This window comes from Altibacter sp., assembly GCF_019913785.1.
Lineage (GTDB): Bacteria > Bacteroidota > Bacteroidia > Flavobacteriales > Flavobacteriaceae > Altibacter.
Genome location: NZ_JAIOHK010000011.1, coordinates 1 through 57,671, shown reverse-complemented (window position 1 = coordinate 57,671; position 57,671 = coordinate 1). Strand labels below are relative to the sequence as shown.

Annotated in this window: 57 protein-coding genes (1 of these 57 running past the window's edge); 30 read left to right on the top strand and 27 right to left on the bottom strand. The window is 40.4% G+C overall.

The window, feature by feature from the left end; all coding sequences use genetic code 11:
• From K8F54_RS01575 to K8F54_RS01545, 7 genes are all read left to right on the top strand, one after another.
• Positions 1–771, top strand: the 3' portion of a protein-coding gene (locus K8F54_RS01575; RefSeq protein WP_290786100.1) for an OmpA family protein. 72 nt of this gene lie to the left of the window's left edge; 771 of the gene's 843 nt are visible here — the last part of the coding sequence; the start codon falls outside the window, past its left edge; the stop codon is at positions 769–771.
• 116 nt (positions 772–887) lie between these two features.
• Positions 888–1,505: a M15 family metallopeptidase gene (locus K8F54_RS01570; RefSeq protein ID WP_290786097.1), complete on the top strand. Its 618-nt coding sequence runs from the start codon at positions 888–890 to the stop codon at positions 1,503–1,505.
• A gap of 75 nt (positions 1,506–1,580) precedes the next feature.
• A complete protein-coding gene (locus K8F54_RS01565) occupies positions 1,581–1,859 on the top strand; it encodes a DUF3817 domain-containing protein (protein WP_290786094.1) in 279 nt (92 codons plus the stop codon).
• Complete coding sequence (locus K8F54_RS01560) at positions 1,859–3,121, top strand: mechanosensitive ion channel domain-containing protein (RefSeq protein ID WP_290786092.1); 1,263 nt, start codon at positions 1,859–1,861, stop codon at positions 3,119–3,121. Before K8F54_RS01565 ends, K8F54_RS01560 begins: the two co-directional genes overlap by 1 nt.
• A gap of 120 nt (positions 3,122–3,241) precedes the next feature.
• Positions 3,242–3,997, top strand: a complete 756-nt coding sequence (locus K8F54_RS01555; protein WP_290786090.1) for an outer membrane lipoprotein-sorting protein — start codon at positions 3,242–3,244, stop codon at positions 3,995–3,997.
• A gap of 63 nt (positions 3,998–4,060) precedes the next feature.
• On the top strand, positions 4,061–7,153 hold the full coding sequence (locus K8F54_RS01550) for a hypothetical protein (protein WP_290786087.1): 3,093 nt from the start codon (positions 4,061–4,063) through the stop codon (positions 7,151–7,153).
• Positions 7,154–7,299: 146 nt separating this feature from the next.
• On the top strand, positions 7,300–7,707 hold the full coding sequence (locus K8F54_RS01545; RefSeq protein WP_290786084.1) for a glyoxalase: 408 nt from the start codon (positions 7,300–7,302) through the stop codon (positions 7,705–7,707).
• Here the strand turns inward: K8F54_RS01545 and K8F54_RS01540 are convergent.
• The 3 genes from K8F54_RS01540 to K8F54_RS01530 all read right to left on the bottom strand — a co-directional run bounded on the left by K8F54_RS01540 (position 7,684) and on the right by K8F54_RS01530 (position 9,880).
• Complete coding sequence (locus K8F54_RS01540) at positions 7,684–8,415, bottom strand: DUF3307 domain-containing protein (protein WP_290786082.1); 732 nt, start codon at positions 8,413–8,415, stop codon at positions 7,684–7,686. The two genes, K8F54_RS01545 and K8F54_RS01540, sit on opposite strands and share 24 nt — an antisense overlap.
• On the bottom strand, positions 8,412–9,080 hold the full coding sequence (locus tag K8F54_RS01535) for a hypothetical protein (RefSeq protein WP_290786079.1): 669 nt from the start codon (positions 9,078–9,080) through the stop codon (positions 8,412–8,414). The genes K8F54_RS01540 and K8F54_RS01535 overlap by 4 nt, the downstream gene beginning before the upstream one ends.
• A 116-nt stretch (positions 9,081–9,196) precedes the next feature.
• Positions 9,197–9,880 carry a DUF2461 domain-containing protein gene (locus tag K8F54_RS01530; protein WP_290786076.1) on the bottom strand — a complete coding sequence of 228 codons (684 nt, stop codon included), beginning with the start codon at positions 9,878–9,880 and terminating at the stop codon, positions 9,197–9,199.
• Between the two features lie 77 nt (positions 9,881–9,957).
• Here K8F54_RS01530 and K8F54_RS01525 point away from each other — a divergent pair, with 77 nt between their 5' ends.
• Positions 9,958–10,389 (top strand): hypothetical protein, encoded by a 432-nt coding sequence (locus K8F54_RS01525; RefSeq protein ID WP_290786073.1) that lies wholly within the window; start codon positions 9,958–9,960, stop codon positions 10,387–10,389.
• A gap of 65 nt (positions 10,390–10,454) precedes the next feature.
• Here K8F54_RS01525 and corA read toward each other — a convergent pair whose 3' ends face one another.
• Positions 10,455–11,543 (bottom strand): magnesium/cobalt transporter CorA, encoded by a 1,089-nt coding sequence (gene corA / locus K8F54_RS01520; protein WP_290786070.1) that lies wholly within the window; start codon positions 11,541–11,543, stop codon positions 10,455–10,457.
• Positions 11,544–11,750: 207 nt separating this feature from the next.
• Between corA and K8F54_RS01515 the strand changes: the two genes are divergently transcribed.
• From K8F54_RS01515 to K8F54_RS01505, 3 genes are read left to right on the top strand one after another with little or no spacing between them, the layout of a single operon-like run.
• Positions 11,751–12,752 (top strand): OmpA family protein, encoded by a 1,002-nt coding sequence (locus tag K8F54_RS01515; RefSeq protein WP_290786068.1) that lies wholly within the window; start codon positions 11,751–11,753, stop codon positions 12,750–12,752.
• On the top strand, positions 12,749–13,321 hold the full coding sequence (locus K8F54_RS01510) for a hypothetical protein (RefSeq protein WP_290786065.1): 573 nt from the start codon (positions 12,749–12,751) through the stop codon (positions 13,319–13,321). The genes K8F54_RS01515 and K8F54_RS01510 overlap by 4 nt, the downstream gene beginning before the upstream one ends.
• A 1-nt stretch (position 13,322) precedes the next feature.
• Positions 13,323–15,074: a sodium:solute symporter family protein gene (locus K8F54_RS01505; RefSeq protein WP_290786062.1), complete on the top strand. Its 1,752-nt coding sequence runs from the start codon at positions 13,323–13,325 to the stop codon at positions 15,072–15,074.
• Between the two features lie 50 nt (positions 15,075–15,124).
• Here the strand turns inward: K8F54_RS01505 and K8F54_RS01500 are convergent, their stop codons facing one another.
• The 12 genes from K8F54_RS01500 to K8F54_RS01445 form a co-directional block, all read right to left on the bottom strand.
• Positions 15,125–15,940 carry a prohibitin family protein gene (locus K8F54_RS01500; protein ID WP_290786060.1) on the bottom strand — a complete coding sequence of 272 codons (816 nt, stop codon included), beginning with the start codon at positions 15,938–15,940 and terminating at the stop codon, positions 15,125–15,127.
• A gap of 19 nt (positions 15,941–15,959) precedes the next feature.
• Positions 15,960–17,993, bottom strand: coding sequence for a vWA domain-containing protein (locus K8F54_RS01495; protein WP_290786057.1), 2,034 nt, complete (start codon positions 17,991–17,993; stop codon positions 15,960–15,962).
• A gap of 63 nt (positions 17,994–18,056) precedes the next feature.
• Positions 18,057–18,803 (bottom strand): 3-oxoacyl-[acyl-carrier-protein] reductase, encoded by a 747-nt coding sequence (gene fabG, locus K8F54_RS01490; RefSeq protein WP_290786054.1) that lies wholly within the window; start codon positions 18,801–18,803, stop codon positions 18,057–18,059.
• A 130-nt stretch (positions 18,804–18,933) separates the two neighbouring features.
• Positions 18,934–19,806: a succinate--CoA ligase subunit alpha gene (gene sucD, locus K8F54_RS01485; protein WP_290786051.1), complete on the bottom strand. Its 873-nt coding sequence runs from the start codon at positions 19,804–19,806 to the stop codon at positions 18,934–18,936.
• A gap of 93 nt (positions 19,807–19,899) precedes the next feature.
• Complete coding sequence (locus tag K8F54_RS01480) at positions 19,900–20,313, bottom strand: nuclear transport factor 2 family protein (protein ID WP_290786048.1); 414 nt, start codon at positions 20,311–20,313, stop codon at positions 19,900–19,902.
• On the bottom strand, positions 20,310–21,248 hold the full coding sequence (locus K8F54_RS01475) for a UDP-3-O-(3-hydroxymyristoyl)glucosamine N-acyltransferase (protein WP_290786045.1): 939 nt from the start codon (positions 21,246–21,248) through the stop codon (positions 20,310–20,312). The genes K8F54_RS01480 and K8F54_RS01475 overlap by 4 nt, the downstream gene beginning before the upstream one ends.
• Positions 21,249–21,313: 65 nt before the next feature.
• Positions 21,314–22,078 carry a class I SAM-dependent methyltransferase gene (locus tag K8F54_RS01470; protein ID WP_290786042.1) on the bottom strand — a complete coding sequence of 255 codons (765 nt, stop codon included), beginning with the start codon at positions 22,076–22,078 and terminating at the stop codon, positions 21,314–21,316.
• 7 nt (positions 22,079–22,085) lie between these two features.
• Entirely contained in the window at positions 22,086–22,652 is a 567-nt protein-coding gene (gene efp, locus K8F54_RS01465) for an elongation factor P (protein ID WP_290786039.1), read from the bottom strand.
• A gap of 30 nt (positions 22,653–22,682) precedes the next feature.
• Positions 22,683–23,468: an acyl-ACP--UDP-N-acetylglucosamine O-acyltransferase gene (lpxA, locus tag K8F54_RS01460; RefSeq protein WP_290786035.1), complete on the bottom strand. Its 786-nt coding sequence runs from the start codon at positions 23,466–23,468 to the stop codon at positions 22,683–22,685.
• Positions 23,465–24,874: a bifunctional UDP-3-O-[3-hydroxymyristoyl] N-acetylglucosamine deacetylase/3-hydroxyacyl-ACP dehydratase gene (locus K8F54_RS01455; protein WP_290786032.1), complete on the bottom strand. Its 1,410-nt coding sequence runs from the start codon at positions 24,872–24,874 to the stop codon at positions 23,465–23,467. The genes lpxA and K8F54_RS01455 overlap by 4 nt, the downstream gene beginning before the upstream one ends.
• The gene (lpxD, locus tag K8F54_RS01450) at positions 24,867–25,892 is read right to left on the bottom strand and encodes a UDP-3-O-(3-hydroxymyristoyl)glucosamine N-acyltransferase (protein ID WP_290786029.1); all 1,026 of its coding nucleotides are present in this window, start codon (positions 25,890–25,892) and stop codon (positions 24,867–24,869) included. Before lpxD ends, K8F54_RS01455 begins: the two co-directional genes overlap by 8 nt.
• A 116-nt stretch (positions 25,893–26,008) precedes the next feature.
• Complete coding sequence (locus K8F54_RS01445) at positions 26,009–27,238, bottom strand: HD domain-containing protein (RefSeq protein WP_290786026.1); 1,230 nt, start codon at positions 27,236–27,238, stop codon at positions 26,009–26,011.
• A 118-nt stretch (positions 27,239–27,356) separates the two neighbouring features.
• On the opposite strand from K8F54_RS01445, the gene K8F54_RS01440 reads away from it, so the two are divergent.
• From K8F54_RS01440 to K8F54_RS01420, 5 genes are all read left to right on the top strand, one after another.
• Positions 27,357–28,907 carry a bifunctional response regulator/alkaline phosphatase family protein gene (locus K8F54_RS01440; protein WP_290786023.1) on the top strand — a complete coding sequence of 517 codons (1,551 nt, stop codon included), beginning with the start codon at positions 27,357–27,359 and terminating at the stop codon, positions 28,905–28,907.
• A gap of 91 nt (positions 28,908–28,998) precedes the next feature.
• Positions 28,999–29,412, top strand: a complete 414-nt coding sequence (tsaE, locus tag K8F54_RS01435) for a tRNA (adenosine(37)-N6)-threonylcarbamoyltransferase complex ATPase subunit type 1 TsaE (protein WP_290786020.1) — start codon at positions 28,999–29,001, stop codon at positions 29,410–29,412.
• A 264-nt stretch (positions 29,413–29,676) separates the two neighbouring features.
• The gene (locus K8F54_RS01430; RefSeq protein WP_290786017.1) at positions 29,677–30,204 is read left to right on the top strand and encodes a hypothetical protein; all 528 of its coding nucleotides are present in this window, start codon (positions 29,677–29,679) and stop codon (positions 30,202–30,204) included.
• A gap of 62 nt (positions 30,205–30,266) precedes the next feature.
• Positions 30,267–31,466, top strand: coding sequence for an alanine dehydrogenase (locus K8F54_RS01425; protein ID WP_290786014.1), 1,200 nt, complete (start codon positions 30,267–30,269; stop codon positions 31,464–31,466).
• An 8-nt stretch (positions 31,467–31,474) separates the two neighbouring features.
• Positions 31,475–31,855, top strand: a complete 381-nt coding sequence (locus K8F54_RS01420) for a hypothetical protein (protein WP_290786011.1) — start codon at positions 31,475–31,477, stop codon at positions 31,853–31,855.
• Here the strand turns inward: K8F54_RS01420 and K8F54_RS01415 are convergent.
• Together K8F54_RS01415 and K8F54_RS01410 are read right to left on the bottom strand one after the other, a co-directional pair.
• A complete protein-coding gene (locus tag K8F54_RS01415; protein WP_290786008.1) occupies positions 31,852–33,597 on the bottom strand; it encodes a helix-turn-helix domain-containing protein in 1,746 nt (581 codons plus the stop codon). The two genes, K8F54_RS01420 and K8F54_RS01415, sit on opposite strands and share 4 nt — an antisense overlap.
• 313 nt (positions 33,598–33,910) lie before the next feature.
• Positions 33,911–35,083 carry a proline dehydrogenase family protein gene (locus K8F54_RS01410; protein WP_290786005.1) on the bottom strand — a complete coding sequence of 391 codons (1,173 nt, stop codon included), beginning with the start codon at positions 35,081–35,083 and terminating at the stop codon, positions 33,911–33,913.
• A 71-nt stretch (positions 35,084–35,154) separates the two neighbouring features.
• Here K8F54_RS01410 and aroB point away from each other — a divergent pair, with 71 nt between their 5' ends.
• Both aroB and K8F54_RS01400 read left to right on the top strand, forming a co-directional pair.
• Positions 35,155–36,234: a 3-dehydroquinate synthase gene (gene aroB, locus K8F54_RS01405; protein WP_290786003.1), complete on the top strand. Its 1,080-nt coding sequence runs from the start codon at positions 35,155–35,157 to the stop codon at positions 36,232–36,234.
• A 71-nt stretch (positions 36,235–36,305) separates the two neighbouring features.
• Entirely contained in the window at positions 36,306–36,599 is a 294-nt protein-coding gene (locus K8F54_RS01400) for a hypothetical protein (RefSeq protein WP_290786000.1), read from the top strand.
• Positions 36,600–36,623: 24 nt separating this feature from the next.
• On the opposite strand, the gene K8F54_RS01395 is transcribed toward K8F54_RS01400, so the two are convergent.
• The 3 genes from K8F54_RS01395 to K8F54_RS01385 are packed head-to-tail and all read right to left on the bottom strand — an operon-like array spanning position 36,624 to position 38,835.
• Positions 36,624–37,142 carry a DinB family protein gene (locus K8F54_RS01395; protein WP_290785997.1) on the bottom strand — a complete coding sequence of 173 codons (519 nt, stop codon included), beginning with the start codon at positions 37,140–37,142 and terminating at the stop codon, positions 36,624–36,626.
• Positions 37,143–37,147: 5 nt separating this feature from the next.
• Positions 37,148–37,630 (bottom strand): winged helix-turn-helix transcriptional regulator, encoded by a 483-nt coding sequence (locus K8F54_RS01390; RefSeq protein WP_290785995.1) that lies wholly within the window; start codon positions 37,628–37,630, stop codon positions 37,148–37,150.
• Between the two features lie 53 nt (positions 37,631–37,683).
• Positions 37,684–38,835: a M14 family zinc carboxypeptidase gene (locus tag K8F54_RS01385; RefSeq protein ID WP_290785992.1), complete on the bottom strand. Its 1,152-nt coding sequence runs from the start codon at positions 38,833–38,835 to the stop codon at positions 37,684–37,686.
• Positions 38,836–39,129: 294 nt separating this feature from the next.
• On the opposite strand from K8F54_RS01385, the gene K8F54_RS01380 reads away from it, so the two are divergent.
• The 3 genes from K8F54_RS01380 to K8F54_RS01370 are packed head-to-tail and all read left to right on the top strand — an operon-like array spanning position 39,130 to position 40,828.
• Positions 39,130–39,528 (top strand): helix-turn-helix transcriptional regulator, encoded by a 399-nt coding sequence (locus tag K8F54_RS01380; protein ID WP_290785990.1) that lies wholly within the window; start codon positions 39,130–39,132, stop codon positions 39,526–39,528.
• Between the two features lie 34 nt (positions 39,529–39,562).
• On the top strand, positions 39,563–39,946 hold the full coding sequence (locus K8F54_RS01375) for a DNA topoisomerase IV (RefSeq protein ID WP_290786252.1): 384 nt from the start codon (positions 39,563–39,565) through the stop codon (positions 39,944–39,946).
• Positions 39,947–39,997: 51 nt separating this feature from the next.
• A complete protein-coding gene (locus tag K8F54_RS01370) occupies positions 39,998–40,828 on the top strand; it encodes a TerC family protein (RefSeq protein WP_290785988.1) in 831 nt (276 codons plus the stop codon).
• A 1-nt stretch (position 40,829) separates the two neighbouring features.
• Here K8F54_RS01370 and K8F54_RS01365 read toward each other — a convergent pair whose 3' ends face one another.
• The 3 genes from K8F54_RS01365 to ychF form a co-directional block, all read right to left on the bottom strand.
• A complete protein-coding gene (locus tag K8F54_RS01365) occupies positions 40,830–43,505 on the bottom strand; it encodes a DNA gyrase/topoisomerase IV subunit A (protein ID WP_290785986.1) in 2,676 nt (891 codons plus the stop codon).
• Positions 43,502–45,355, bottom strand: coding sequence for a DNA topoisomerase IV subunit B (locus K8F54_RS01360; protein WP_290785983.1), 1,854 nt, complete (start codon positions 45,353–45,355; stop codon positions 43,502–43,504). Before K8F54_RS01360 ends, K8F54_RS01365 begins: the two co-directional genes overlap by 4 nt.
• Before the next feature lie 156 nt (positions 45,356–45,511).
• Complete coding sequence (gene ychF / locus K8F54_RS01355; protein ID WP_290785980.1) at positions 45,512–46,606, bottom strand: redox-regulated ATPase YchF; 1,095 nt, start codon at positions 46,604–46,606, stop codon at positions 45,512–45,514.
• A 133-nt stretch (positions 46,607–46,739) separates the two neighbouring features.
• Here ychF and K8F54_RS01350 point away from each other — a divergent pair, with 133 nt between their 5' ends.
• Positions 46,740–47,219: a hypothetical protein gene (locus K8F54_RS01350; protein ID WP_290785977.1), complete on the top strand. Its 480-nt coding sequence runs from the start codon at positions 46,740–46,742 to the stop codon at positions 47,217–47,219.
• On the opposite strand, the gene K8F54_RS01345 is transcribed toward K8F54_RS01350, so the two are convergent.
• Both K8F54_RS01345 and K8F54_RS01340 read right to left on the bottom strand, forming a co-directional pair.
• Positions 47,216–48,013, bottom strand: a complete 798-nt coding sequence (locus K8F54_RS01345) for an alpha/beta hydrolase (protein ID WP_290785974.1) — start codon at positions 48,011–48,013, stop codon at positions 47,216–47,218. The genes K8F54_RS01350 and K8F54_RS01345 overlap by 4 nt on opposite strands.
• A 3-nt stretch (positions 48,014–48,016) precedes the next feature.
• Positions 48,017–48,877: an alpha/beta fold hydrolase gene (locus K8F54_RS01340; protein WP_290785971.1), complete on the bottom strand. Its 861-nt coding sequence runs from the start codon at positions 48,875–48,877 to the stop codon at positions 48,017–48,019.
• A 160-nt stretch (positions 48,878–49,037) separates the two neighbouring features.
• On the opposite strand from K8F54_RS01340, the gene K8F54_RS01335 reads away from it, so the two are divergent.
• Both K8F54_RS01335 and K8F54_RS01330 read left to right on the top strand, forming a co-directional pair.
• Positions 49,038–51,725, top strand: coding sequence for a TonB-dependent receptor (locus tag K8F54_RS01335; RefSeq protein WP_290785967.1), 2,688 nt, complete (start codon positions 49,038–49,040; stop codon positions 51,723–51,725).
• 191 nt (positions 51,726–51,916) lie between these two features.
• Complete coding sequence (locus K8F54_RS01330; protein ID WP_290785964.1) at positions 51,917–52,441, top strand: hypothetical protein; 525 nt, start codon at positions 51,917–51,919, stop codon at positions 52,439–52,441.
• A gap of 72 nt (positions 52,442–52,513) precedes the next feature.
• Here the strand turns inward: K8F54_RS01330 and K8F54_RS01325 are convergent, their stop codons facing one another.
• Positions 52,514–52,864, bottom strand: coding sequence for a 4Fe-4S dicluster domain-containing protein (locus K8F54_RS01325; protein WP_290785961.1), 351 nt, complete (start codon positions 52,862–52,864; stop codon positions 52,514–52,516).
• Positions 52,865–52,928: 64 nt separating this feature from the next.
• Here K8F54_RS01325 and K8F54_RS01320 point away from each other — a divergent pair, with 64 nt between their 5' ends.
• From K8F54_RS01320 to K8F54_RS01295, 6 genes are all read left to right on the top strand, one after another.
• Positions 52,929–53,978, top strand: a complete 1,050-nt coding sequence (locus tag K8F54_RS01320) for an acyl-CoA reductase (protein ID WP_290785958.1) — start codon at positions 52,929–52,931, stop codon at positions 53,976–53,978.
• 69 nt (positions 53,979–54,047) lie between these two features.
• Positions 54,048–55,115, top strand: coding sequence for a 3-phosphoserine/phosphohydroxythreonine transaminase (gene serC / locus K8F54_RS01315; protein ID WP_290785955.1), 1,068 nt, complete (start codon positions 54,048–54,050; stop codon positions 55,113–55,115).
• Between the two features lie 25 nt (positions 55,116–55,140).
• Positions 55,141–56,097 (top strand): D-2-hydroxyacid dehydrogenase, encoded by a 957-nt coding sequence (locus K8F54_RS01310; protein ID WP_290785952.1) that lies wholly within the window; start codon positions 55,141–55,143, stop codon positions 56,095–56,097.
• A gap of 45 nt (positions 56,098–56,142) precedes the next feature.
• The gene (locus tag K8F54_RS01305; protein WP_290785950.1) at positions 56,143–56,775 is read left to right on the top strand and encodes a DUF937 domain-containing protein; all 633 of its coding nucleotides are present in this window, start codon (positions 56,143–56,145) and stop codon (positions 56,773–56,775) included.
• A 116-nt stretch (positions 56,776–56,891) separates the two neighbouring features.
• Entirely contained in the window at positions 56,892–57,293 is a 402-nt protein-coding gene (locus K8F54_RS01300) for a DUF6146 family protein (RefSeq protein ID WP_290785948.1), read from the top strand.
• Positions 57,290–57,592, top strand: a complete 303-nt coding sequence (locus tag K8F54_RS01295; protein ID WP_290785945.1) for a DUF6787 family protein — start codon at positions 57,290–57,292, stop codon at positions 57,590–57,592. The genes K8F54_RS01300 and K8F54_RS01295 overlap by 4 nt, the downstream gene beginning before the upstream one ends.
• Positions 57,593–57,671 lie beyond the last annotated feature (79 nt).

Below are 57,671 nucleotides of genomic sequence, written 5' to 3'. Positions count from 1 at the left end.
TATGTTGAATTGGAAGGACAGTATAACGATACGCGTTCAACATTAGCCAAAACCCAACTTGAAAAAGAAGAGATTGAAGCAAAGTATGCTAAGATCGAAGAACGTGTTGCCAGTTACAACACCAAGATCCAGTCGTTGACGAGTTCTAACAACAACAGATTGCAACAATTTGAGAATGTAGTAATCTCCAACGACGACAAGGAAAAGATGAAGGCAGCCTTAGCCAATGTCGATCAAAACGAATTAGCCCAGGCAAAGACCTTACAAGACTCTATGAACCTTATTATCTCCCATAACTTAAAGAAGAATTTAGACAACAGTTTGATTGCTGAAGGTGAAGAAGATGATATTCAGATTGATATTGATGAAACAGTTGTTATGATCACTATTTCTGATAAATTATTGTTCAAATCGGGTAGCTATAAAGTAAACCCGGACGCTAACAATCTGCTTGAACGACTTGCCAATGTAATCAATAGCGAGCCGGCTCTGGAAGTGATGGTTGAAGGTCATACCGATTCTCAAACTGTTAAACCGGGATCGTATATTAAGGACAACTGGGAGTTAAGCGTAGAGCGTGCAACAGCGGTTATTAGAACGCTACAGGACAAATACGGCGTAGCTCCTGAAAAATTGATAGCTGCCGGAAGAAGTAGTTTCCATCCCCTCACCGAAAATGAGACCAAGGACGGCCGTGCTACCAATCGTAGAACCCGAATTGTTATCTTACCTAACTTAGATAAGTTTTTGGCCTTGCTTTCTGCCAATTAACAAAGAAAGTAAACAACTATGCGAAAAGCGGCTTCCCCACAAGCCGCTTTTTTTATGCTCAAAATTGAGTATCTTGAAATTTGAATGGCGCTTGTGTTACCTACACCTATTTTTAAATGAAAAGAATTGTTACCATCTCGTATCTTTTAGCCTGCTTCGGTTATTGTCCGATGCTTTTTTCACAAGAAGAGTTGGTCGATCTATCCGAATTATCATCTGAGTTTCATTACGAAATACGTTATGCTACTCCAGATAATTTTATTGGGGAAACCTTGTACGACTGTGCCAAATGTCTACTTCGACCCGAAGTGGCCAAGGCACTGTTACTTGCCAATCAGTATTTTTGCGAACGCGGATATTATATTAAAATATACGATTGTTACCGTCCTCTTGATGTCCAGAAAAAGATGTGGGCCAAGGTACCACGACCTACCTATGTTGGCAATCCTTACGGAAATGGCTCTGTCCACAACAAAGGGGCCGCAGTTGATATTACCCTGGTGACTCTGGAGGGCTGCTATGTGGAAATGGGCAGTGATTATGATTACTTCGGACGTGAGGCACATATTGATAATTATAATTTTTCGGAGGAGATTTTAAACCATCGAAAACTACTTATCGAAGGGATGCGCCTTTTTGGCTTCAACACCGTTCGTACCGAATGGTGGCATTATAGTTATAAGAAGAACTGGGCCTATCCCACGTTGAACACTCCTTTCCCTTGCGAAGATTAAAGAGATTCATTAAAATCTTCTTAAAATGTATGCTACATAGTTACATCCTGTATCTTTGCATAAAAATTTAGAAAATTGGACACTTCAGTTAAAACATTTAAAATAATAAGCACCCTAGAGGCAATATCATTTTTAGTCCTGTTGGGCATTGCCATGCCGTTAAAATATATTTGGGACATGCCGCAGTATGTACAAGTTGTAGGTATGGCACATGGAATTCTATTTATCCTGTACATCGCCGGGGCGTATGTTATGTATCAAAAGTTAAACTGGTCGTTTCAAACATTGGGTATTGTGATACTATGCTCGGTACTTCCGTTAGGGCCCTTTTACGCTGAACGTAAATATTTATAATGGATCAAGAAACCTTAGATTTTTACAATTGTTGGCTTCAAAATGTTTTCTTGGAGGAAGGGATGAAGTTATTCTGGGCTGTTGCCTTGGGTACCATCTTGAATGTTATTATTGTAGGCCTTTCGGTGCTTATACTTGATATTGCGACAAGAAAAATTATTGTACAGACCTTTAAGGCTTTCAGCACCAAGACCGAAACAAAGTTTGATGATTATTTGGTGAAGAGTAATTTTCCGAGATTCGTGTCGCATTTTGTCCCCTTATCTATCATTTGGTACTTGACCCCTACTCTGTTTGCTGAATATCCGGCCATTAGCAGTTTTGCGCTTACCATCATAAATGTTTATTTTATTTTTCTGTTCGCCTTGGTAACTCGTAGTGTTTTGCGTACGACAAGGAATTACCTCGAAGGAAAAGAAAAATACAACGACAAGCCCTTAGATAGTTATATACAGGTAATGATGATTTTTGTTTGGGGGATTTGCATCTTCCTGATTATAAATCAGATAACAGGATATTCTGTAGCGAGTTTAACAACCTTAGGCGCAGCTTCGGCTGTACTCTTACTAATCTTCAAAGATACTATCTTAGGTTTTGTTGCCAGTATTCAGGTTTCGGTGAACGACATTGTACGAATTGGTGACTGGATTACCTTCAGTAAATTTGGAGCCGACGGTTATGTAACAGAAATTAATCTGGCTACCGTACGCGTGCAAAACTTTGACAATACCTATACCACCATCCCAACCTATAGTTTGATCGCAGATTCATTCCAGAACTGGCGTGGAATGCAGGAATCCAAAGGACGGCGAATCAAACGGGCTATTTTTATCAAGCAGAGTTCTATTAAGTTTTTATCTCTAGACGAGATCGAAAAGATGAAGCATATTCAGCTGATAAAGCCGTATATAGAACACCGAGAAAAAGAAGTGACAAAATACAACAAGAACAACGAAGCGGACAAAAGCTTACTGATAAACGGTAGAAATCAAACCAACTTAGGTGTTTTTAGAAAATACGCCGATGCCATACTGCACGAAAATCCGGCTATCAATAAGGACATGTTTCTAATGGTGCGCCATCTAGCACCAACAGACAAGGGGATTCCTATTGAAATATTTTGTTACAGCTACGACAAGACATGGGAGAATTACGAACATATTCAAGCCGACATATTCGATCATTTATTGGCCTCCGTTCCCTATTTCGATCTAGAGATCTTTGAACTGCCCACCGGGGCCGATTTTAATGCCAAATTGTAAAAGAACCACCCGAATGGTACTTTTTTCAGTACTGTTAAATTTCAAAAAAAAATATGACTCCATGTAACAGAAGTAAACTTCTTGAGTCTTACCTTTACGTAAAACAATAAATTTAACACCATGAAGACTATTAAAACCCTATTTATTTTACTATTATTTGCGGCATTAGCTCCTGCCAATGCTCAAACTGCAGAAGAGATAATCGCTACCTATCTTGAAAATATTGGAGGTGAAGAAAATTTAAAAAAGGTCATTTCCGCCAAGTTTGTTGGAAGTGTGGATCTTGGAAGTATGGTGCTACCTGTTGAAATGATTCAAACTACGGAAGGATATCGAATGACCAAAGCCGATGTCCAAGGGCAAACATTCTATCAGGAAGTATACGATGGTGAAACGCTTTGGGGTACCAATCAAATGACCATGGCTGCCGAAAAAAGCGATGCCGAAGCCACCGAAAATTTCAAAAAAAATATCAACGATTTCCCAGACCCTTTTCTCGACTATAAGGCAAAAGGCTACACGGTAGAATTAATTGGAAATGAAACCGTTGAGGGAACCGATACCTATAAAATTAAATTAGTAAAAGAGCCTATTATGGTCGACGGGCAACAAACGGATGATATTAGTTTCTATTATTTTGATACCGAAAATTTCGTACCCATTGTGTATGAAGAAGAATTAAAATCGGGGCAGGGAAAAGGAATGATTATTCAGATGAAGTATAGTGATTATCAGGAAGTAGATGGTATCTATTTTCCGTTTTCGATGAATCAAGGGATAAAGGACCAACCGGGTGGACAACTAATAACACTTACGGATATTACTTTAAACGGTGAACTAGACAAGGCAATGTTTGCCTATCCGGAAGGAAAATAACATATACAACCTTAAAAATCCCCTACTTGTTTGGGGATTTTTTTTAACCATAAACCAAAAAACATGAAGAAATTAGTCACCCTCTTCTTAAGTCTTGCCCTGATTCCATTTATGGGTGAAGCTCAAGAGACATCCCTAAAAGGCAAAGAACTGTTTGGCGATATGAATGCCCGCCATATTGGTCCGGCACTCATGAGCGGACGTATTAACGATTTGGAGAATCACCCTACCAACGCCCGTATAATATATGCTGGAGCAGCCGGTGGTGGTGTTTGGAAATCGAATGACGGCGGTGCCACCTTTGTTCCTATTTTCGATGACCACGCACAATCTATTGGTGTTGTAACACTGGATCCGAAGGATCCGGACAACACAATTTGGGTAGGTACCGGGGAAACTTGGACGCGAAACTCGGTTTCTGTTGGCGATGGATTGTACAAGTCAACAGATGGCGGAAAAACCTGGAAAGAGATCCCCGGCTTTGAAAAGAGCGAACGGATTGCTTCCATTGTGATTAATCCAAATAATACCAAAGAAATTTATGTGGGCGTCTTAGGTGCCCTGTGGAGTGATAGTGAAGACCGAGGCGTTTATAAAACAACCGATGGCGGTGTAACTTGGAAGAAAATTTTATACGTAAATACTTCCACCGGAGCCGCCGATGTTATTATGGATCCTAAGAATCCGGCAATTTTGTATGCCTCCATGTGGCAATTCCGAAGAACCGGCTGGGGCTTCAACTCGGGTGGAGAACACAGTGCCTTGTACAAATCTGTAGATGGAGGCCAAACCTGGAATAAAATTCACAATGGATTTCCATCCGGAAAATTGGGTAGAATTGCTGTGGCCGTGGCACCTAGCGACGGATCTATTCTTTATTCAGTTTTGGAGACCAACGACCCAAAGAAGAACGGACTCTGGAAATCTACCAATGCCGGTCAAAGTTGGGAACACCTAAACAATGATTTCGGACTAACCGTTCGTCCTTTCTATTTTTCAAGAATTACAGTAGATCCAAAGAATCCGGATATCGTAGTAAAAGGAGGCCTAAACGGATCGATTAGCCGTGACGGAGGAAAAACCTTTAAAGACCTGGGTAATATGCACAGTGACATTCACGACATCGTATTTGGTATCAATGACAGCGATCATATTGTTTCGGGTACCGACGGAGGTGTGTATCGTTCCTGGGATGCCGGTGCTACTTTCGAAATAGTGGAAAACCTACCCCTTTCCCAGTTTTACCACATTAGTGTGGACGATGCCGAACCCTATAATGTCTATGGTGGCTTACAGGACAATGGCTCCTGGTACGGTCCCTCCTCTTCGCCAGGAGGTGTGAATGCTCGTGATTGGAACAGTGTGGGATACGGCGATGGCTTTCGGGTGTTGAAGCACCCGACCAAGAATATTATTTATTCCGAAATGCAAGGCGCCGATAATGTTTGGCGATACGATGTTACAAAGAATCGCACCAAGACCATTCAACCCATGCGAAAAAAGGGCGATGTAAAACTGCGCTTCAATTGGAATGCGCCCATGGCTGTAAGTGCCCATGTTCCGGATCGTTTTTTTATGGGAAGTCAGTTTTTACACATGTCGGACGATATGGGCGATACCTGGACTATTATTTCTCCTGACCTTACGACCAACGATCCAGTCAAGCAGGATCAAACAAAGTCGGGTGGATTATCTGTGGACAACAGCGGTGCCGAAAATCACACCACCATTTTCACCATAGCCGAATCACCTTTAGACAAAAACGTATTATGGGTAGGAACAGATGATGGTAATGTACAGGTTACTACCGATGGCGGAAAAAACTGGAGTAATGTGACTCCTAATCTGGTTGGAATTCCCACCAATACATGGGTGTATCACATTGAGGCAAGCGTGCATGGAAAAGGAACCGCCTATGCTGTTTTCGATGGTCATACAAGTGGCGATATGAAGCCGTATGCATTAAAAACTACCGATTTCGGAAAGACTTGGAAGTCGATTATTTCTGAAGACATTCAGGAAAACGCCTTTGTCCGAAATATACAAGAAGATTATGAAAATGAAGACTTGTTGTTTTTAGGAACCGAATTCGGATTGTATGTAACCATTGATGGAGGAAAAAACTGGTCACAGTTTACCAACAATATGCCTCCCGTAGCAGTTCATTTTATTGAGCTTCAGAAACAAACCAACGATTTGGTCATGGGAACACATGGCAGGGGTGTTATCATTATTGATGATATAAGCCCGCTACGCGAATTGAATGCCGAAGTACAGGAAAAGGACGTGCATTTTTTTAAAACGAAACCTTTTACAATGACTGAGGAAAGTGGATTTTCCGGAAGTTTTGGTGCCGAAACCCAGTTTGTAGGTGCCAATAAAAATACAGCCGCAAGAATCGTTTACTATTTGAAAAAGCGTCATACGTTTGGAAAAATGACGATGGAGGTGCAAGATATGCAAGGCAAGCTGGTACTCAATTTAGCGCCGGGTAAATCAAAAGGAATAAATGTAGTTTTCTGGGGCTTTAATACCTATGCTCCAAAAATGGCGGAAGGTAAAACCTTAAACTTTTCAGGATTCACAGCACCGAGAGTTCCAGCCGGAAAGTACAAAATTGTACTCACGAAAGGAAAAGATGTTTTTGAGCACATTATTGAAGTTGTTTATGACGAAAACTCCTTGGGTACCCTGGCAGAACGCAAAGAACAAGAGGATTTGACAAGAACCATGTATACGATGGTGGAGGATTTAGCCTATATGGTGCATGAAATCACTGAAACTCAAAAAACTGCGCAAGAGGTGATAGCAAAGCATCCAAAAGGCAAGAAAGTAGCCCAAAAACTGTACGATGCCTTAGAAGGTTTACGAGCCGATTTGGTGATTACAACCGGTGACAACTACGTAGCATCGGCCGAACCGGAGCTTCGGGAGAAAATGGGAAGCCTGTACAGCAATGTCGCGACTAGCTATGACAGGGTTTCGGGAGCCTTAAAAGAAAACTTCGAACTGATCTTCGAAGAATTTCAGCAAGAAAAGAAAAATTACAACACCATCCTTGCCAAGGAAGGAAAGAAGTTTTTAAGCTTCTTAGAATCGAATGAAATCGCAAAGCCGGATATTAAGTCGAAAGAAGAATTCTTAAAAAAGGGATAGGCATTAAAGTGCCAGATTATAAAGAAGCCCGCTAATTAGCGGGTTTTTTTATGGATTAAAATTGTTGACAACCACGTTTATAACTCGATGGATTTTTCTGAAAAATCCTACAAAACATTGGTTATTTTTAATAAAACCAAAAGATCATGGACGCCCGCGATACCACGCTATTGAGTTTACGCCCCAACATCACTTCGGCCACTGTTACACCTTCAATGTCTTCCGAAGAACAATTTCAGAACCAAACCCTTAGACCGGTAGCCAAATTACAGAACGACCTGCTGGTTGCTGTATTTACCAATTATGTTCGGAAACACAAGAACGTTTTTTACGACCTCACGATTGAAAAACGCCTCGATTATATTGAAAATGCGATCCACAAGGACATGAAGTTTCGCAATTCGCTCAAGGGCATCATCATTGGACAGTTTACGCTTGAAGAATACGAACTGTATATAGAGAATTCTTCGGCCTTGAATAAACGCATGATGAATATTGTAAAAGACCGTCTCAAGAGTAATATTCAACTCTTAGAATACGAGTACGCGCATTAATATTCCAATCACAATAGTAAGTGCAAAGCTCATAAGCGTCCCAATAAGTACGTATTCGGTTTGCTTTCTGGCGCCGCTTTTACTTTTATCACTAAATCGCAAAATAGATTTGGCTGCGATTAAAAACCCGATCGCAGAGAAGTTATTCGTAAGGATAAAAGTGAGTACCAAAATTCGTTCAAAAATTCCGATATAGCGCCCCGCCTTTTTTAAGCTGGTGGAACCGCCGTCTTTAGCAATTTCATCCTGCCACTGTTGGGTTGCCATTCCAATAATGAATCCAATTGGAAAAATAACAACCAAATAACCCGTTAATAACACCAATGTCATTTCTGAAGTGATAAACGAAGCCATAAACGGTACTACCGAAGCAAACGCGTCGGTAAGGTATAGCCAGGCCCCAAGCAGCACCAATAGGTGAAATAGCTGATCCCATAAAAAATATACCAAGGAATTTTTGGGCTGGTATAGTTTCCAAAGATCGATGAAAAAGTGCGAAACACTAATAATGACAGGTATTTGCCAGCCACTCCAGTCTTGAAGGAACAGGTAGGTCAATAAGCCCGCGGTAAACGCGTGTATATACAAAAAGGGAGATCTTGTCTTTTTCTTTCGCTTCTGTTTGATCCAGGCTTTGGACTGTAACAGAAAATCGGTCACAACGTGTGCTAAGAGTAATTGTAAGGCGATAATGATTTCGGAAGTCATACAAAATATTTTTTGGCTACTTGCTCATAGCGTTTTAATAACAGCTGAATTTCCTCCCAACCTGCCGCCTTTTTACGAAGATTGATGGCCGCTTGACTACGTCCAATTTCGTTGGCAATCTGTTGTTCGGTATACCCTTTTAGCAGGTAATACACCACCTCGGCAGAAGCTGTCGACCAGCGGTTGGTAATGGCATCCAAAAAAGCAAAGCTCACTAAAAACTCGGCATTTATTTCTTTATTGGCTGTTGTAAGTGCCATTTTGGAACCTTCCAACTTCATTTTATCCAATGTTCTCCCCGAAAAGTGAAACGCTGCGCCGTTGCTTTCGGTGATGGAGGTCTTGTCGTAGTCTGCCTCCCCTATTCCAATGGAAATACGAATGTCTGCAATGGGCGTTTTCGATTTTGTCTGGACGGCTTTTGAAACCGTTTTATTCACGAATGCCTTAATTTGAAGTGCTACAGACAAGGCCCTGACGGGGTTCTCTAGGACGCCTTGAAAACTATCTCCGCGATATATGGAAAAATGTACCCCTTCGGCTGAAAGTTGATTTTCGATCATAGTAAATTCGGCCTTTAAATGCTTCAGAATTGATTTTAACAAATTCGTCTCGTATTGCGAAGAATTGATAAAATCGCCACTAATTACGGTTAGGTTTTTCATCGCTTTCAGTTTAATAAGCCTGTATCCTTATTTATAATTTTAATAAGCCTATGGACTTATATAGTGCAATTATAAGCTAAAATACTTATAATTACAACAAAAATGTACTATTTCGATTATTTCTTCAACAATGAAACACCATTGAGATCGGTTGTCAAAACCTCACTCATATAGTTAAAGTAGGGTCGCAGCAGCTCGTAGTGCTGTAAAAGCTTTTCTTTAAAGTCTTCGGAAAACACCTCATTATCGGTAAATTTATGCACTACAAAATAATTCTTTAACCCAATTAGATCGATATTGGGATCGTCCTTACTGAAGCCTTTCGGAGCGGTCTTTACCCTATGCTCTTGTACAAATCCTCCAAAAGCAGCCTCAAACGCTTTTGCGCTTAAAATCTTACGAATCATTGTGGCGTCCATTTCAAATTCCTTACGGATTCGCAACAAATCAGCCGGATTGGGGTCAAAAAAACCACCTGCCATCAAAGAATTTCCCGGTTCTAGGCGTAGGTAATAGCCCCCGCGACGGTCCTCACCTGCTCTGCTAAAACTAACACTCCTATGAACATTGTATGGAGTCTTATCCTTGCTAAACCGAATATCCCGATTGATACGAAACACCTTTGTTTTTGAAATCTTATCGGTCTTGTTGAGTCCCTCCGCTACCGCAGCATAAAATGTTTTCAACATTTTTTCATTCGCCTGATATTCTTTTTTATGTTCCTGCATCCAATCGCGGTGATTGTTTGCTTTGAGATTGTTTAAAAAAGAAAAAGCACTTCTAGGAATCCTAACACTCATGTGGGAATTGGTTTAAAAACATAAAGATAAATTAAAATATGTATTTTTATATGGTACAACCTTAAAACCAATTAATTATGACAACTCCTATCAAACCCAAAGCCGGATTTTGGATTATTGGCGTCATCGCTCTTTTATGGAACATTATGGGCGTGTTTCAATACCTCTCCACGACCCTATTAAAAGAAGAAATGGAACAGGCCTTAACCGAGGAACAATTAGCGCTTATGAGCGGATTACCATCATGGTATACCGGTGTATTTGCCATTGCCGTATTTTCTGGTTTATTAGCCAGTCTTTTACTCTTGATGCGACGAAAGTGGGCCGTCTCACTTTTCTTAATTTCTATGCTCGCTGTGATCGTGCAAATGGGCTACTGGCTATTTGCCACCGATGCAATGGAAGTGTATGGCACGGAGGCTGTTGTAATGCCGGCCATCGTTATCATTGTCGCCATATTTCTTTATTTCTACAGTAAGGGAGCTGCCAAGAAAACTTGGTTGCGATAAGGGACAAGGTGCTATAATAAAAAGGGGGTGATCTATAGGTCATCCCTTTTCATTTTTAAAACGGTTTATAACCAGCGCTTTCGCTTGAAATAAAACAACATAACCAAGAATACCAAAATCATGGCTCCCCATAAATAATAATAGCCATGTCTTAGGTGCAATTCGGGCATATGATCGAAATTCATACCATAGATCCCGGCCATGAATGTCAAAGGAATAAAGATGGAGGCCATTATGGTAAGTACCTTCATCACCTCGTTCATTTTATTACTAATTGTAGTCATATACATGTCCATTAGCCCCCAGATCATCTCTCGATGGAGGTCGACGCTTTCACTTACTTGAATAATATGATCATACAGATCTTTTATATAAGTTTGAGTTCGCTCCTCAATTAATGGACTCTCCATTTTATCTAGCTTACTAATGACCTCTCGCAAAGGAACAACGGCTCTTCTAATTTTTAATATTTCTTTTTTGAGATCTTGTATGTCCTGTGAAATATCGCGTTCCACTTTTGTTTCAAACAATTGATCCTCTAATTCTTCAATTTTTACACTTAAAAATTCTAGTACGCTAAAGTAATTATCCACTACGGCATCAAGTAGGGCAAACATCAGGTAGTCGGGGCCAAAATTGCGTATTCTACCTGCCGGCAACTTGATTCGCTCTCTAATTCCATCAAAAACATCACCGTCTGCTTCTTGAAATGTCAACACATAATCTTTCCCCAACACCAAACTGACATGTTCGGAAAGAAACTCTCCATTATCGGTATAACGGAGCATTTTAAATACGATAAAGAGATATTCATCGTACTCGTCGATTTTAGGTCGCTGATAGGTACTTACAATATCTTCTTGAATTAGAACATGAAGACCAAAGTGATTTCCAAGTTTAATAATTTCATTGGCATGATTTAAGCCATTTACATTTATCCATGTTATAAGGTCAGTCCCCTTAAACTTAAAACCATCCTCTACATTGTTTGTCTCAATCTTATGGAATTCATCTTTAGAATAGTCCATAATTTCCAGTTCTGTAACAGCAGCTTGCTTCTTCCCTGTGTAGGCAACGGTCCCCGGAGACAAGTTCTTAAAGGTCTTTGGCTTTTTATTTGGAAGCCATTTGTTGCGCGTTTTTCTTTTCGCCATAATAAAAATGATAATTACCTTTTAAAGATAGAAAAAAAATAAGGTAAGCTGCCCCAATTGAAGCCACTTCCTTTGGCAAAACTTTATACACATTATTATGTGGAAAAGATGTAAGGTTTTGTAAGTAAAAGGTCAATAATTTTTATAGATTTGTTAGAAGACCCTATTTAAACCTCAACCCGTAATAAATCAGTCTTTTACTCCAAAATGAAAAAATTTTTAATAGCCTTTGCTGTCTTTTTGTTGTGGTCCTTATTTGGTCTGTGGTTGTATTCTTGGCTTCAACCGAATACCGATACGGCAAAAGTTGGGGGTGAAATAATTGACAATACACAAAATACCGATTCATTGACTGAAAGTGTTTCGTCTATTATTGATAATGACGCGGTAATACCTACCATTGCTATAGAGGATTCGTTGTTTGTCACCCAAGAAAACCACAAAGAAATTGCAGCGGTTGCATCGGGGTTAAAAGCGATTACACATGAAGGGGATGTTATTTTTCTGTACCCCGAAGGAATAACCATTACAAAAAATAGCAACGAGCTTATTATTCCGCCAAAGACAATTGACTTTAAATACAAATTGAATTCATACCTCTTGGAGCATCCAAATCGTGAAATTCATATCTCATCGTTATACAGTGCAACAGAGAATATCGAATCGCCCAATTTAGGAATTCAAAGAGGCAAAAAAATAAAGGATATTCTGGTAAAAACCGGAATTCCACAAGAAAAGATCGTTATAAAACCCTTTATTAAGGAAATTGATTTTAATAGTGATAATACCTTTTCAAACAGTTTCACCTTTTCGATAAAACCCTTGGATATTGAAAGAATTGAAGCTTTAAAAAGCAGGATTCCTGAATCGAGAATAGTATACCCCGATTTTGCAGATACGGGTATCATGGTCAATGAAAATTTAAAATTACTTTTGGACGAAGTGGTTAAGATTCTAGCCGAAAACCCCGAAATAAATATCGAGGTAATCGGTCATACAGATAATGTTGGCAATGCAAATGACAACTATATCATGGGACTCCAGTTTGCGCGACAGCTTCGCTGGTACCTGATTAACCGAGGCAATATTGACAGTAAAAAAATTAGAGCCATCTCACGGGGAGAAGCCGAACCTCTCGATACCAATCAAACCGATAGTGGCCGAAATGCAAACCGCAGAATTGAAGTAAAATTTTATTTGAGCAAATGATGAACCAGACCGATTTTTTAAACCAATTACCTGAATTTGCAGGAATTTTTATTTTGATGTTTAGCACATTTTTAATTGGTTATTTTTCATCATGGTGGCTACACAAATCAAAGAATCGAAAAACCATCAATCGGCTTAAACAAGAGATCAACACACTAAAAAGTCCGAAACAACTACACGACATCGATACCATTTTTACTGAAATTAAACCCAAGATCATCGAAGTAATGAAAGAAAACAGGGAGGAAATGAAGACTGCTACTCCCCCTGAAAAGATCATCGAAAAGGCCAGGACCAGTTATGTGACGTATACCAAGTCCACACCCGAGTTGAATTTTGACAATTTTGGACATGCCACCTTTGAAGAAAAGCAAGATCTTACTCAAATCAACGGAATTGGACCATATATAGAACAAAAACTAAATGAAATTGGTATTTATACCTATGAACAAATAAGTCGCTTACAGGAAGAGGACATTCGAACCATAACCGAATTGATCGATTTTTTCCCGGGTCGTATAGAACGGGATAATTGGGTGGGTCAAGCCAAATCATTAAAAGTGTACTAAAATGAAACTAGCGGGTCTCGATTGGGTCTTAATCCTATCCTTTTTTCTTGTTTTTTTAATAATTGGGATCATCGTCGCCAAGCGATCCGGAAAAGACACTCAGGAATTCTTCCTGTCGGGGCGAAATATGCCGTGGTGGCTCTTAGGAATTTCAATGGTGGCCACTACCTTTTCGGCCGATACACCAAATTTAGTTACCGATATTGTACGCCAGAACGGAGTTTCAGGAAACTGGGTCTGGTGGACTTTTTTAATCACCGGAATGCTGACTGTATTCGTATATGCCAAATTATGGAGGCGATCAAAAGTACTTACCGATCTTCAGTTTTATGAACTGCGCTACAGCGGTAAAGAAGCGGCTTTTCTAAGAGGTTTTAGAGCTATTTATTTGGGTGTATTCTTCAATGTCATGATCATGGCATCGGTATGCCTCGCCGCGATAAAAATTGGTGGAATCATGTTCGGTTTGGCACCCTGGGAATGTGTTCTATATGCATCGGTCGTGACCGTAATTTACAGTTCGATTGGCGGGCTGCGCGGTGTAATCTTTACAGATTTCTTACAGTTTATAGTTGCCATGATAGGATCGATATGGGCCGCCTATTATATTGTAAACCTTCCCGAGATCGGTGGTTTAGAGAATTTACTGGCGCATGAAAATGTTTCGGATAAGTTGCATTTTTTACCCGACTTTAACGATACGAAATCGCTGCTTGTGTTACTGATTATCCCAATAGCGGTTCAATGGTGGAGTGTCTGGTATCCGGGAGCTGAACCTGGTGGCGGTGGCTATATCGCACAACGGATGCTTTCAGCAAAAGATGAGAAAAATGCCATCGGAGCTACCCTATTGTTCAATGTGGCGCATTATGCGCTTCGCCCCTGGCCCTGGATCATCATTGCCTTGGCTTCCTTGGTACTCTACCCACAACTTTCGGATATAGGTAATGAATTTCCAAATGCGGTTTTGGGTCATGATTTGGGTTATTCGGCCATGCTCACCAATTTACCGGCCGGACTACTAGGCCTTGTGGTGGCATCATTGATTGCAGCATTTATGAGTACCATTTCGACACATTTAAATTGGGGTTCTTCCTATATTTCGCTCGATTTTTACAAGCGATTTGTAAAACCGGAGGCTTCCGAAAAAGAACTGGTAGCTGTAGGGAGGTTCTCAACAATTATCTTAATGATACTAGCTGCCCTTTTGGCATTGGCGCTAAGTAGTGCCCTAAGTACCTTTGCCATCTTATTGCAAATTGGTGCCGGTACCGGACTTATCTTTATCCTACGATGGTTCTGGTGGCGTGTGAACGCCTATAGTGAGATTACCGGTATGGTTGTCTCGTTTGTAATGGCACTTTTCTTCGAGTTTACCAATTTAGGATTGGAAGACTATGAGAAACTCATCTATGGTGTGGCCATTACAACGATTAGCTGGATTGCGGTAACGCTTCTCACCCGCCCTACCAATACCAAAACACTCTCCAGCTTCTACAATGCGGTAACGCCTTATGGAAACGGCTGGAAACCTTTTAAAAAGATTGCCTCGAAAGAAAATATCGAACTCAAAAAGACGCATGATGTATTTACAATTGACCTGGCGTCCATGCTTCTTGGTATTTTGTTTGTATATGCCTCTTTATTCGCAACAGGATACGTGATCTATGGCAATATGATAGGCGCCTTGGTGCTTATTGTAATTGCGGTACTTTCGGGCTTCTTGATTTTTAAACTTTGGAAAAAGAAATAAAAAAAACCGCTACATTGCTGAAGCGGTTCTTGATTTTTTTAAGCAACTATTTAGTTATTGCCCAAGATAAGCGGCAGCCCGTCTTTGCTCGATCCAACGACTACCACCTTCGAATTAGGTGATTTTGCTAACTCTAAAGTAGCTTCAATACCCTTGTCTTGCAAAATTTTATCGGTCAAAGAAGCGCTTAAAATTCGGTTGGCATCTGCTTTACCCTGTGCTTCGATAATTACTTTTTCGGCCTCCTTGGCTGCTGTAACCAATCTAAATTCATATTCCAATGATTCCTGCTCTTGTCTCAATTTACGCTCGATAGCTTCTTTGATTGTTGCAGGTAGTGTGACGTCTCGTACCAACACCTCGTTTAATTGTACGTACTGCTTTTCCAAGATATTTTTTGTTTCCTCAAAAATTTCCTCTTGGATGGCATCTCGTTTGCTGCTGTACAGCTGCTCTGGTGTATAGCGTCCTACCACACTTCTAGCGGCACTGCGTATTGCAGGCTGAATAACTCGTTGCAAATAATTCTCTCCCAATGTTTGGTGTAAATTTCCCAGATCTTTATACACCGGCAGATACCATACGGAAGCATCAATCTGAATTTCAAGTCCGTTTGAAGATAGTACTCTTAATTTTTCAAAGATTTCTTGTTGCCGAACTTCATATATGATTACCTTATTCCATGGAGCTACTATATGAAAGCCTTCTCCCAAAGGCGGTTTGTCGGTCACTACCCCATTGTCAAAGGTTTTATACAATACTCCTGCTTCACCGGAGCCGATAGTCACTGCTGACTTTGCAATGATTATAATAAGGATGATAAGCACAATAATTACGGGGATCCCGATTTTTGGTAATTTTTCCATGAGATTAGTATGTTTTAAGTTAGATAAGTCCGTTATATTTTCGAATAAACCATTCTGAAGCCAACACCAGCACTATAAATGCCAGCAGGTATTTCCAATCGATTAAAGGTACTACTTTTTCTTCGCTTTTTTGAATGGGTTGAAATTGGTCGTTTTCCAAAAGCGTTTCGATCAATCCATTACTTTCAGAAATAAAAAATGCCCTTCCGTTAGTATGAGTCGCTATACTATTAAGTTTTGTTACGTTGGCATTCAGAAATTGTTGTTCTACATTAAAATCGAGAATGGTAAAACTCCCGCTTCGGGAAATTGCTTCATCCCGGGCCGTAACCGTATAACGGTATTCGCCCGCCGGAAGACTGTTCAGGTCAACCTCGTAGAAGTTATTTCGAAGCAGCAATGGAAACTCCATTCGAACGCTGGTTTGGGTATTGGTAATCTGTATGTTCAATGAAGCCCTTGCGTCGAATACATAGTTCTGATCGAAAAACTGCGCATTGATCCGCACCATCGAATTGTTATAATAAAAGGACTCACTGTTCACCTCAAGTCGGCTACGTCGTTTATTCGATGCCAAATACTGAATCAATTTACCAATAAAATCGTCAAATTCCTGAAAGCTGGTATGATCCAAATAGGATTCGGCTCTCCATTTCCATAAGCCTTCGCCGTCCCAGATGGCATCGCGCTTTCCATTTAACTCCATCGTGGCAAGCATGGCGCTTTCACTGGAGATCCCGTTGATATATTGTTCCAACATCACTTCGTGAGGCAAGGTGATTTCGAGACCGCCAAAGAGCGTTTGTAAAGGTCTAAAACCATCAAACCCCGTGGTCGTAACTGCAAAAGTTCCGTAGTTTGGATTTAAATTACACGATACGTATTCGGTCTGGTTGGTAACCTCTTTATTGTAGTTATTCTGAATGGAATTTAAAAAATTCCAATCGGTCTGCAATCCCGAAATAACAAAGGTGTTTTTCTTTAACCTATCAATCTCTTGAAAAACCGAAGCAAATGTACGGTTGGGTTGATATAGTATAATCAATTGAAAATCATGTAAACCCGATACGGCATCAGTCGGCTTTTTAAGGGTAACCGTTCGCTGCTCATTGGTTGTAATGGCCTTTTTCAGCGCTCCAAGGTCAGGGTGCAATATTTCACTCACTATCAAAACATTGGTCGCCTGATCGATTACTTCAACGGCAAATTGTTTGCTATTATTGACCTTGTTCTTTTCTTCGGACAAGGGAATGAGCTGCGCTGTAAATTTTTGAAGCCCCACACTGGAAGCCGGCAGTGTTAAAGACAAGGTTTTTGCATTATTACTTTCAGAAAAAGAAATCGCTTCGCGATGTACTACAGTCGCCCCTTGTGTGATCACAAATTCGCTATTAACCGTGCCCACGCCACTATAGGTTAGAATCACTTCTACCGGAAATTTGTTTTTCAAAAAGGCATATCGGTTGGTGTTGAGCTGTTCGATCTTTAAATCGGTATACTTGGTGGAGTCCCCTAAGATCACCGGATAGATCGCGTCTTTAAACGCAGCCACCGAAAATTCGTAATCGTTACCCAACGTCTGGTTTCCATCGGTAATAAGAATGAGAGGAGATGTAACATTTTTAAACAATTGATTGGCCGTGGTCAATGCCTTTGAAATATTGGTATTGTTTTCTGAAAAGGACAGCGAATCGGTATCACTAAAATCACTTCCGAAGGTATAAAAGGAAAGCTCAAATTTTTCGTTTAATTCTGAATTTTCCTTTAGTCTCCTTATAAGCTCCGTTACATTTGTTTCTTGGCCTAGTTCCTTTACCGAAGCTGAATTATCGACCAACACCGGAAGCTTTGGCTTCTCAATGGTATAGGTCTCACTTCTAAATTTCGGATTGATCAATAGCACTAAGATGGAAAACAGGGTTAAAAACCGCAGCCCTCCAAAAATCCAGCGCAATGTTGTGGCGTATTTTGACTTGTATCCATACATAAACAGTGTCAAGGCCAGGGAGATAACCGCGGCAATTACGATATAAAGTATGGTTTCTGCTGTCATAAATGAAGTAACAAGGAGCGGTCTGATTAAAACGATCCATCAATCAGGATTAATGGTGCACCCTTAGGTTAACATCCCTCCGTCAACGTGTAATGTTTGGCCGGTAATATATGCAGAAAGGTCGCTCGCCAGAAAAACACAGGCATTGGCGATATCTTCGGGGGAACCTCCGCGCTTTAAAGGTATCGCATCGCGCCAAGATTGTACCGTGGCCTCGTCCAATTTCCCGGTCATCTCCGTTTCAATAAACCCGGGAGCTATTGCATTGCAACGAATATCACGAGAACCCAATTCGAGTGCAACCGATTTAGTAAAACCAAGGATTCCTGCCTTCGAAGCCGCGTAATTGGTCTGTCCGGCATTACCCTTCACTCCCACCACCGAGCTCATATTGATTATGGAGCCTTTGCGCTGTTTGAGCATGGCGCGCTGTACCGCCTTCGTCATATTGAAAACCGATTTTAAATTTACTTCGATTACCTTGTCGAAGTCTTCTTCAGAAATACGCATGAGCAGATTATCCTTAGTAATTCCGGCATTGTTTACCAAGATATCGATACTGCCGAAATCTTCCAGTACTTTGTTAGCGAGATCTTGCGACTGTTGGAAGTTGGCGGCATCACTTTGATATGCCTTTACTTTTACGCCTTCCTTTGAAACCTCATCGGCCAGTGCGTTGGCAGCTTCGGCAGACGAACTGTATGTAAAGGCAACGTTTGCGCCGTGTTTGGCAAAAACTTCTACGATTCCTTTTCCGATACCACGGCTACCTCCTGTTATGATTGCTGTTTTTCCTTCTAATAGTTTCATGAGTCGCTCAATATTTTAAATAATTTCTGAATACATTCAAATATAGGAAATCACTTCGGCTTTGCCATAAAAAAAGCCTTCCAACTTTGCCGGAAGGCTTTACTATTTTACTAAATGAGATTATAAAATTTTATCGCAACACCTCTGCGACGCGTTTTCCTATTTCTGCAGGTGATTCTACCACATGAATACCGCACTCACGCATGATCTTTTTCTTAGCCTGCGCTGTATCGTCACTACCTCCTACTATAGCTCCCGCATGCCCCATAGTACGTCCGGCTGGAGCCGTTTCGCCTGCAATAAAGCCGACAATTGGTTTCTTGCTTCCACTGTTTTTATACCAATACGCAGCATCAGCCTCTAACTGACCTCCAATTTCACCTATCATAACAACGGCTTCAGTTTCGGCATCATTGATCAATAATTCAACAGCTTCCTTGGTAGTGGTTCCAATAATAGGATCTCCACCAATACCTATGGCCGTGGTAATTCCAAGGCCTTGTTTTACCACTTGATCGGCGGCTTCGTAGGTAAGTGTCCCCGACTTTGAAACTATACCTACTTTCCCTTTTTTGAATACAAATCCGGGCATGATACCCACTTTGGCTTCATCGGGAGTAATTACACCCGGGCAATTAGGTCCTATCAAGCGACAATCTTTATCTTTTAGGTAATCTGAAGCCTTAATCATATCGGCCACCGGAATACCTTCGGTAATTGTAATAATCACCTTAATCCCAGCGTTAGCGGCTTCCATGATTGCATCGGCAGCAAAGGCCGGAGGTACAAAAATGATAGATGTGTTGGCACCTGTTTTCTTTATAGCATCTTCCACTGTATTAAAAACCGGTTTGTCCAGATGCGTTTGACCTCCTTTTCCGGGGGTTACGCCACCTACTACATTGGTACCGTACTCGATCATTTGCTGAGCGTGAAAGGTACCTTCACTTCCTGTAAATCCTTGAACTATTATTTTTGAATCCTTATTGACTAAAACACTCATGTTTCTTGCTGAATTTAATAATGAATTTTGCCTCAATCTACGCGTTGAAAGACCGGGCAAATATAGCCTTTTTAGGGAAGCTTTTAAAAGAAATTACACTTTAACCTTGTGGTAAGACTCCGTCGTATCGTCTTTGTCGGTCACCGGCTGACTCACTTGATATCCGCGGTACATTTTTCCATCCTTAACCTCCCAAATTGCTATGAAGTGGGCAATTCCTAGTTCTTCATCGGGGTTTTCAATGGTACGGATATAGTACTTGTATCGGATCGTCACATGATTGTCGTCTGCCAATAAATGACTTACTTCGATACGAAGATCATAGTAGGTGCGTCGTACTTCGGTAAAAAACTTCACTATATCATCGAAGTTCATAATGGTAAGTCCGTTCGCACTGTTCCAAATAAGCACTAACTCCGGGTGGAAATGTGTATTTAAAACGGTAGGGTCTTTTAGAATATCGGAGCGGTAAAAGCTTCGCACCACCTCCTTTGCTTTATTTTTCATTGTATTTTATCCAATTTATCTATAATATCGGGAATCAACCTAATAGAGGCTAATTCTTTGTATTTCTTTCTGAATTCGTCGGCTGGCGTACCAAAATACGATTTATGACCGGGTAATGACTTGCTTACACCACTTTGAGCCGATATGATCGCCTTCTCCCCGATTGTAATTCCGCTGGTAATTCCAACTTGTCCCCAAATGGTTACAAAGTCTTCAATAAGTACACAGCCGGCAATACCCACCTGTGATGCAATTAAACAACGTCTCCCTATCACCGTGTCATGTCCAACATGAACCTGGTTATCCAGTTTGGTGCCTTCTCCAATAATTGTGGAAGCACTTACGCCTTTATCGATAGTACATAGGGCCCCTATGTCTACATCATCCATAACCACTACATTACCTCCACTGAGTAATTTATCGAATTTTTCGGGTCGGTTCTTATAGTAAAAGGCATCCGCCCCCAAAACAGTACCACCGTGAATGGTAACATTATTACCTATTACTGTATGGTCGTAAATACATACATTGGAATGAATGGTACAATTATCCCCTATTTTTACGTGATTACCCACAAAAGCGTTGGGTTGAATTACTGTATTCTCACCAATGATCGCCGATTCGGAAATAATTGCCGTAGCCTGTTTAAACGGTCTAAAATAATTGGTAAGTGTATTAAAATCCCGGAAGGGATCGTCCGATACTAGCAAGGCTTTACCCGCTGGGCATGTTACTTCTTTATTGATCAATATTACCGTGGCCTGAGATTGTAAGGCTTTGTCGTAATATTTCGGGTGATCAACAAATACAATATCTCCCGGTTGTACCACATGAATTTCATTCATACCCAAAACAGGGAAACTGGCATCCCCAACATAATCACAATTAAGTATGGAAGCAATTTCTTCTAGGGTTTGGGGGTATGCAAATTTCATATTTTAAATATATTACTTATAATCTGAAACTATTATAGATGCCTCAAAAATTTTAAAGTATAAAGCTACCTCTTTTTTCCATAAATGATAACTCGGGCGAATAAAAAATGTAGCAAGGGAATTTTAGAGAAAAAAACATCCAAATTATACCCCAGGCGATTGATCCAATTGTCGTAGTTCTTGTCCCCGTAAATCTTGAGAGCAAGAAATCCGAATCCCACAGTAAAGAAATCGAAGAAGTAATGATCGAAGGTGAATTTACTTCGAATTAGTTTAAAATCCTTTGTTACCAAGGCGTGTTCATCGGGAGTTCGCTCCTTCTTGTTTAACTTCCGATATATTTTATACAGAGGATTCATATTTAAAGGCTCTGTAAATAAAATATACCCTCCCGGCCTTAATACGCGATGAATATGCCCTATGGATTTCTCAATATCAAGATGATGCAGAATGGCACCTCCGTAGACAATATCAAACGATTCGTCGGGGAAGGTTAGGTTGTTGGCATCCATAAGATGAAAATCGATTGGAAAAGGAAGGTCTTTCGCATTCACAGCCCCTTTTTCCAATTCAACTTTCGAAATATTGATGCAGGTTATCTTCTTTGGAACTACCTTATTTTTGATCCATCCAATCCAGGAATGAGAGCCAATTTCAAGCAGTTCTTTGTCCTTAAAAGTTGCTACTTTTTCATTTAAAATCTTGGCTTCCCGCTTATAAGAGTAATAAAAGGCATGGCGTCGCAGCTTTTTTATCTTTCTGCGGTCCAGTTTGTTTTCATCCCAATATTCGGCTTCGGTTTTCGCAATCTCCTCTATACTCCTCTTCATGCAGCCCTTACTCTTTCATACGTTCCTGATACTGTCCCTTTTCGGTATCGATACGTATTTTATCCCCTTCATTGATAAAAAGCGGTACGTTTACTTCGGCTCCGGTTTCTACTTTCGCAGGTTTCGTCGCGTTGGTGGCTGTATTTCCTTTCACCCCGGGATCGGTAGAAATCACTTCCAAAATAACATGCGCCGGCATTTCAACAGACAAAGGTGCATTGTCTTCAGCATTAATGATCACCGTTACAATTTCACCCTCCTTCATCAATTCGGGCGTGTCTAAGGCTTCTTTTAATAAACGGATTTGAGTGTAATCTTCCGTATTCATGAAGTGATACATTTCTCCCTCGTTGTACAAATACTGAAATTTATGTGTCTCAACACGAACATCTTCAATCTTGTGACCTGCCGAAAAGGTATTGTCAATCACCTTGCCGGATGTTACACTTTTTAATTTTGTTCTTACAAAGGCAGGTCCTTTCCCCGGTTTTACATGTAAAAACTCGATAATCTTATAAATATCGTTGTTGTACCGAATGCACAACCCTTTTCTAATATCTGAACTTGTAGCCATATATATTTTTACTATTTTTTCTGAAATGAATTAATTTGAACTGAAGTAGCCCTTCATAATCCCTCTTTTTGAGTTTTTAATAAACTGAAGGATCTCGTCGCGTTCGGGGGTTGCTTCCATTTCGGCTTCAATAATTTCAGCCGCTTGGGTATTGTTGTAGTTTTTCTGATATAATATTCTGTAAATATTCTGAATCTCGCGAATTTTTTCAGGTGTAAATCCTCTTCTCCGAAGCCCAATAGAATTAATTCCAACATACGACAATGGCTCGCGAGCTGCTTTAACAAAAGGCGGTACATCTTTCCGAACCAAGGATCCACCGGTTACAAAGGCGTGATTTCCTATCATACAAAATTGATGTACAGCGGTCATTCCCGCTAAAATCACATAATCCCCTACGGTGATATGTCCGGCCAGCGTACTATTGTTGGAAAAAATACAATTATCCCCTACAAAACAATCATGAGCAATATGGCAATACGCCATAATTAGACAATTATTTCCAATAACTGTTTTCCCTCGATCTACGGTACCTCTGTTCACCGTAACGTACTCACGAATGGTCGTATTATCTCCTATTTCGGCGGTCGTTTCTTCGTCTTGAAATTTTAGATCCTGCGGAATCGCCGAAATAACAGCACCCGGAAATATATTACAGTTTTTTCCAATTCGGGCACCTTCCATGATGGTTACATTCGAACCAATCCAAGTTCCCTCGCCAATAACCACATTGTTATGAATGGTCGTAAATGGCTCAATTACTACGTTTTTTGCAATTTTAGCGCCCGGATGGACGTATGCTAGTGGTTGATTCATTCGGTATTTTTTGTTTTAACAATTTGCGCCATGAGTTCGGCTTCTGTAACAAGTTTGTTATTGGCGTAAGCATTTCCTTGCATATGTACAATCCCACGACGAATAGGCGTTATCAATTCCAACACAAAAACCAAAGTGTCACCCGGATTCACTTGCTGCTTGAACTTAACATTGTTGATCTTCATAAAGAACGTAAGATAATTCTCCGGATCTGGCACCGTACTAAGAGCCAAAATCCCTCCTGTCTGCGCCATAGCCTCTACTATGAGTACTCCGGGCATGACCGGAGCGCCGGGAAAGTGACCCACAAAGAAAGGTTCATTCATGGTCACGTTCTTAAGACCCACTACATGAGAATCGGATAATTCCAAAATCTTGTCGACCAATAAAAAGGGAGGTCTGTGAGGCAACATATCCATGATTTGGATAACATCCTTTACAGGTGGTAGCGATAGATCGAATTGTGGAATTTTATTCCGACTTTCAATCTTAATAATTTTCGAAAGTTTTTTTGCGAATTGTGTATTGACATAATGCCCGGGTTTATTGGCAATTACTTTTCCACGGATACGCGTACCAACCAGTGCTAAATCGCCTACAACGTCCAGAAGCTTGTGTCTTGCTGCTTCATTGGGGTAATGCAAGGTAAGATTATCGAGAATTCCATTTGGTTTTACCGAAATTTTATCCTTGCCAAAAGCCTCACGTAGTTTCGCCATGGTTTTTGGAGACAGCTCTTTGTCTACATAGACTATCGCATTGTTTAGGTCACCTCCTTTTATTAGTCCGTGTTCCAATAACATTTCAATTTCATGCAAAAAACTGAAGGTGCGTGCATCGGCGATTTCATCTTTAAAATCGGATATACGTGTTAAGGAGGCATTTTGAGTTCCCAAGACTTTGGTGCCAAAATCGACCATGGTTGTGACTTGGTACTCATCGGCTGGAATAACCGTAATTTCACTACCCGATTCTTCGTCTAAATAGGAAATTACCTCTTTAACAATGTATTCCTCTCTTGGCACATCTTGCTCTACTATTCCCGCTTTCTGTATGGCTTCTACAAAGAATTTGGACGAACCATCCATAATGGGTGGCTCGGAGGCATTGAGTTCAATAAGACAATTGTCTACTTCCATACCAACCAAAGCCGCAAGAACATGCTCCGAAGTTTGGATCTTAACGCCCAATTTTTCAAGGTTGGTTCCTCTTTGCGTGTTTACTACATAATTGGCATCGGCCTCAATCACCGGGCTTCCCTCTAGATCGACACGAACAAATGCGTATCCCGTATTTTCAGGTGCCGGCTTAAAAGTAATAGTCACCTGCTTTCCCGTATGTAATCCAACCCCGGTAAGCGACACCTCTTTCCTTATTGTGCGTTGTTTCACCATACTATCACTCATTATTATTATTTTTTTCAAAAATATTAAATCGTTCTATAATTTTTGGAAGGTTTTTAAAGTGTACATAACTCTTGTTGAAATCGCCATAATTTAGAGCCGGAGAACCTTGCAATGTCTCATTGTCCTTGACATTCCTGCCAATTCCACTTTGGGCTTGTATACGAACATTGTCACCAATAATAATATGCCCCACAATCCCAACCTGGCCTCCAATCATACAATTCTTTCCTATTTTAGTAGATCCGGCAATGCCGGTTTGTGCTGCTATCACTGTGTTTTCTCCAATTTCTACATTATGTGCTATCTGAATCTGATTGTCCAATTTAACACCTCTGCGAATAACCGTCGAGCCTAAAGTTGCTCGGTCAATCGTGGTTCCGGCACCAATATCTACATAATCTTCGAGAACCACATTCCCTGTTTGGGGCACCTTGGTGAATTCCCCCTTTTCATTCGGTGTAAAACCGAAACCATCGGCGCCTAAAATCACACCACTATGAATGACACAATGATTACCAATAATACTTTCAGAATATATTTTGGCTCCTGCAAATACAACTACATTATCTCCCAACGCGACATTATCACCAATATACGCGTTCGGATAAATTTTTACATTGTTACCTATGCGCACATTTTCTCCCACATAGGCAAAGGCACCTATATACACATTGTCACCATACGAAGCCGTTTCTGAAACAAAAACTGGCTGTTCGATACCTGTCTTGTTCATCTTTACCTGATTGTAATATTCCAACAACTGTGAAAATGCCTTATAAGCATTCTCTACGCGTATCAAGGTTGTTGATATGGAATTTTCAGCAATAAAATCTTTATCGACTATGGTGATAGAGGCTTCCGTAGAATAAATATAATGTGTGTACTTAGGATTGGCTAAAAAGGTCAAACTCCCTTCGGTACCTTCCTCGATCTTTGCAAGCTTCGACACTTCAACATCACCATTACCTTCTACTTCACCTTGTAAGATCCCTGCTATTTGGGTTGCTGTAAATTTCATTAAAAGATTTATTTCTTTTTAGAACATCCAATCGAGTACTATATAAACATATAAACTAAAAAGCAGAATCTGTTTAATGCCTCTTTTGCATACTTGCAAAAATAGAAAAAAAAGGATTAGTATGTTGGCTTTGGATAACAGAGATAATATTTGACTACGGTTTTTGAAAGTGCCTTTAGGTTCAATTGATCGCTGGCACTGGCAACATCAACCAGTTTCCCATTCTTGGTCAGCAAGAAAATTGCGTCCTTATCCATCCGGTATGCCAAGTTTTCAATGATTCCATCGAACACAAAATAGGAAGCTTCTTCCATACTTAGCTGGTGTTTTTTTCTGAAAGATTCTCGTTTCTCTGTAAGTTGCACTTCCGAAAAAGGGGTTTCCCGCACTTTTATCTTTAACAATTCTCTGTTTAATAGCATTTCTGAAAGGTTCCGAAGCACAAAATCTTCATGCGCTGTCCAGGACTTCATGGCCGAAATAATATCGTAATCGTCCAATTTTGAAAAACGGTTTAGTATTTCAGAATTAAATTTATCGAGACTTATGGAATGCTTCAGAAAAAAAGATAATGCCGTGCTTGCGTGGAGCTGTATTCCTTGCTGGCTAAGCGCTTTTGCACGCCGAAGCAAATTCATAAGCAACCGCTCGGCAACTATGCCCGTCTTGTGTAAATACACCTGCCAGTACATAAATCGCCTGGCAATGATAAACTTTTCAACAGAATATACACCCTTTTCCTCAACTACGAGACGATCATCGTATACATTGAGCATGGTTATAAGGCGCTGTGAATTCACCGTTCCCTCTTGAACACCCGTATAAAAACTATCCCTTCGCAGATAATCCAATCGATCCATGTCCAATTGACCAGAAATAAGCTGATGCATGAATTTCCTGTCGTATTCATTTTTAAAAATGGAGATCGCCAGCGAAAGCCTGCCCTTGAATTCTTTGTTTAAAAGTTCCATGAACAACAATGAAATATGTTCGTGGCTCACTTCTTCAACAATACTGTGTTCCATGGCATGCGAAAACGGACCATGCCCAATATCGTGTAGCAAAATTGCGACACAGAGCGCTTCCTCTTCCTCTTCAGAAATTGTTACCCCTTTCATGCCAAGCACTTGAATGGCTCGCTGCATCAAGAACATCGCTCCCAATGCATGCTGAAATCTAGTGTGGTGTGCTCCGGGATACACCAGGTACGACATCCCCATTTGTGAGATCCGCCGTAGCCGCTGAAAATAGGGATGTTCAATTAATTTGAATAAGAACGGGTTGGGTATGGTAATAAAACCATAGATGGGGTCGTTTATAATCTTGAGTTTGCTTTTGTAATCCAAACTTTAACTTTTAATTAATAGTGACTTCTATTTAAAAGGGACACTTCGGAATTAAATTTGATAATCTAAAATTTACAATCCTTCAGCATAATTGCAACAATAAAACAAATATACATATATGAGCGACATTAAAGTACTTTGGGTAGACGATGAAATTGATTTATTAAAACCACATATCATCTTCCTTGAAAATAAGAACTACAAAGTAACAACCGCCCAAAGTGGTACAGAAGCGCTTGTAGAAATAAAGAATCAGAATTTCGATATCGTATTCCTGGATGAGAATATGCCCGGACTTACAGGACTCGAGACCTTGGCCGAAATAAAAGAGTATCGCGCCACACTTCCGGTTGTAATGATTACCAAAAGTGAAGAGGAATATATTATGGAAGAGGCCATTGGATCAAAAATTGCCGACTATCTTATAAAACCTGTGAATCCGCATCAAATATTATTAAGTCTGAAGAAGAATTTGGACCTATCTCGTTTGGTTTCAGAAAAGACAACTTCCAATTACCAGCAGGAATTCAGAAAGATTGCCATGGACATGTCCATGATCAACACCTATGAAGGTTGGGCCGAATTGTATCAGAAGTTGGTGTATTGGGAACTTGAGTTGGAAGGGATAGAAGATTCCGGAATGTTTGAAATTTTAGAATCTCAAAAGACCGAAGCGAATAATCAATTTTGCAAATTTATAGATAAAAATTATCCCTCTTGGTTTGAGAATAACGCCGATGCACCAACCATGTCCCATAACTTATTTCGGGATAAAGTGGTACCCCAGCTTAAAAACAGCGAGCGAACACTACTTGTAGTAATTGACAATTTGCGCTACGACCAGTGGAAGGCATTCGAACCCTTTTTGAGCAGTATTTACAAAAAAACAAATGAAGAATTGTTTTATAGTATTTTACCCACGGCTACGCAATACGCTCGAAATGCCATATTTTCGGGGCTTATGCCAAGTGAGATGGAAAAGTTGCATCCGGAGTATTGGCTAAATGACACCGAAGATGGCGGTAAGAATATGTATGAGGATAAGTTCTTAGAGGCCCAGCTAAAGCGTTTGGGACTAGATTTGAATTGGAGCTACCATAAGATATCCAGTATAAAGCAGGGTAAACGGTTGGTAGAAAGTTTTAAGAGTCATAAGGACGAAAACCTGATAGCGGTCGTCTACAACTTTGTAGATATGCTCTCTCATGCCAAGACCGAAATGGAAGTGATTAAAGAACTCGCCTCTAATGACAAGTCGTATCGTTCCTTGACGCAGAGTTGGTTTAAGAATTCACCATTGATGGAAATTATTCAACAGGCGGCGCAACTCGGTTTTAAATTGATCATTACGACAGACCATGGCACCATCAACGTTAAAAACCCTTCGAAGGTAATTGGCGACAAGAATACCAGCCTAAACCTGCGCTATAAAACGGGCAAGAGTTTAACCTATGACGACAAGGATGTATTGGCTGCAAAGTCACCTAAGTCCATCCATTTACCAACTATCAATATGAGTAGTTCGTATATTTTTGCCAAAGGCGATTTATTCTTTGCCTATCCTAATAATTACAACCACTATGTTGGTTATTACAGGAATACCTATCAACATGGCGGTGTATCACTCGAAGAAATGATAATTCCCTTTGCGGTACTGGAGCCTAAATAATTTGTAAGTATTCTCTTACATGGGTGCAGATAATCGATATTTTTTGTTAATAATCGGTAAATTAGTTTATATTTGTTCGCAATTCATAAGTATGCAGTTAACATATTCAAAGCAGGAGCTCCCGGAAGTAGCCGGTAAGGTGTTATCCGATATTACGAATAAGACCCTCTTGTTTTATGGAGATATGGGAGTTGGAAAAACCACGCTAATTAAAGAGCTCGCAAAGCTTTTGGGCGTTAAGGAAACAATAAACAGTCCCACCTTCTCTATTGTTAATGAACACAAAACAAATGACGATGTGTTGTATCACTTCGATTTTTATCGCGTGAACAATGAAGAGGAGATTTTGGATCTGGGAATTGAAGATTATATGTCGGCCGGACACTGGAATTTCATTGAATGGCCGCAGAAGGCAGAACGCTTTTTGCCAACAGAAAAAACAACGATTAAACTAACGAAAAACCAAAACGGAAGTCGAACATTAAATATGATGCCAGTGAAATAGATTGCAACGAAATTTCATAAAAACTAAGTCAACTTTTAAATGCTTGCGCCCCAAATTGCAGTACTTTTAAGAGGTATTTATTTGCCAAAAGGCGAACTAATAAAGATACGGAGATCTTAGTTGAAATACTTGTCTTTTTTCGTGTTACGTTTGTATGATAAACCTCACAAAAGACAAATATTATGAAATTAACAAAGTACTTATTAATCGTTGCAATTTTCGGGGCTGGATTATTTATTTCTTGTACTCCTGAAAGCGTAGAAGATGGACAAACACCACAACAAGTCGACAAAACCCTCAAGCCATTACAAAACGGATAGGAAAGCACTCGTTGTTGGTGGGATAGTTGTATTACTAATTGCAATTACACCATTTTTATTTTATTCATATAAGAGTCTCCCTACCACAGAGGTTTGGGAGACATCTCTATTTACCATGAAGACCAGTTTTCCTGACTGGTTATCTTTTGCCTGGTATTTTAATAACAAGGCAATACCTCTTTATTTATTACTTTTATGGTTTTTTACTTGTCGGCATTGGTGGCATTGGATTATTTTGGTGCCTATTGCCATGTATGCCTTCCAAATATGGGGTGTCATTAACGAAAGTAACAATCTTGATGAATTAGAGTTGTATTACTTAGTTCCCCTAATGCTAATCATTGTTCCCGCAGTATATCTTGTACGCGCGAAACTCTTTAACAAAGTAACTGGAAATGATCTTAAATCTTTTGAAAAAGATTTAATGGAAAAAAAATCTACCTTGCAGCAAATCAAAGATTTGTTCCGGTAAACTTTACGGTTTAAAATTTCGAATTAAATACGTAACTTGGCTGTACCAACCAAAATCGTTCCATGGCCAAGTCGATGTCCCCCTTTACCAAAGCACAACTGCTTCCTCAAGAAGAAACTCTTGAAATCACCCGGCAAAAAGGAGAGCTCTTTATTGGCTTGCCAAAGGAGACTTATTTTCAGGAAAAGCGGATTTGCCTTACCCCCGACGCCGTTGGCGCTATCGTGGCGCATGGGCATAGAGTACTTTTGGAAAGTGGTGCAGGTCTTGCTGCCGGTTTTGCAGATACTGATTATAGCGAAGCGGGAGCGCAAATTACAAAGGACACCAAAAAGGTATTTGAATGCCCCATCATTCTAAAAGTGGAACCCCCCACTATTGGTGAAGTCGAACTCATGAAACCCAAGACCGTCATTATATCGGCCTTACAACTTAAAACCCAACAAAAAAGCTATTTTCAGGCCTTGGCCAAAAAGAAGATCACCGCTCTGGCCTTTGAATTTATCAAGGATGAAGATCACAGTTACCCGGTGGTAAAGGCATTGAGCGAAATTGCGGGTACTGCATCGGTCCTTATAGCAGCCGAATTGATGGTGAATGCCGAAAAGGGAAATGGACTCCTCTTTGGAAATATAAGCGGGGTACCCCCTATTGAAGTGGTGGTGATAGGTGCCGGAACCGTTGGACAATTTGCGGTTCGTTCCGCTTTAGGCCTAGGCGCCAATGTAAAGGTGTTTGATAGTTCAATTACCAAACTGCGAAATTTACAAACCAATGTAGGACGACCTTTATACACATCTACCATTCAACCTAAAAACCTGATCAAGGCACTCAGGCGATGCGATGTTGCTATAGGTGCCGTACGCGGGACCAACCGCTCTCCAATAGTGGTACATAAGACCATGGTGGAAAACATGAAGAGAGGTGCCGTGATCATCGATGTGAGTGTTGATATGGGAGGTTGTTTTGAGACTACCGAAATGACTTCGCATGATAAACCAACCCATATTAAGTACGACGTCATTCACTATGGAGTCCCAAACATCCCGGCCAGATACCCAAAAACAGCCTCTATTTCAATTAGTAATATTTTTACACCCTATTTATTGGATATAGCAGAGGGTGGCGGATTGGAAAATGCCATTCGTTTTGACAATGGTTTGCGGAATGGTTTGTACTTTTACCGCGGCATTTTAACCAATAAAGCCGTATCCGATTGGTTTGATATGTCATACAGCGACATTAACCTGCTTATTTTTTAAACACCTACATGAAACTCATTACCCGTATTGCCTACTATTTGGGAGGATTTACAATTGGTCTTTTTCTATTATTCTTTTTTTTGGGCGGAAAAAGAGCCTCTTGTGATTATACCCCAAACGCACGTACCCTCAAAAACATTCGGATCAAGGAACGTATCTTTTCTGAAAATGTATTACAATCACTCTCACAACATAATATGGACACTTCTGCAATTTCAGTCCTCCTTCGCAACGGAGACGTACTGTTCTCTGAAAGTGAAACAAAATTAGATTCCTGCAAACGCTATGTGATTGAAGGAGAAGTGCAAGAAAAATACCTAAAAATAACCGCCGAAAATTGCGAAACCAAAGCAAAAATTATATCGGCGATTATAAAGAATTCCGACTAACTTTTTTGTTTTCGCGCTTCTAATTTCTTTAAATAAAAGGAAGGATAGATGCCAAATTTCTTATAAAAGGCCTTCGAAAAGACCTCTGCCCTGTTAAAACCACATTCGTTGGCAATGGCCTTGATGGTATACTTCCTGAACACCGGATTTTCTGACAATTCTTTTAAAGCGTAATCAAGGCGGAGCTCGTTGATATATTGCGAAAAGTTCTTTTCCTTTTCAAGATTGATGATTCGCGACAGATATCTTGAATTGGTTCCAAACAGCTTGGCCAACTCGTGTAAGTTGATGTCTTGAGAGATATACTCATCACTTTGCTCAAAGACATCCAATTGATCCAATATCTCCTTGATAACCTCCGAGGATATCTCATTTTTCTTTTCAACATTATCCAATACCATCACCGGCTTCGACCCCTGCTCCATCAATAGTTCAAACCGTTTTTTAAACAATTGCTGCCGCTTAAAATAATAGAACAAGCCCGAAAGGCTTAGTATAAAAAGCACGACAGAAGTCCATCCAAACAAATTGGTATTATGATTCTTTTTTGTCAGGTTAGAAATTAAAATTTCCTTTTCTGCCAGGAGTCCAGGTGTTTCAAAATTCTTAATTAAATTTGGATCAAAATATTGATAGTTTCTTATAAAAATACTATCGACTTGTATTAGTTTGTTCAGGTATTTTAATTGCTTCCCAATATTATTATTTTGTTTATAGTAATCTAAAAGATTTTCATATAATACATGTTGATATGGGTGTATTGTGTAATTATTTTTTTCTACCAATGAATCCGCAATTTTTAAATATTGCATACTCATTGAATAATTATTTAATTTTTTATATGAAAGTCCTTTAAAGAAATTAATGTTGACTAATGTTGAAACCTTCTCCTCACCTTTTAATTCTTTAAACAAACTATCGCTTTTCTTAATAGAAGATTCATAGTCGCCTTTATAGTAATCAATCTCCATTGATGCCTCCAAAAACCAGTTTGAAAAAAAACTTCGAGGATTATTAAACTCGCCATTATACGTTTTAAGCAGTTCAACTCCTTTATCAATATTTAGCTTAGCCAAATCCAATTCTTGGAGATTCAAATAACAAAATGCAAAATTTTGCAACGACACCAATTGATATCCAATATATAAATCATCATAATCAATTCCTTCTCTTGATGACAAAACAATACTTTCCAAAAAATCTTGATTTAGAATTATATCATGTCGCTGTTTTTGCATATCTAACGCATCCTTCTTATTGCCCCAAATTGATTTAAAATAAATTAAATTGTCTAAGGCAAACACCTGATGAGTTAGGTTATTATTCTTCTTCGCAGTTTCGTATAGTAGTATGAAATTTTCTGATGTAGATTCCAGATCATTGAGTATGTTAAACTCACAACCTTTAATCATATACCCCAATGCCGGATAAGTAATATGGTCCATATCCTTGGTAAGGGCAATTACACTATCTGCAAACCGGATATTTTTCTCAGGGTGAAAAATACGTGCCAGGCGATCATAGCCACGCGCCATTTTAATGGTGTCTTTTTGCTTTCTCCCTCGGTCTAAATAGACTCTGGCAATGCGTTCCTGCCTGATCGAGTCTGCCCCTACCTCGTTAAAAAGACTTAGCAGCTCTTCGTCTTCTAAGCCGCGCAATTGTTGGTCCGTAAAACCTTGTCCGATAACCACATGGCCGGATAGCATAAACAAAATTACAGATATAATTAAGAGCCTCATACGAAAGGTATTACGACAACTTAAAGTTATTAAAAAAATGAAGGGAATCGATCAGGGGACGGTCGTGTTTCCTGTAAAAGCCTAAAATGCAATACTAAGTACTTGGTTATAAGCTACTTAAGCGCTTTCCGTCGTCTCGCATTTCAAGAATTACGACCTCTCATTCAAGAATTGCGTAAATCCTCGCTTGCGCATTCGCCAAAAAGCATCCAACTTTAGGTATTCTAATAAAATCAACTATGGGTTTTTGTAAATATAAACTGGGGAGTTCATTAAGCAGAAGCCCATTAGTTGACTTCTCTTTCCATACGGATTATAACCCCCTACGCGCCTTCTCCTTTTTAAGTAAGGTTAATTCACGACTCGTCTGTCCCGCCACCGAGGTGTTTTCTTCCGCGCGGCGTATTAGGTAGGGCATCACGTCTTTTACCGGGCCAAACGGAATATACTTGGCTACATTGTATCCTGCCTGCGCCAAATTAAAACTTATATGATCACTCATACCGTATAATTGTCCAAACCAAACCCGCGGATCATTTGTATCCAAGCCTTTTTCCTCCATTGTTTCCATGGTCAAATACGTACTTTCCTCATTATGGGTTCCCAGAAACAAGGAAATATCGTCTAAGTGTTCAAGAATATAGTTGGTAACGGCATCAAAATTAGCATCGGTGGCGGCTTTGTTTTTACAAATAGGTGTAGGATATCCCTTGTCTTCTGCCCGCTCGTTCTCCTTCTCCAAATACGCCCCGCGTACTATTTTGAAGCCTAACTTATATCCCTTGGCCTTGGCACGCATATGTGCCTTCTTTAAATAATCTAAACGATCCCAACGATAGCACTGTAATGTATTGAAAACAACCGGTTTTTCGGTGTTGTACTTTTCCATCATCTGCTCGCAAAGGCTGTCAGCGGCATCCTGCATCCAGGATTCTTCAGCATCTATCAACAAAGCTATATCACAATCGGAGGCAGTTTTGCACACCTTTTCATAGCGCTCGACTAGGTGTTTCCACTCGTTTTTTTCCGAATCAGTTAGCGATTGGGCTTCGCTCATTTTCTGCCAAATCTTAAGCCGTCCAAATCCGGTAGGCTTAAATACCGAAAAAGGCATAGCCGATCGCTTTTCAGCAAAACGCGTAAGCGAAACCACCATTTCCATGGTCGTGTCGAACTGACCTTCGTCTTCCTTGCCCTCCACCGAAAAATCCAAGACCGAATTCACATGTTCAGCTTCAAGCTGGTCCACCGTATTTAAACAATCTTTTTCATTGACCCCTCCACAAAAATGATCAAAAACGGTTGAACGAATAAGTCCTTCTACAGGTAGGTTTAAATTAAGTGCAAACTTGGTGGCAGCAGTTCCTATGCGAACCAAAGGTTCTTTAGAAATCATCTTAAACAAAAAATAGGCACGTTCTAGCTCAGAGTCACTTTTAAGCTTAAAAGCAACCTCCGTATTGTTGAAAAGATCTTTTGATATCATAAATTGAGAATAATGTGTACAAATATAGTTAGTTTTGATCTCTCTTTTAAAACTAATTACATTTCATCGCTATGAATACGAATACCGAAAATCGCGGAGCTGTTTATTGCAATGAGGACGTTTGGAGCATATTCGAATCCAACCTCCAAGCACTGCAGCCGTCTTCGATTTTTGTTTTGACCGATACGAATACGGAAAAACTCTGCCTTCCCTATTTTTTAGGCAAGATTCAGCCAACTATTCAATGGGAAGTACTTCAAATTCCCGTAGGAGAATCCCACAAAAACATCACTACCTGTCTTCAGCTTTGGTCAGCACTTTCCGAAAAGGGAGCCGACAGGAAAAGTCTGCTCATTAATTTAGGAGGCGGTGTTGTTACCGACCTGGGCGGCTTTGTGGCTTGTACATTCAAGCGCGGTATCGAGTTTATCAACATACCCACTTCCCTACTCGCCATGGTAGATGCTTCCGTGGGTGGTAAGAATGGTGTGGACTTGGGACATATAAAAAATCAGGTTGGCCTGATTAAAGATCCGTATTCGGTACTGATCGATACACACTTCTTACTAACGCTTCCGGAGGAGGAAGTTATTTCTGGTTTTGCTGAAATGCTCAAACACGGTTTAATTTCTTCAGAAGATTACTGGAATCGTGTAGCCCTTTTTGATGTTTCCAAAACCACCGAAGCGGCCAAACTTATCTGGGAATCTGTAGAAATAAAGCAAAAAGTAGTTGCTGAAGATCCCTTCGAAAAAGGCCATAGAAAAACACTCAATTATGGCCATACATTGGGACATGCTATTGAATCGCATTGTTTGACTTCAGCAGAAAAAAAAGCTCTATTACATGGCGAAGCTATTGCCATTGGGATGATTTTAGCAACCTATATTTCTTCTGAAATGATTGGTTTTCCGAAGGAAAAATTAGACCAAATAGCTCGTACAATTTTGAAGCATTTCGAGAAGATTTCCTTTGCTAAAAATGAGATTGACGCCATAATCGCATTGCTGAAGTTTGACAAAAAAAATGCTAACGGAAAGGTCCTTTTTGTACTGCTGAAAGATATTGGTAATTGTAAAATTGACTGTGAAGTAACTAACGACTTGCTTTACAAAGCTTTCGAGTATTATGAAAATTTAAAAAAATATTAATGCAAATTAATTTGTTGGTTTCTATTTTTTAGTAGTTTTAAAATCGAAAACCATCAACAGCCTCCAAGCTTATGAAACGAATAATAGTCGATTTTAAAAAACTCACCCCGGAAATACTCTCACTCCTCGTTGAAAAATATCCCGACGGATACGACGATGATCACGTAATAACCTTTAAGAATGCAAAAAATGAAACCGTAGAGGCTGTGGAAGTGCGCACCGATGATGCCATTTACTTGGTGAAAGTAAGCTCCCGATTAGAGATTAGCATGGCAAACTTTGATGAAGACGATTATGAAGAAGCCGAATTTACTGAGCCAATCGTTGAAATTCCGGATAAAAAGAAATTGGACGAAGAAGAATAAAAAAAGAGGCGATAGGCCTCTTTTTTAGTTTAGATATCTTTTTTGAATCACCTCTTTATGGTGTTTTTCATGCCCGCAGATCACGAAGCCCGAAGCTCGAACAGACATGACACTGTTATTTGCCTCTCCTGTTTTTAGCAAACTAGGCTTCGTAAAGCTCGAAAATAAAGCAATCGTCGCCTTGCGCACCGCATCGTATTCTTCTAATATATTTTGAATGGTTCGCGTATTGGCCATGGAATTGTTTGTGAATTCATTTTCGTCAAATCCGATCAATACTGCCCCCTCCGAACGAGCAAAGGTCATGGCGCGATAACAAAAAACACGTTCGGTGTCTATTAGATGAAGTAAGATCTCCTTGGGAGTCCATTTGCCGTCTGCATACCGGTATTCCAGCTTGTGGTCCGGGATTCCACTAAAAAATTGTTTCGTGGTCTGTAAGCCTTCCTGAAGCGCAGCTAGCAAGTTTGTATCTCCTACCCTATCAATATACGGTTTGTAATAGGGGTTGTATTCGGTGAGGGCTACTTCCGAAATTTTCATACCAACTATTTAATGTTCTTAAAAACAGAATGCATCAATCGCTTCTTATCGTTGATGCTTTCTTCTAATGAGATCATTGTTTCGGTACGCGTCACGCCTTCAATATCATCGATTTGATAGATTATCTCTTTGGCATGACTTGTATCTCTGGCTCGAATCTTACAGAAAATATTGAATTTACCGGTCGTCACATGTGCCACCGTCACATAAGGGATTTCATTGATGCGTTCCAGCACGAATTGTGTTTGTGATGTTTTATTCAGAAAAACACCCACATACGCGATAAAGGAATAGCCTAATTTTTTATAATCGAGGGTTAGTGATGAGCCTGTAATAATTCCGGCCTCCTCCATTTTCTTTACCCGAACGTGCACCGTACCAGCAGATATCTCTAGCTTTTTCGCGATATCGGTAAAAGGAGTTCTGGTATTCTCGATAAGCATATCCAGTATTTGATGGTCGGTCGCATCCAATTTAAATTTTGCCATGGTTGGAATGTTATTTTAGGCTGTAAAAATAATATGTTTTTATCAGAAAAAAACTATTTAACAGGGAAATAAACAACCGATTCGTTGTTTTCTGCAATTATTTTTACAACTTTCTCACCTACGCCAACGTTTTTTTGAGAATTTATCAAAATTATATTTCCGTTGCAATCCCTCTCATAATGACCTCGAAATCCATCTAAATTACCCATGGCATCAACTATTCCTTCAAACTGAATTTCATTTGAATCCAATACTTCAACGTATTGAATTGCTATGGAAGTAGGTTCACTTTTATGATTTATGCGAACATTTCGAAGAATAATGTCCTTAAAATTCACCTTGTTCTCAGGAATATGGAAATAGTCCTTATAAGTAACAACCGATTCAGTGGGTTTTATTATCTCAAACAAACTTAAGAACGCGTAGAAAATATATTCCCTTGTTTTTTCGCGGTGGTAATCCTTCTGAAAATGCCCGGCTTCGAATAGTATCGTAGGGACCTCGGCATTCTGAAAGGTATCACCCACACAGTTAATATTAAAAGCATCGTCATACCTACCTACCTGCCCAGGAATGAACTCCTGCAACAGCTGGTTCATTCTTACAATATGCTCCATGGCAGTTTTACGCCCCAAAGTCACACTACAATGTTCATCTGCCGCGGGCGCTAAAAAAGAGACCGTGGCCGGTAAACCGGAATCCAACCCATAAATAGTGCGTTGATCGTGCAGATTTAAACACAGTTCGGGTTGCACCAAATCGAAAACAGTACGTAAAACAACACTCTCTTTCTGTGAAAGATTTTGGGCATCGCGGTTTAAATCGATTGAATTCGCATTTTCACGTATATAGCGCTCGGCTCCGTCCGGATTGAGTATTGGTATAATAAAAAGTGTATACCGGTCTAAAAACACCCTTATTTCGTCTTGAAAATGGGTTTTCTGACTCAGAAACTTTAAAAAATCGAAGATTGCCTTGGTGGTGGTGGTTTCATTTCCGTGCATTTGCGACCATGCCAATACCTTCTTTTTGCCGAAACCTAATTTGATTAAAGGAATGTCCCGATGTTTTTCTGATTCTCCTAAAATTGAAATTTCATAAAAATTACGATATACATCCAGGAGGGGGAAAATGGATTCCAAGCTAACATAACGACCCCTGAGTTGAGGCTCAAAATGAGAAGCATACCACGAGGAGATGTTCATAGTTTTTCTGATGTGTCTACAAAGGTAAACATTGCGTTGTTTACATTTGTAAACATCTTTTTATGTTATTTTCGTATACTATTGTAAACAATTTACCGCTGAGCAACCCTGTACAGGTCGATAATGTTAACTCATTATATAAATTAGGACTTATTTAATTATTTTTCAATGTTTTAACATATCTTATATAAACTTTATATTGAATATATTTTACCGATATCGAATGTTTTTATTGTACATTCTGATATAATAATTTACATTTGTAAACGTTTTATGGTTTTAAGGTAAGTTACAATGGTAAACAGTGCAGATTTTGCAGAACGACTTCAAAAAATCCTAGATTTTTACGGATTGTCTGCCACTGCTTTTTCGGAAGAAATTGACTTTAATCGCTCTACTATTTCACATCTGATTTCGGGTCGAAATAAACCCAGTTTGGAATTCGTGATGAAGGTGGTGCAAAAATTTCCGGAGGTAGAATTGTATTGGTTGTTAAACGGCAAAGGAACTTTTCCGGCCGAAAATACCACATCCCCTCTTCCCACTATTAAAGGCTCTGAAAAACTAGCCAAACCGGAAATCCTCAAAAAAAAGGAAAATCTTTCACCTCAAGAGAAGGGAGTTAATCCTTCAGACATTGAACGAATCGTTATTTTTTACAAGGACGGTCGTTTTAAAACCTATGAAAATTGAGGATTTTCAGGAAATTTTCGGAAATTCGCAAAAAATGAATTACATGCGAATTGTTTCCGTGCTATGCACCCTTTTTTTTATGTTGAGTTGCTACCAGCCAGAGCGGAATTGTGAAAATTTCAGAACCGGGACCTTTACATTTGAGGCCATGGTAGGCACCGAAATCCTTACCACTACGTTTGAACGCAGCGATTCTCTTGAAATTGACTACTTTCGAGGAAAGGCGGACACCTCCTCGATTCGATGGATCAATGCGTGTGAGTATATTGTAAAAAAACGCCATCCTAAAAATCGTTCCGAAGAAAAAGCGATCCATATGAAAATTCTGACCACCAAGGCCGATACCTATGTTTTTGAATACAATATCGTTGGAGAAACGAAGAAACAAAAAGGAACTGTCCTCAAGGTAAAGGACTAACATACATTATTTCAGAAATAAAAGGAAGTATAAAAAACTAGACTGAACACCATGTTTGATATTTTATTTACTGCCGACGGGCTTGTAGCGTTTTTAACACTTACCTTCTTAGAGATCATTCTAGGAATCGACAACATTATATTTATCTCCTTGGCAGCAAGTAAACTGCCTCCAAAACATCAAAAAAAAGCGACAAATATTGGGCTTTTCCTAGCAATGCTCATTCGGATTATCCTACTTTTCGGTATCTCCTGGCTAGTCGCTATGGAAGCACCTTTTTGGCATATCAATCTGTCGTGGTTAAAGGCCGGCATTAGCGGGCAGGGAGTTATTTTATTTGTAGGTGGACTTTTCCTCCTGTACAAAAGCACCAGCGAGATTCATGAAAAAGTCGAAGACAAAGGGCATGACGAACGGCAAGTGAAGAAAGCTCGTACGACATCGTTGAATAAGGCAATTATTCAAATATGCCTTATTAATATTGTATTCTCATTCGATTCGATATTAACAGCTGTCGGGATGACCAGCGGAATTAGTCCTAATCCCACAGATGCATTAGTGATTATGGTGATCGCTGTTGTTATTTCAATACTAATCATGATGCTGTTTGCCGCACCAGTAGGCAGATTTGTTACTGAGCATCCAACGGTGCAATTACTCGGACTCGCTTTCTTAATTCTAATTGGATTCATGCTAATTACCGAAGGAGCCCACCTCTCCCATTTAGTGGTTTTCGGAAATGAAATTGGAGCGATTCCAAAGGGATATCTCTACTTTACCATTGCGTTTTCGTTATTTATTGAATTCCTGAACATGCGGTACCGCAAGACAACCAGTAAGATTGTATCGAGTGTGAAGGAGGAAGATGAACTTGATAACTGATTTAAAACAGCATGGTTTGACCCTCCTCGTCTATGGGAGGTTCGGGATCGCCTGATGCGTTCTTATGCTTTTCTGAAGTGTTTTCAGCAACCACATTTTCTTCATCAACCACGTCTATATCTTCAGCCGGAACAGGCGCTGGAGCTTCGTATAACAACGAATCCAATGCATTGATCTCTAATACTTTTTCTTTGGTCAACTGGTTGCCCATGGCTGTAATCCCTTTTACCGAAATAAATTCTTCAAGATTCACCTCCAGATTGTCCTTTCGCTCTTTACCGCGATCTTTTACAAAGACCACTTCGGCCATCGGGCGATAATCGGTAAAGACACGTTCTAAATACGATTTCGGGTGTTCTGTAATGATAGACTCGTCCCTGTCGGGGTTTTCAATTAAGAACCGCTTTACGTAGAACAACTCCTTTTCGCCTTCCCAATAGATGGCGGAAATAGGTTTCTTGGGATCCCATTTCTCCAAAACGATCATGTCGTCATCAAAACGCAGGCTAAGTTCGGGAATCACAGTCTTTACAATACCTTTCTGATTGATAATCAACAAGCGGTCTTCCTTGGTGAATTCACCCAATAACTCGCCGCGCTCGTCCACATTTAAGCGTTGGACCGTATCGTCGAACCAAATCTTACGCGGCTTTAACGTAGACAATCCTTTTTCCTTTAAATCAATTCGCTTTACCGTGTGTTTGGTAACAATATTTCCTTTGGAAGCACGCCCTTTCACTAGAACGTCTGCAAAATCCTGATCAAATTTCAATTTTTTAATACTTCCCGATTGACGGAGCAATACGGTAACCACTTCGGCCTCACCATTGGGATTTGCTGTAAAATAAAGCACTTTAGAGCCTTTATTTCCTGCCGTAAGATCGTATTCCTTATCTCTAGTGATAGATGTCACCGCAAAGCGCTTCACATAGGTAGCACCGCGAGGACCGTCCTTGTAGATCATATTGTAAATAGTGCGCTTGTCTTTCTTCTTAAACACTGATACGTGCAGGATTCCCTTACCCACAAAGGTCTTCGCATCGACCTTGGTCACCATCATGGTTCCATCTTCAGTGAAGACGATAATATCATCGATATCGCTACAGTCGGTGACATATTCATCGCGTTTTAAACTCGTTCCCACAAAGCCTTCGGCCCTATTCACGTACAACTTCGTATTTCGGATGACCACCTTGGTCGCTTCGATATCATCGAAGACCCGAATCTCACTTTTGCGTTCTTTCCCTGCGCCATATTCCTTTTTCAAACGCTTAAAATAATCGATGGCATATTCGATCAAGTTGTTCAAGTGATTCTTTACTTTTGCTATCTGATCTTCCAGCGAATCAATCTTTTGTTGCGCTTTGTCTATATCGAATTTTGAAATTCTTTTAATCCGAATTTCAGTAAGCCGTACGATATCCTCTTCGGTAATTGCACGCTTTAAATGTTTAATATGCGGTTGCAATCCCTTGTCTATTGCCGAAATAACGCCCTCCCAAGTTTCTTCTTCTTCTATATCGCGATAGATTCGGTTTTCAATAAAAATACGTTCTAACGAAGCGTAGTGCCACTGTTCTTCCAATTCATATAATTGGATCTCCAATTCACTTTTCAGTAGTTGAACCGTGCGATCCGTTGAACGTCGCAACATTTCAGAAACACCTATAAATAACGGACGGTTATCCTCAATAACGCATCCTAAAGGTGAAATAGAAGTTTCACAGGAGGTAAAGGCATACAAGGCATCAATGGTCTTGTCCGGGGAGATTCCGCCGGGTAAATGAATCAGGATCTCCACTTCAGCAGCTGTATTGTCCTCTATCTTTTTGACCTTGATCTTCCCTTTGTCATTTGCTTTTAAGATAGAATCTATCAAGGAGGAGGTATTAGACCCGAAGGGGATTTCGGTTATTACCAAGGTATTTTTATCCAACTGATTGATTCGCGCTCTGCTGCGTATCTTCCCGCCACGCAGTCCGTCGTTGTAGTTCTCAACATCTACGATCCCGCCCGTTGGAAAATCAGGGTACAAGGTAAATCGCTTGCCCTGTAGGTGTTTGACTGAAGCGTCTATCAATTCGATAAAGTTATGCGGAAGGATCTTTGTGGAAAGTCCCACCGCAATCCCTTCGGCTCCTTGCGTAAGCAACAAGGGAAACATGACTGGAAGGTTGATAGGCTCTTTTTTACGGCCATCATACGAGGCTTGCCAACTTGTAATCTTTGGGTTATAAACCACGTCCAAGGCAAACTTAGACAGTCGTGCTTCGATATATCGCGACGCAGCGGCACTATCACCTGTATAAATATTTCCCCAGTTTCCTTGGGTATCGATGAGTAAGTCCTTCTGCCCAATTTGCACCATGGCATCTGCAATACTGGCATCTCCATGGGGATGGTACTGCATGGTGTGCCCAACAATATTAGCCACTTTATTATAACGTCCATCGTCCAGATCTTTCATGGACTGCATAATACGCCGCTGCACGGGCTTAAAACCGTCTTCTATGGCAGGAACAGCCCGTTCTAAAATTACGTAGCTGGCATAGTCTAAAAACCAGTCACGATACATCCCGGTGACCTTGGTTATAGTATCGCCACTGGTATCTTCGTTTTCGCCTAAATAATCGGGAACGTCCTTTATTTCATCGTTCTTGTCAAGCTCCTCACTCATACTTCTTCCACTCTGTCCAATTCAACTTTTAGATTATTAATAATAAATTCCTGCCTGTCCGGAGTGTTCTTGCCCATATAAAATGACAAGAGCTCTTCAATACTCATCGATTTATCCAGCATGACCGGATCTAAGCGAATATCGGCACCGATAAAATGAACGAATTCATCGGGAGAAATCTCACCAAGGCCTTTGAACCGAGTGATTTCCGGTTTGGGTTTTAATTTTTCAATGGCGTTGATTCGTTCTTCTTCGGAATAGCAATAAATAGTTTCCTTCTTGTTTCTTACTCGGAATAAGGGCGTTTGTAAAATATACAGATGTCCTTCCTTTATCACTTCAGGAAAAAACTGAAGAAAGAAGGTGATTAATAGCAGTCGGATGTGCATCCCGTCCACATCGGCGTCGGTTGCAATCACAATATTGTTGTACCGAAGGTCTTCCAACGACTCTTCAATGTTTAAGGCCGCCTGTAATAAATTGAATTCCTCATTCTCATAGACTATCTTTTTTGAAAGTCCATAGCTGTTCAGCGGTTTTCCCTTTAAGCTGAAAACTGCCTGGGTATTGACATCCCGGCTCTTGGTTATACTCCCACTCGCCGAATCTCCCTCTGTGATAAACAGGGTACTCTCTAGGTTTCGTTCGTTTTTCAAATCGCCAAGGTGTACGCGGCAATCGCGGAGTTTTTTGTTGTGCAGATTTGCTTTTTTCGCACGATCCTTCGCCAGTTTACGTATTCCGGAAAGCTCCTTGCGTTCCCTTTCGGCCTGCATGATCTTTCGTTGGATCTTTTCGGCGGCTTCGGGATTCTTATGCAAATAGTTGTCGAGCTGTGTTTTTATGAAGTCATTAATAAAAGTCCTCACCGTGGGTAAATCTCCTCCCATATCGGTGGAACCGAGTTTTGTTTTGGTCTGACTCTCAAATACGGGCTCCATCACTTTGATAGAGATTGCCGAAACGATCGATTTTCGTACATCGCTGGCGTCGTAATTCTTTCCGTAGAATTCGCGTATGGTCTTTACCAAGCTCTCACGGAATGCCGCCAAGTGGGTTCCTCCCTGCGTGGTGTTCTGACCGTTAACAAAACTGTGGTATTCTTCGCTATACTGGGTTTTGCTATGTGTAAGGGCGATCTCTATATCCTCTCCTCGAAGGTGAATAACGGGATACAACATATCTTCGGAAGAAATATTATCCTCCAAGAGGTCTTTTAAACCGTTTTCAGAAAAGAACTTCTCCCCGTTAAAATCGATGGTCAATCCCGGATTGAGGTATACGTAGTTCTTCAACATTTTCGCTACGTATTCGCTTCGGTATTTGTAATTTTTGAAAATGGACTCGTCCGGAATGAAAACAACCTTCGTTCCCTTGCGCTTAGACGACTCTTCTATTTTTGAATCTTCCGTAAGTTCCCCCTGACTGAATTCGGCATATTTCAACTGATTGTCCCGTACCGATTCCACCCGAAAATAGGCCGATAGCGCATTCACGGCTTTGGTCCCTACACCATTGAGTCCGACAGATTTTTTAAAGGCACGGGAATCGTACTTACCGCCGGTATTCATTTTAGAGACTACATCCACTACTTTCCCAAGTGGGATTCCACGTCCGAAATCACGAACTTTCACCTCTTTGTCTTTTATACGAATCTCGATGGTCTTTCCGGCTCCCATGACAAATTCATCGATACAGTTATCGATCACTTCTTTGAGGAGGATATAGATCCCATCGTCTGGTGTTGAGCCATCACCCAGCTTCCCGATATACATACCGGGACGCATACGGATATGCTCCTTCCAATCCAGGGAGCGTATGTTCTCTTCGGTATATTTTGTTTCTGCCATAAAGTCTTGTGAATGGTCGATAAATATAGGGGTTCACCTACAAAATTGAAACCCAAATTGCCTAAAGTAATTAACAATTGGGAGTCTAAAATTGTTAGTAAGATTTGAAGCCCAAACTGAAGAAATAAGAAAGATTCTAAATCAGAAACTTAGCACTTATACATTAAATCGGAAGTGCATCACATCACCGTCCTGCACGACATATTCTTTGCCTTCTACCCCCATCTTTCCGGCTTCTTTTACTTTGGCCTCGCTGCCGTAGTTTACATAATCGGCGTATTTAATAACTTCAGCGCGGATAAAACCTTTTTCGAAGTCGGTATGAATCACACCTGCCGCCTGTGGTGCCGTAGCTCCTACCGGAATGGTCCAGGCCCGAACTTCTTTTACGCCTGCGGTAAAATAGGTTTGAAGGTTTAACAAATTATAGGCGCCTCTGATCAATTTGGCAGATCCCGGTTCTTTTAATCCCAGATCTTCCAAGAACATTTGACGTTCTTCAAAAGTTTCCAATTCGGTGATATCGGCTTCGGTACCAACGGCAAGTACAACTACCTCCGCATTTTCATCGGCAACCGCGGCTTTTACCTTTTCAACATAGGCATTACCTGTAGCAGCCGCAGCTTCATCAACATTACATACATACATAACCGGTTTATCGGTAATGAATTGCATCTGATCGATAAATTCTTCTCGTTCTGCTTCGGAAAGATTTATGGCGCGCACCGAAATCCCTGCTTCCAGTCCTTGTTTTACCTTATTGAGAGCGGCTTCTTCTTTGATTGCCTCCTTATTTCCGGTACGGGCCGCACGCTTTACTTTTTCAAGTTTTTTGTCGGCCGTGTCCAGATCCTTTAGTTGTAACTCAATATCGATGGTTTCCTTGTCACGAACCGGGTCTACACTTCCATCAACATGTACAATATTGTCATTGTCGAAGCAGCGCAACACATGTAAGATGGCATCGGTTTCGCGGATATTTCCCAAAAACTGATTTCCCAATCCTTCACCCTGACTTGCCCCCTTTACCAGACCGGCAATGTCAACAATCTCAACGGTGGCAGGTAAAACGCGTTCAGGCTTTACCAATTCCTCCAGTTTTACCAACCTACTATCAGGTACATTTACCACTCCAATATTTGGCTCAATGGTACAAAAAGGGAAATTCGCACTCTGTGCTTTTGCATTGGATAAGCAATTGAAAAGCGTTGATTTTCCTACGTTTGGTAATCCTACAATACCTGCCTTCATTATATTAAATTTTTAAGGCTGCAAATATACTGTTTTATAAAAACGTGGCATATGTTTTGTCATTACAATTCAGTAAATATTGATAGATTTTAAGTATTTTTAACAATCGATTTTAATTTAATAAAGTTTAGTCATGATAAAAAAAATTACCCTCACCGTATTAGCGTGTTTCGCAATCATTTTTTCGGGGCAGGCACAAGAAAATAAGACCATTAAAGAAGAAACCACTGTAAAGCGTGTTGTCAAGAAAGAAGGAAGCACAGTGATCGTACAGGAAGTAGAAAAAAAGAAAACTGAAAAGGGCGCTGTGATCGTTGCCGATGATGAAAACGTGAATCAGGAATTCAACGAGAATACCAAGAAAATAAAAGATGAGAAAGTATTGGTGGACGAAGCCAGTATCGATGAACAAAACGAAGCCTTGATAGCGGCAGAAAAAAAGCGACAGGAAGAAGAGCTTAAAAAGTCTGTGGAAGCCTCAAAATCCAAGGCAGCCGAAGAACGACGCATCTTAGAAGCTCAAAAGGCCGAGCGCGTAAAGGCCATGGAAGAAAACAAAAAGAAACTCGAAAAACGCGGTAAAGGAATCGTGAAATTGAAGAAGGACAACTAATCCAATATGCGTTCTATTGTTTCAGAATAGCTGCGAAAATCCTTCAAATTGTTGTGATTCCCATTAGGAATCTTGATAAATTCCAATTGTTCCGGAAGAATTAATTCCGAAAGCTTTTCGCCAGATGAAATTGGAACCACATCATCATTGGTGCCATGAAAAATCACAATGGGGCAGCCAACTTTTTTAATACACAGATTCGTGGAGAATTTATACTTCAACAACTTTTTGACAGGGAGGATTGGAAATCGGCTCTTGGCAACATCTTCCATATTGTAAAAAGGGGCTTCCAATAACAACATTTTAGGCGTATTCTCTGAAGCGATATAGGAGGCGATACTTGTCCCTAGCGATCGACCATACAGAATAATTTCACTTTCCGGAAAATCTTCCTTTATATGATCGTAGAACAACTGCGCATCGGCGAACAAGGCTTTTTCTGAAAGCTTACCCGTGCTTTTTCCGTAGGTGCGATAATCCATTACCAGCACGTCATAGTTAAACTGGGTAAAATAGCTTGTCACTTCACCCCATCGTGACAGATCGCCTGCATTTCCGTGAAAATAAAGCACTATGCCTTTCCGATTTTCAGTCGTAAAGTGAATTGCATTCAGTTTTGCTCCATCTGGGGCTGTAAGAAATAGTTCTTCGAAGGGCTCTTCAAAAGTGTATTCGTAGTCTTGAGCTAGCTTCGTGGGTAAAAAGATGAGTTTCTTTTGCATAAAATATAGTGATGATAGTCCAATGACAGCCAATATGCCTATCGAAAAAAGTGTAATCTTCAGCTGCTTCATTCCTTATTTTTTAGCCGAATGTTTTACGCGAAGACTCGTTGTGGAAAGGTCGATCTGACTTTCCTTGGCGACAAGTATTTCTTCAAGGATCTTGTGATATTCTTCAAAGTTGTTCAAGTTCTTATGCCCGCCATCAATCACCGGATATAGCCGTGTCTGCTTCGGTTTAATACGCGATAATTTTACACTGCTCTTAAACGGTATGAGCTTGTCGTTGGTCCCGTGTATAATCCGAATAGGACAATTTACATACTTCAGCCATTTATAAGTGGGCATTGGATAACGCAGAATAACCGATAATGGCATAAACGGCATATAACGACCTGTTACCTTGGTAAGGCTGTAATAGGGTGCATCCAAAATAAGTAACTTGGGATTGTTCATGGACGCCAGCTTGGTAGCAAATCCGGAACCTAAAGAACGGCCATATAAGATGATGTACTTTTCGTCAACGCGTTCTCGAATCGTATTATAAATGAACTGTAGATCGTGTTTAATAGCCTTTTGTGATCGTTTCCCGGTACTTTTCCCAAACCCGCGATAATCTACCATAATCACATCGTATTGATTTCTGGTAAAGTCTACGGCAAATTTACCCCATCCCTTAATACTCTTCGAATTCCCTTTTAAATACAATACTACGCCTAGCGGCTTTTTAACCCTAAAATGGAGTCCGTTGATGGTAGCCCCATCCCTCGTCTCCAGATTGTATTCCTCCACCACCTGGTTCTCATAAAAAAACTGGAAGTCGGATGGCAGCTTTTCTGGTTTAAACAAAAAGAATTCTTGCAAATAATACAATAACACACTTATGACTATATAAATAATCACTACAAGTATCAGTATGCTCCACCAAGCCGACATAAATTCCTTTTTTCTAAAAATACAAAAATAATTGGTTGATAAACCATCCAACCGAATGCTAATAACCCTGTTTATAAATAAGTAGGCTTGGGTTAAAAGTAAGTATTATTAAGTGTAGCTTTAGCTAAGCTTAACTATTTAGTAACTAATAACCCTACCCATGAAAAAAATTTCACTTTTATTATTTCTAGTGCTCTGCGGAACTGCGTTTTCGCAAAATACCGTAACGGGGACTGTGGTCGATGCCAACGGCATCGCCCTACCGTATGTAAACGTTGTTGAAAAAGGCACCGCCAATGGCACGATTACAAGCGACGATGGCGCCTATACCATTGAGGTGGCTGAAAACGCAACCCTTGTCTTCAGCTATATTGGCTTTACTTCACAAGAAATTGAAGTTGCCGGAATGACCGCTATCGATGTAACCCTAACAGAGGGTGAAGCTTTGGAGACGGTCGTTTTAGTTGGTTCTCGTAGTCCGAAAAGAACCGTGGTGAATACAGCCGTACCAATTGATGTTATCGATCTGGATGAGGTGACCACTCAGATTGGTAAAGTAGAGATCAATGAGCTGCTGCAATACGCTGCACCTTCATTTAACGCGAACAAGCAGTCGGGATCTGATGGTGCCGACCATATCGACCCAGCCTCGCTGAGAGGACTAGGACCCGATCAAACGCTCGTGCTTATAAATGGCAAACGAAGACACCAATCTTCCCTGATTAATATCTTCGGAACTAGAGGTCGTGGGAATACCGGTACCGACTTAAATGCGATTCCCGCTTCGGCCATCAAGCGTATTGAAGTCCTTCGGGATGGAGCAGCTGCCCAGTATGGTAGTGATGCGATTGCCGGAGTAATCAATATTGTATTAAAGGACAATATCGACAAATTAACAGGTAGCGTTAGTTATGGCGCGTACAGCACCAATGCAGACGTAGACACCAGTGATTTTCAAGATGGTGATTACGGTGTTTGGAACACGGACGGTTTCCGCTTAGATACCGATAAGGACGGAAACGCCATTGGAGAGGATAAAAATTTTGACGGAGGCTCCGTTAAAGTAGCGGCCAACTATGGCTTCGGAATTGGGGAACGAGGAGGATTTGCCAACTTCACTACCGAATATTTAAATAAAGAAAAGACCCTCCGCCCTGCTTTCGACTTCAGAAAAGGATTTGGAGAAGCAGCTATCGAAGGATTTAATTTCTTCGGAAATGCAGTGATTCCGGTAAACGACAATACCGAAGTCTATGCCTTCGGCGGAAGAAATTACAGAGACACCGATGCCTACGCATTTACCCGAAACGGAGGTGCACGTGTGGTTACCTCTATTTACCCAAACGGTTTTACACCAAGAATTACCTCTATCATTACAGATAACTCAGTTTCGGCTGGGGTACGTACCAAAACTTCGGGCGGATGGAATATTGATGTGAGTAATACCTTCGGAAAAAATAACTTCCATTACTATATCAAAGGAACGCTGAACGCCTCCTTGGAAGATGCCTCTCCTACCGATTTCGATGCGGGAGGACACAGTTTATCTCAAAATACGGTGAATTTGGATTTTTCTAAATACTACGAAGATGTTCTAAGCGGAATGAACCTGGCCTTTGGCGCTGAATACAGAACCGAGCGCTTTATGATTTTCGCAGGGGAAGCCGGCTCGTATGGTACTTTTGATGTAAATGGAGTCCTTATTACCGATCCCACCACTCAAACCCAGCCGATCGATCCGGATTCAAAAGAGGTACGCCCAGGAGGTTCACAGGGATTCCCCGGATACGGTCCTGCCAATGAGGTAGATCGAAGTAGATCTAATGTGGCACTCTATGTGGATGGCGAATTCGACCTTTCTGAAGCCTTTTTAATCAGTGCTGCGGGACGTTATGAAAACTATAGCGACTTTGGAAGCACCTTGAATGGAAAACTGGCGATGCGCTTTAAGGCGACCGATAACTTGAACGTGAGAGGTTCTGTGAGCACCGGCTTTAGAGCTCCATCCTTAGCCCAGATTTATTATAACTTACGATTTACCAATTTTATTGGTGGCGTTGCCAGCGACCAGCTCTTGTCGCCTAACAACAGCCCGGTGACCGCTTCCTTCGGAATTGGCCCACTACAAGAAGAGAAATCGGTAAATGCCAGTTTAGGGGCAACCGCTAATTTCTCCAAGTTCACAGCGACTGCCGATTTGTACTATATCGACGTACAGGATCGTATTGTATTGACGGGGAATTTCCCCGCTCCGGATCTTCCGGCGGTAGATTCGGCCCAATTCTTTGCCAATGGTGCCGATACCGAAACCACCGGATTGGACGTGGTGCTTTCGTATAATGATAATATCAACGACAACCGAATTGGGGTGTCTTTATTGGCCAACTTCAACAATATGGTGATCAAGGAGGTGAAGAACGGTGCGTTGGACGAACAAACCTTCTTTGGAGAAAGAGACAAAGGCTTTTTATTGGCCTCGGCTCCCGAAAGTAAGATCTCCGGAAACCTAACCTACGGCCGTGATTGGTTTAATGCGGCCTTTACTGCAACGCGCTTCAGCGATGTGGAATTATTAGACTTTCAGGTTTTTGAAGATGCTGCTGATTATGGTGGTTTTGCAAATCAAATTGCTGCTGCGACCGATACCTATACCGCCAAGTTTGTATTCGACCTAAATCTTGGTTTCGATCTAAGTGAGAATCTCAGGCTAAATGTGGGTGGCAATAATATTTTTAATGTGTACCCAGACCAGCAAGACGATTGGACTGAAGGGGGAGGATACTGGGATTCAGTTCAGATGGGCTTTGGAGGAGCGTATTACTACTCCCGATTGAATTTCAGCTTTTAACGACCATTCTTAACCTACAATGGTTCCGAAAAGCCCGCTCTAAATTTGGAGTGGGCTTTTTATATTAAGAACATTTATGATAAAACACGTTAAATCCTCTAAACTTTGGCAAAGTATTATTAAAACATTGTCGCTAATTAACTTTTGACTTGATTAGATTTAAAATATACTAATATTAAAAACACACCAAAATGAAAAAGATATTGATTGTACTAGCTTTTGCGGCGTTTTCTACCGCATTCGCACAGGAAAATATAAATGAAAAGACCGAAACAACAGTTACCAAAACGAGTGTAAAGGACAGTAAAGGAGTGGATGTTTCAACAAAGGCAATTACCGAAACCGAAAAGCAATCCATCGCAATAGAGGGACAAATAGACAATGTGAATTTCAATACCTCCCTCGCACCAACTACCGTTAATACCTCTGTGAGGTATAATAATGAAGGCACCAATTATATGTTCGAAAATCATAAGAAAGGTTATAGAATGGTTGCGCTGACTGATGATACTAAAGATAATTTTGCGGTATTAAAGCCCACGTCGAAAGATGGCTATTATATACTATCACAAAAGGGCGATAGTTCTTTTGGGTACTTTGATAAAAATGGTGACTTTGTTGTAGAGTACTATGACGCGGTAAACGATGTTATGATCAGTACCGTGTACAAGATCCAGGTGAAAGAACAAACAATGGTCAAAAAAAATAAGATGTAGTCTTACATAAGACCTAACAAAAAACGCTTCGGGAAATCCGAAGCGTTTTTTTTATGAAGTATACTTCAAATACTATTTGTTGTGCATAAATGCCTGTTTTGCTAAGAGTGTTTCTTCACTTTCCACATTATCTTCATCGGGGATACAACAATCTACCGGGCAAACCGCTGCACATTGAGGCTCATCGTGGAAGCCTTTACATTCGGTACATTTATCGGCTACTATAAAATAAATTTCATCACTTATAGGCTCATTGGTTTCATTGGCATCTACTGCTTTTCCATTCGGTAAAACCACCTTCCCGCTAAGGTCGGTACCATCTGCATACCGCCAGTCGTCGGCTCCTTCATAGATTGCCGTATTAGGGCATTCCGGTTCACAAGCACCACAGTTAATACATTCGTCTGTTATAATAATTGCCATCGGATTTTCTTTTTCTAACTTTGCCGCAAATTTAATGCCTATAAAGGGCATCTCCAAACTTAGTATGCATTTACAACAAAGAATTAACGCATTTACCGAATTGGGCAGGTTTTTAGGGCAATTCGGCTTAGAACATATCAAAAAACAGGAAGGAATTCTTCAAAATGACAACTTTTTTGAAGGGATGTTGCAACTTTTGGATACCGCCGAACATTACAATGGGTGGTTTACCAAAAAGAATGTCCAGTTTGCTTGTAAAAGTTGGTATGAAGCCCTTTCAGAAAAAAACATGCATCGATGGGTCTCTCAGTATACTTTTTCTGAAACCAAGCCGAAAACAGTAGCCATTATTATGGCCGGAAATGTCCCACTGGTAGGGTTTCACGATTTTCTTTCGGTATTGCTTACAGGAAATAAGGTATTGGTAAAATTATCATCAAGCGATACCCAGTTACTCCCCTTTCTTGCCAACTATTTGGTCGCTATTGAACCTGCTTTTAAAGAGGCTATTTCTTTTTCCGAAGAAAAACTAGTAAATTTCGATGCTGTTATAGCGACCGGCAGCAACAATACAGCGCGTTATTTCGATTACTATTTTGGTAAATACCCACATATCATTCGTAAGAACCGAAATTCGGTTGCCATTCTCACCGGAAGTGAAACTTCTGAACAATTGGAAGCCTTAGCGAATGATGTATTTCGATATTTCGGATTGGGTTGTAGGAATGTTTCGAAAATTTTTGTACCCCAAGGCTATCACTTTGATGCCTTTTTTAACGGAATGTACGCTTGGAAAGAGATTATTAATAACAACAAGTATATTAATAACTACGATTATAACAAAGCGGTGTACCTAATGAGCAATTTGGACTTATTAGACAATGAATTTATGCTGCTGAAGCAAGACGAAGCCTACGCCTCTCCAATAGCGGTGCTTTTTTATGAGTATTATCGCGACATCGAGACTTTAACTGAAAAGCTTCGTGCTGACAGTGACCAAATTCAATGTATTGTTTCCGAAGATCATATTCAATTTGGCGCGGCACAATCTCCACAATTATGGGACTATGCCGATGGAGTTGATACTGTAGCCTTTTTGTTGAAATTATCTTAATAAAATATCAATTATTTAGTCCATTTTGCTAGCAGAATTTACATCTTTGCACCGTAATAATTACATGTCATGAAAAAACACAATTTTAGCGCCGGTCCATGTATCTTACCGCAAGAAGTTTTGAAAAAAGCATCGGAAGCTGTTATTAATTTTAATGGTTTAGATCTTTCATTAATTGAGATCTCCCATCGCAGCAAGGATTTTGTAGATGTTATGGAACAGGCTCGTGAACTGGCATTGGAGCATCTTGGACTTCAAAACAAGGGCTATAAGGCATTATTTTTACAAGGAGGGGCCAGTTTAGAATTTCTTATGGTAGCGTTTAACTTATTGGAAAAGAAGGCTGCTTATTTGAATACCGGCACCTGGTCTGATAAAGCGATTAAAGAAGCTAGATTACTTGGAGAAGTTGTTGAAGTTGCATCCTCTAAAGATGCTAATTTCAACTACATACCGAAAGGATATACAATTTCCAACGACGTCGATTATTTCCACTGCACCAGCAACAATACCATCTTCGGAACTCAAATGCATGAATTTCCAGAAACAACTGTTCCTTTGGTATGTGATATGAGCAGTGATATATTTTCCCGCGTTTTGGACTTTTCAAAATTCGATCTTATTTATGCAGGAGCTCAAAAAAATATGGGTCCGGCAGGAACAACGCTGGTGGTCGTTAAAGAAGAAATTTTAGGTCAGGTTTCACGTAAGATTCCATCCATGCTGGATTACAGCGTGCATATTAGCAAGGACAGCATGTTTAATACACCGGCCGTATTTCCTGTATACGTTTCCATGCTAACCTTAGTCTGGTTAAAAGAATTAGGCGGGGTGTCAACCATTGAAAAAATTAACAAGCAGAAGGCAGCACTCCTTTATTCCGAAATTGACCGAAATCCATTATTTCAGGGCTTTGTTGCCAATAAAGAGGATCGTTCCAAAATGAACGCAACCTTTAATCTTACAAGAGCAGAACTAAAGGAACCATTTGACACAATTTTGAAAACAGCAGGAATCAATGGCTTAAATGGTCATAGAAGCGTAGGAGGCTACAGAGCGTCCATGTATAATGCGTTACCTGTGGAAAGCGTTCAGGTATTGGTCGATACATTGAAAGAATTAGAAAGAATTGCATAATCACAATTGATATTAAAGAGTAAACATGAAAGTATTAGCAAACGACGGGATTTCACAAAGCGGGATTGATGCCTTAGAGAAGGCGGGGATTGAAGTGATCACTACCAAGGTAGCGCAGGAACAACTCATCAATTTTATCAACGAACATCAAATCGATGTAGTTTTAGTACGCAGTGCCACACAGGTCCGTAAAGAGGTAATCGACGCCTGTCCTAGTTTAAAAGTTATAGGCCGTGGTGGGGTTGGAATGGACAATATTGACGTGGCCTATGCTCGGGGAAAAGGATTACATGTGATTAATACTCCGGCGGCTTCTTCAGCTTCGGTAGCCGAGTTGGTTTTTGCGCACTTATTTGGAGGTGTACGGTTTTTGCACGATGCCAATCGCAACATGCCTTTGGATGGAGATAGTCGCTTTAAAGATCTCAAAAAATCGTATGCGCAAGGCAGTGAACTCCGTGGAAAAACTATTGGTATAATTGGTTTTGGCCGCATTGGCCGTGAGGTTGCAAAAATTGCGCTGGGTTGTGGTATGAAAGTAATTGCTAGTGACAATCAGGTGGGTGAAGCAGACATTACGCTAGATTTCTACGACGGGCAGCAGGTTACCTTAAAAATAAAGACGGCACCCGTTTCAGAATTAATTCAACACAGTGACTTTATTACGCTACACGTACCTGCTCAAAAAGAGTATGTAATAGGCAAAAAAGAAATTGAACAAATGAAGGAGGGTGCAGCAATCATCAATGCAGCTCGTGGTGGAATTATAGATGAAGTGGCTTTAATTGAAGCGCTGGATAGTGGGAAACTTTCTTTTGCTGGGTTGGATACCTTCGAACAAGAACCAACCCCTGCGGTTAAAGTACTCATGAATCACAAAATATCTTTGAGTCCGCATATTGGTGCCGCTACCGGGGAAGCCCAGGACCGTATAGGGACTGAGCTGGCGCAACAAATAGTCTCAATTTTAAAGCCGGCTTAATTTAATAATTTCATATATTGAACTACAATTTTTAAAACAAATACAATGGCAGGATTACTGGATTTATTAAATAGTGATTTAGGGAAACAATTAATTAGTGGTGTGAGTAATGAATCACGTCAACCTGAAGATAAAACCGCAGCGGTAGTGTCAATGGCCCTACCTCTGTTAATGGGCGCTATGAAGCGCAATGCGTCATCACCCGATGGTGCCGCCGGATTAATGCATGCCCTTAATAGTAAACATGACGGGAGTATACTCGACAATTTAGGAGGTCTTTTTGGAGGCGGCGTTAATGAGGATGTGAAAATTGATGGTTTAGGTATCTTAGGGCACGTATTAGGTGGATCTCAGGACAATGTTGTTGGGGCCATTTCAAAAAAATCGGGAATGGACAGCGGCACGGTAATGCAAATACTCTCTGTATTGGCGCCCATTGTATTAGGATATCTCGGAAAGCAAAAACAACAGCAAAATGTGCAATCTCAGTCCGGACTTGAAGGCTTACTCGGTGGCATGTTAGGTGGTGGAAGAAGGCAACAACAAAAACAACAAAGTCTAATTGAAACACTTCTGGACGGTGATAATGACGGTAGTGTAGTTGATGATATTGCAGGAATGGTGTTAGGCGGAGGTAAAAAGAGAGGCGGATTATTGGGCAGTTTATTCGGAAGATAATTTTTGAAAACCATATACTTAAAAAAGGCTGCGTTTTACGTGGCTTTTTTTGTTAAAGACGGTTAAAGAAGTCTCCTGAAACTGAATAGTTTTGTAACTTTATAAAAATTTGCATCATGAAATATATAGTAGCATTTTTAATCGTCGCATTGGGAGTGTATAGCTGTGATTCAAGCAAGTCGGTTATACAGGGAGATCCCTCCGCGAGCGCTTCAGACACCTTACGTATTGCCAACGATAGCTTGGAATACGAGATATTGATCATAGAGCCCGGATTTGATTCCTGGATTCATTCGCAACCACCCCGTGGCTATTACGGTGTGGATTATCTGGAAACAAGAAATTACCAATACGTTTTGGAATATAACAACCGCGTGTACAATAGATCTTATTCCTCGATATTGTATCCTCAGGAAATTAATTACGACCCAAACATACATTATGGACTGGAAGTGAATTACTTATTGTACAATTACTTCAAATACTTTGAAGAAAAATACAAGCAGAAACTCAGGTGAATAAATTAAAACAGCGTTGGAATATTGAATCCAATTGGCAGCTTTTTATAATTTTTTTGGTGTTTGCTATTACGGGAAGTACGTCGGCTAAATTTGCCGCGCCTGTAACAGATCTGGTCGGAATCACAGCCGACATGGGATGGTATGTGTATTGGCCGGTTCGGATATTGATTATTTTTCCGTTATATCAAGTGCTGCTGGTGCTTTTTGGATGGCTATTTGGTGAATTTCAATTCTTTTGGAATTTTGAAAAGAAAATGCTTCGCGGTATGCGATTGGGCTTTTTAGTAGGTGAATAGATGTATTGTAAAAGCAACATACTTAAAATTACGTCGGCAGTTGTACTAACACTGGCACTTCTCTTACCCGCTGCCGTTC

Bases quoted from the DNA above. Each gene is read 5' to 3' on its own strand.
- K8F54_RS01570 (WP_290786097.1), top strand. From the start codon at position 888: ATGAAAAGAATTGTTACCATCTCGTATCTTTTAGCCTGCTTCGGTTAT.
- K8F54_RS01560 (WP_290786092.1), top strand. From the start codon at position 1,859: ATGGATCAAGAAACCTTAGATTTTTACAATTGTTGGCTTCAAAATGTT.
- K8F54_RS01555 (WP_290786090.1), top strand. From the start codon at position 3,242: ATGAAGACTATTAAAACCCTATTTATTTTACTATTATTTGCGGCATTA.
- K8F54_RS01550 (WP_290786087.1), top strand. From the start codon at position 4,061: ATGAAGAAATTAGTCACCCTCTTCTTAAGTCTTGCCCTGATTCCATTT.
- K8F54_RS01545 (WP_290786084.1), top strand. From the start codon at position 7,300: ATGGACGCCCGCGATACCACGCTATTGAGTTTACGCCCCAACATCACT.
- K8F54_RS01540 (WP_290786082.1), bottom strand. From the start codon at position 8,415: ATGACTTCCGAAATCATTATCGCCTTACAATTACTCTTAGCACACGTT.
- K8F54_RS01535 (WP_290786079.1), bottom strand. From the start codon at position 9,080: ATGAAAAACCTAACCGTAATTAGTGGCGATTTTATCAATTCTTCGCAA.
- K8F54_RS01530 (WP_290786076.1), bottom strand. From the start codon at position 9,880: ATGAGTGTTAGGATTCCTAGAAGTGCTTTTTCTTTTTTAAACAATCTC.
- K8F54_RS01525 (WP_290786073.1), top strand. From the start codon at position 9,958: ATGACAACTCCTATCAAACCCAAAGCCGGATTTTGGATTATTGGCGTC.
- corA (WP_290786070.1), bottom strand. From the start codon at position 11,543: ATGGCGAAAAGAAAAACGCGCAACAAATGGCTTCCAAATAAAAAGCCA.
- K8F54_RS01515 (WP_290786068.1), top strand. From the start codon at position 11,751: ATGAAAAAATTTTTAATAGCCTTTGCTGTCTTTTTGTTGTGGTCCTTA.
- K8F54_RS01510 (WP_290786065.1), top strand. From the start codon at position 12,749: ATGATGAACCAGACCGATTTTTTAAACCAATTACCTGAATTTGCAGGA.
- K8F54_RS01505 (WP_290786062.1), top strand. From the start codon at position 13,323: ATGAAACTAGCGGGTCTCGATTGGGTCTTAATCCTATCCTTTTTTCTT.
- K8F54_RS01500 (WP_290786060.1), bottom strand. From the start codon at position 15,940: ATGGAAAAATTACCAAAAATCGGGATCCCCGTAATTATTGTGCTTATC.
- K8F54_RS01495 (WP_290786057.1), bottom strand. From the start codon at position 17,993: ATGACAGCAGAAACCATACTTTATATCGTAATTGCCGCGGTTATCTCC.
- fabG (WP_290786054.1), bottom strand. From the start codon at position 18,803: ATGAAACTATTAGAAGGAAAAACAGCAATCATAACAGGAGGTAGCCGT.
- sucD (WP_290786051.1), bottom strand. From the start codon at position 19,806: ATGAGTGTTTTAGTCAATAAGGATTCAAAAATAATAGTTCAAGGATTT.
- K8F54_RS01480 (WP_290786048.1), bottom strand. From the start codon at position 20,313: ATGAAAAATAAAGCAAAGGAGGTGGTGCGAAGCTTTTACCGCTCCGAT.
- K8F54_RS01475 (WP_290786045.1), bottom strand. From the start codon at position 21,248: ATGAAATTTGCATACCCCCAAACCCTAGAAGAAATTGCTTCCATACTT.
- K8F54_RS01470 (WP_290786042.1), bottom strand. From the start codon at position 22,078: ATGAAGAGGAGTATAGAGGAGATTGCGAAAACCGAAGCCGAATATTGG.
- efp (WP_290786039.1), bottom strand. From the start codon at position 22,652: ATGGCTACAAGTTCAGATATTAGAAAAGGGTTGTGCATTCGGTACAAC.
- lpxA (WP_290786035.1), bottom strand. From the start codon at position 23,468: ATGAATCAACCACTAGCATACGTCCATCCGGGCGCTAAAATTGCAAAA.
- K8F54_RS01455 (WP_290786032.1), bottom strand. From the start codon at position 24,874: ATGAGTGATAGTATGGTGAAACAACGCACAATAAGGAAAGAGGTGTCG.
- lpxD (WP_290786029.1), bottom strand. From the start codon at position 25,892: ATGAAATTTACAGCAACCCAAATAGCAGGGATCTTACAAGGTGAAGTA.
- K8F54_RS01440 (WP_290786023.1), top strand. From the start codon at position 27,357: ATGAGCGACATTAAAGTACTTTGGGTAGACGATGAAATTGATTTATTA.
- tsaE (WP_290786020.1), top strand. From the start codon at position 28,999: ATGCAGTTAACATATTCAAAGCAGGAGCTCCCGGAAGTAGCCGGTAAG.
- K8F54_RS01430 (WP_290786017.1), top strand. From the start codon at position 29,677: ATGGACAAACACCACAACAAGTCGACAAAACCCTCAAGCCATTACAAA.
- K8F54_RS01425 (WP_290786014.1), top strand. From the start codon at position 30,267: ATGGCCAAGTCGATGTCCCCCTTTACCAAAGCACAACTGCTTCCTCAA.
- K8F54_RS01420 (WP_290786011.1), top strand. From the start codon at position 31,475: ATGAAACTCATTACCCGTATTGCCTACTATTTGGGAGGATTTACAATT.
- K8F54_RS01415 (WP_290786008.1), bottom strand. From the start codon at position 33,597: ATGAGGCTCTTAATTATATCTGTAATTTTGTTTATGCTATCCGGCCAT.
- K8F54_RS01410 (WP_290786005.1), bottom strand. From the start codon at position 35,083: ATGATATCAAAAGATCTTTTCAACAATACGGAGGTTGCTTTTAAGCTT.
- aroB (WP_290786003.1), top strand. From the start codon at position 35,155: ATGAATACGAATACCGAAAATCGCGGAGCTGTTTATTGCAATGAGGAC.
- K8F54_RS01400 (WP_290786000.1), top strand. From the start codon at position 36,306: ATGAAACGAATAATAGTCGATTTTAAAAAACTCACCCCGGAAATACTC.
- K8F54_RS01395 (WP_290785997.1), bottom strand. From the start codon at position 37,142: ATGAAAATTTCGGAAGTAGCCCTCACCGAATACAACCCCTATTACAAA.
- K8F54_RS01390 (WP_290785995.1), bottom strand. From the start codon at position 37,630: ATGGCAAAATTTAAATTGGATGCGACCGACCATCAAATACTGGATATG.
- K8F54_RS01385 (WP_290785992.1), bottom strand. From the start codon at position 38,835: ATGAACATCTCCTCGTGGTATGCTTCTCATTTTGAGCCTCAACTCAGG.
- K8F54_RS01380 (WP_290785990.1), top strand. From the start codon at position 39,130: ATGGTAAACAGTGCAGATTTTGCAGAACGACTTCAAAAAATCCTAGAT.
- K8F54_RS01375 (WP_290786252.1), top strand. From the start codon at position 39,563: ATGAATTACATGCGAATTGTTTCCGTGCTATGCACCCTTTTTTTTATG.
- K8F54_RS01370 (WP_290785988.1), top strand. From the start codon at position 39,998: ATGTTTGATATTTTATTTACTGCCGACGGGCTTGTAGCGTTTTTAACA.
- K8F54_RS01365 (WP_290785986.1), bottom strand. From the start codon at position 43,505: ATGAGTGAGGAGCTTGACAAGAACGATGAAATAAAGGACGTTCCCGAT.
- K8F54_RS01360 (WP_290785983.1), bottom strand. From the start codon at position 45,355: ATGGCAGAAACAAAATATACCGAAGAGAACATACGCTCCCTGGATTGG.
- ychF (WP_290785980.1), bottom strand. From the start codon at position 46,606: ATGAAGGCAGGTATTGTAGGATTACCAAACGTAGGAAAATCAACGCTT.
- K8F54_RS01350 (WP_290785977.1), top strand. From the start codon at position 46,740: ATGATAAAAAAAATTACCCTCACCGTATTAGCGTGTTTCGCAATCATT.
- K8F54_RS01345 (WP_290785974.1), bottom strand. From the start codon at position 48,013: ATGAAGCAGCTGAAGATTACACTTTTTTCGATAGGCATATTGGCTGTC.
- K8F54_RS01340 (WP_290785971.1), bottom strand. From the start codon at position 48,877: ATGTCGGCTTGGTGGAGCATACTGATACTTGTAGTGATTATTTATATA.
- K8F54_RS01335 (WP_290785967.1), top strand. From the start codon at position 49,038: ATGAAAAAAATTTCACTTTTATTATTTCTAGTGCTCTGCGGAACTGCG.
- K8F54_RS01330 (WP_290785964.1), top strand. From the start codon at position 51,917: ATGAAAAAGATATTGATTGTACTAGCTTTTGCGGCGTTTTCTACCGCA.
- K8F54_RS01325 (WP_290785961.1), bottom strand. From the start codon at position 52,864: ATGGCAATTATTATAACAGACGAATGTATTAACTGTGGTGCTTGTGAA.
- K8F54_RS01320 (WP_290785958.1), top strand. From the start codon at position 52,929: ATGCATTTACAACAAAGAATTAACGCATTTACCGAATTGGGCAGGTTT.
- serC (WP_290785955.1), top strand. From the start codon at position 54,048: ATGAAAAAACACAATTTTAGCGCCGGTCCATGTATCTTACCGCAAGAA.
- K8F54_RS01310 (WP_290785952.1), top strand. From the start codon at position 55,141: ATGAAAGTATTAGCAAACGACGGGATTTCACAAAGCGGGATTGATGCC.
- K8F54_RS01305 (WP_290785950.1), top strand. From the start codon at position 56,143: ATGGCAGGATTACTGGATTTATTAAATAGTGATTTAGGGAAACAATTA.
- K8F54_RS01300 (WP_290785948.1), top strand. From the start codon at position 56,892: ATGAAATATATAGTAGCATTTTTAATCGTCGCATTGGGAGTGTATAGC.